The 56022-nt window shown below is 73.8% G+C and carries 55 protein-coding genes (2 of these 55 cut by a window edge); 18 read left to right on the top strand and 37 right to left on the bottom strand.

The window, feature by feature from the left end; genetic code table 11:
- Positions 1-103 carry the start of an LURP-one-related family protein gene (locus tag ABT295_RS10250; RefSeq protein WP_352394245.1) on the bottom strand. Its footprint begins 527 nt before the window's first position, so the window shows 103 of its 630 coding nt (coding positions 1-103); its start codon is at positions 101-103; the stop codon falls past the left edge of the window.
- 34 nt (positions 104-137) lie between these two features.
- On the opposite strand from ABT295_RS10250, the gene ABT295_RS10255 reads away from it, so the two are divergent.
- The gene (locus tag ABT295_RS10255; RefSeq protein ID WP_352394246.1) at positions 138-1406 is read left to right on the top strand and encodes a GNAT family N-acetyltransferase; all 1269 of its coding nucleotides are present in this window, start codon (positions 138-140) and stop codon (positions 1404-1406) included.
- A gap of 9 nt (positions 1407-1415) precedes the next feature.
- On the opposite strand, the gene ABT295_RS10260 is transcribed toward ABT295_RS10255, so the two are convergent.
- Genes ABT295_RS10260 through ABT295_RS10270 form a run of 3 tightly spaced genes read right to left on the bottom strand, consistent with a single transcriptional unit; the run spans position 1416 to position 4232 of the window.
- Positions 1416-2309, bottom strand: coding sequence for a phosphoribosylaminoimidazolesuccinocarboxamide synthase (locus ABT295_RS10260; RefSeq protein ID WP_352394247.1), 894 nt, complete (start codon positions 2307-2309; stop codon positions 1416-1418).
- On the bottom strand, positions 2306-3592 hold the full coding sequence (gene purD / locus ABT295_RS10265; protein WP_352394248.1) for a phosphoribosylamine--glycine ligase: 1287 nt from the start codon (positions 3590-3592) through the stop codon (positions 2306-2308). The genes ABT295_RS10260 and purD overlap by 4 nt, the downstream gene beginning before the upstream one ends.
- 10 nt (positions 3593-3602) lie before the next feature.
- Positions 3603-4232: a GNAT family N-acetyltransferase gene (locus ABT295_RS10270; RefSeq protein ID WP_352394249.1), complete on the bottom strand. Its 630-nt coding sequence runs from the start codon at positions 4230-4232 to the stop codon at positions 3603-3605.
- Positions 4233-4291: 59 nt separating this feature from the next.
- Between ABT295_RS10270 and ABT295_RS10275 the strand changes: the two genes are divergently transcribed.
- Positions 4292-6613, top strand: coding sequence for a HelD family protein (locus ABT295_RS10275; RefSeq protein WP_352394250.1), 2322 nt, complete (start codon positions 4292-4294; stop codon positions 6611-6613).
- Between the two features lie 314 nt (positions 6614-6927).
- Here ABT295_RS10275 and ABT295_RS10280 read toward each other — a convergent pair whose 3' ends face one another.
- The 10 genes from ABT295_RS10280 to ABT295_RS10325 form a co-directional block, all read right to left on the bottom strand.
- Positions 6928-7815, bottom strand: coding sequence for a DUF559 domain-containing protein (locus ABT295_RS10280; protein WP_352394251.1), 888 nt, complete (start codon positions 7813-7815; stop codon positions 6928-6930).
- Positions 7816-7997: 182 nt separating this feature from the next.
- Positions 7998-8912 carry an adenosine deaminase family protein gene (locus tag ABT295_RS10285; protein ID WP_352394252.1) on the bottom strand — a complete coding sequence of 305 codons (915 nt, stop codon included), beginning with the start codon at positions 8910-8912 and terminating at the stop codon, positions 7998-8000.
- Positions 8909-10342 (bottom strand): aldehyde dehydrogenase family protein, encoded by a 1434-nt coding sequence (locus tag ABT295_RS10290; protein WP_352394253.1) that lies wholly within the window; start codon positions 10340-10342, stop codon positions 8909-8911. The genes ABT295_RS10285 and ABT295_RS10290 overlap by 4 nt, the downstream gene beginning before the upstream one ends.
- A 21-nt stretch (positions 10343-10363) precedes the next feature.
- A complete protein-coding gene (locus tag ABT295_RS10295; protein ID WP_352394254.1) occupies positions 10364-11137 on the bottom strand; it encodes an SDR family oxidoreductase in 774 nt (257 codons plus the stop codon).
- Positions 11137-12045: a dihydrodipicolinate synthase family protein gene (locus ABT295_RS10300; RefSeq protein WP_352394255.1), complete on the bottom strand. Its 909-nt coding sequence runs from the start codon at positions 12043-12045 to the stop codon at positions 11137-11139. Before ABT295_RS10300 ends, ABT295_RS10295 begins: the two co-directional genes overlap by 1 nt.
- Complete coding sequence (locus ABT295_RS10305; protein WP_352394256.1) at positions 12042-12854, bottom strand: enoyl-CoA hydratase-related protein; 813 nt, start codon at positions 12852-12854, stop codon at positions 12042-12044. The genes ABT295_RS10300 and ABT295_RS10305 overlap by 4 nt, the downstream gene beginning before the upstream one ends.
- Positions 12851-14062 (bottom strand): CaiB/BaiF CoA transferase family protein, encoded by a 1212-nt coding sequence (locus ABT295_RS10310; protein ID WP_352394257.1) that lies wholly within the window; start codon positions 14060-14062, stop codon positions 12851-12853. The genes ABT295_RS10305 and ABT295_RS10310 overlap by 4 nt, the downstream gene beginning before the upstream one ends.
- The gene (locus tag ABT295_RS10315; RefSeq protein ID WP_352394258.1) at positions 14059-15447 is read right to left on the bottom strand and encodes an FAD-dependent oxidoreductase; all 1389 of its coding nucleotides are present in this window, start codon (positions 15445-15447) and stop codon (positions 14059-14061) included. Before ABT295_RS10315 ends, ABT295_RS10310 begins: the two co-directional genes overlap by 4 nt.
- 8 nt (positions 15448-15455) lie before the next feature.
- Positions 15456-16682 carry an MFS transporter gene (locus ABT295_RS10320; RefSeq protein WP_502991137.1) on the bottom strand — a complete coding sequence of 409 codons (1227 nt, stop codon included), beginning with the start codon at positions 16680-16682 and terminating at the stop codon, positions 15456-15458.
- Between the two features lie 240 nt (positions 16683-16922).
- Complete coding sequence (locus ABT295_RS10325) at positions 16923-17528, bottom strand: helix-turn-helix domain-containing protein (protein WP_352394260.1); 606 nt, start codon at positions 17526-17528, stop codon at positions 16923-16925.
- A gap of 270 nt (positions 17529-17798) precedes the next feature.
- Between ABT295_RS10325 and ABT295_RS10330 the strand changes: the two genes are divergently transcribed.
- On the top strand, positions 17799-19373 hold the full coding sequence (locus ABT295_RS10330) for a M4 family metallopeptidase (RefSeq protein WP_352394261.1): 1575 nt from the start codon (positions 17799-17801) through the stop codon (positions 19371-19373).
- 78 nt (positions 19374-19451) lie between these two features.
- Here the strand turns inward: ABT295_RS10330 and lysS are convergent, their stop codons facing one another.
- The 8 genes from lysS to fbaA all read right to left on the bottom strand — a co-directional run bounded on the left by lysS (position 19452) and on the right by fbaA (position 27903).
- Positions 19452-21236: a lysine--tRNA ligase gene (gene lysS, locus ABT295_RS10335; RefSeq protein WP_352394262.1), complete on the bottom strand. Its 1785-nt coding sequence runs from the start codon at positions 21234-21236 to the stop codon at positions 19452-19454.
- 14 nt (positions 21237-21250) lie between these two features.
- Positions 21251-22564, bottom strand: coding sequence for an adenylosuccinate synthase (locus tag ABT295_RS10340; RefSeq protein WP_352394263.1), 1314 nt, complete (start codon positions 22562-22564; stop codon positions 21251-21253).
- A 157-nt stretch (positions 22565-22721) separates the two neighbouring features.
- The gene (locus ABT295_RS10345) at positions 22722-23672 is read right to left on the bottom strand and encodes a putative endonuclease domain-containing protein (protein ID WP_352394264.1); all 951 of its coding nucleotides are present in this window, start codon (positions 23670-23672) and stop codon (positions 22722-22724) included.
- A 186-nt stretch (positions 23673-23858) separates the two neighbouring features.
- The gene (locus ABT295_RS10350) at positions 23859-24533 is read right to left on the bottom strand and encodes a hypothetical protein (protein ID WP_352394265.1); all 675 of its coding nucleotides are present in this window, start codon (positions 24531-24533) and stop codon (positions 23859-23861) included.
- Positions 24534-24764: 231 nt separating this feature from the next.
- Complete coding sequence (locus tag ABT295_RS10355; protein ID WP_352394266.1) at positions 24765-25595, bottom strand: MerR family transcriptional regulator; 831 nt, start codon at positions 25593-25595, stop codon at positions 24765-24767.
- Between the two features lie 55 nt (positions 25596-25650).
- Entirely contained in the window at positions 25651-26454 is an 804-nt protein-coding gene (locus tag ABT295_RS10360; RefSeq protein ID WP_352394267.1) for a Cof-type HAD-IIB family hydrolase, read from the bottom strand.
- A 16-nt stretch (positions 26455-26470) separates the two neighbouring features.
- On the bottom strand, positions 26471-26878 hold the full coding sequence (locus ABT295_RS10365; RefSeq protein WP_352394268.1) for a DUF3151 domain-containing protein: 408 nt from the start codon (positions 26876-26878) through the stop codon (positions 26471-26473).
- On the bottom strand, positions 26875-27903 hold the full coding sequence (gene fbaA / locus ABT295_RS10370) for a class II fructose-bisphosphate aldolase (protein ID WP_352394269.1): 1029 nt from the start codon (positions 27901-27903) through the stop codon (positions 26875-26877). Before fbaA ends, ABT295_RS10365 begins: the two co-directional genes overlap by 4 nt.
- Before the next feature lie 193 nt (positions 27904-28096).
- On the opposite strand from fbaA, the gene ABT295_RS10375 reads away from it, so the two are divergent.
- On the top strand, positions 28097-28774 hold the full coding sequence (locus ABT295_RS10375; protein WP_352394270.1) for a hypothetical protein: 678 nt from the start codon (positions 28097-28099) through the stop codon (positions 28772-28774).
- Here the strand turns inward: ABT295_RS10375 and ABT295_RS10380 are convergent.
- The gene (locus tag ABT295_RS10380; RefSeq protein WP_352394271.1) at positions 28761-29600 is read right to left on the bottom strand and encodes a GNAT family N-acetyltransferase; all 840 of its coding nucleotides are present in this window, start codon (positions 29598-29600) and stop codon (positions 28761-28763) included. The genes ABT295_RS10375 and ABT295_RS10380 overlap by 14 nt on opposite strands.
- A 34-nt stretch (positions 29601-29634) precedes the next feature.
- Between ABT295_RS10380 and ABT295_RS10385 the strand changes: the two genes are divergently transcribed.
- Positions 29635-31047, top strand: coding sequence for an NAD(P)/FAD-dependent oxidoreductase (locus ABT295_RS10385; RefSeq protein WP_352394272.1), 1413 nt, complete (start codon positions 29635-29637; stop codon positions 31045-31047).
- A 27-nt stretch (positions 31048-31074) separates the two neighbouring features.
- Here ABT295_RS10385 and ABT295_RS10390 read toward each other — a convergent pair whose 3' ends face one another.
- The gene (locus ABT295_RS10390; protein WP_352394273.1) at positions 31075-32202 is read right to left on the bottom strand and encodes a M24 family metallopeptidase; all 1128 of its coding nucleotides are present in this window, start codon (positions 32200-32202) and stop codon (positions 31075-31077) included.
- Between the two features lie 72 nt (positions 32203-32274).
- Here ABT295_RS10390 and ABT295_RS10395 point away from each other — a divergent pair, with 72 nt between their 5' ends.
- The 4 genes from ABT295_RS10395 to ABT295_RS10410 are packed head-to-tail and all read left to right on the top strand — an operon-like array spanning position 32275 to position 36675.
- Entirely contained in the window at positions 32275-33684 is a 1410-nt protein-coding gene (locus tag ABT295_RS10395; protein ID WP_352394274.1) for a sensor histidine kinase, read from the top strand.
- Positions 33681-34439, top strand: coding sequence for a response regulator (locus ABT295_RS10400; RefSeq protein ID WP_352394275.1), 759 nt, complete (start codon positions 33681-33683; stop codon positions 34437-34439). Before ABT295_RS10395 ends, ABT295_RS10400 begins: the two co-directional genes overlap by 4 nt.
- Before the next feature lie 35 nt (positions 34440-34474).
- The gene (locus tag ABT295_RS10405) at positions 34475-35425 is read left to right on the top strand and encodes an ABC transporter ATP-binding protein (RefSeq protein ID WP_502991091.1); all 951 of its coding nucleotides are present in this window, start codon (positions 34475-34477) and stop codon (positions 35423-35425) included.
- Positions 35422-36675 carry an ABC transporter permease gene (locus ABT295_RS10410; RefSeq protein WP_352394277.1) on the top strand — a complete coding sequence of 418 codons (1254 nt, stop codon included), beginning with the start codon at positions 35422-35424 and terminating at the stop codon, positions 36673-36675. The genes ABT295_RS10405 and ABT295_RS10410 overlap by 4 nt, the downstream gene beginning before the upstream one ends.
- A gap of 222 nt (positions 36676-36897) precedes the next feature.
- Here ABT295_RS10410 and ABT295_RS10415 read toward each other — a convergent pair whose 3' ends face one another.
- Positions 36898-38061, bottom strand: coding sequence for a citrate/2-methylcitrate synthase (locus tag ABT295_RS10415; protein ID WP_352394278.1), 1164 nt, complete (start codon positions 38059-38061; stop codon positions 36898-36900).
- 37 nt (positions 38062-38098) lie between these two features.
- Here ABT295_RS10415 and ABT295_RS10420 point away from each other — a divergent pair, with 37 nt between their 5' ends.
- Entirely contained in the window at positions 38099-39319 is a 1221-nt protein-coding gene (locus tag ABT295_RS10420) for a citrate/2-methylcitrate synthase (RefSeq protein ID WP_352394279.1), read from the top strand.
- Between the two features lie 36 nt (positions 39320-39355).
- Here ABT295_RS10420 and ABT295_RS10425 read toward each other — a convergent pair whose 3' ends face one another.
- The gene (locus ABT295_RS10425; RefSeq protein ID WP_352394280.1) at positions 39356-39889 is read right to left on the bottom strand and encodes a P-loop nucleotide/nucleoside kinase family protein; all 534 of its coding nucleotides are present in this window, start codon (positions 39887-39889) and stop codon (positions 39356-39358) included.
- Between the two features lie 115 nt (positions 39890-40004).
- Between ABT295_RS10425 and ABT295_RS10430 the strand changes: the two genes are divergently transcribed.
- Positions 40005-40409, top strand: a complete 405-nt coding sequence (locus tag ABT295_RS10430; protein WP_352394281.1) for an NUDIX domain-containing protein — start codon at positions 40005-40007, stop codon at positions 40407-40409.
- A gap of 80 nt (positions 40410-40489) precedes the next feature.
- Here ABT295_RS10430 and ABT295_RS10435 read toward each other — a convergent pair whose 3' ends face one another.
- On the bottom strand, positions 40490-40939 hold the full coding sequence (locus ABT295_RS10435; RefSeq protein ID WP_352394282.1) for a MarR family winged helix-turn-helix transcriptional regulator: 450 nt from the start codon (positions 40937-40939) through the stop codon (positions 40490-40492).
- Positions 40940-40992: 53 nt separating this feature from the next.
- Between ABT295_RS10435 and ABT295_RS10440 the strand changes: the two genes are divergently transcribed.
- A complete protein-coding gene (locus tag ABT295_RS10440; protein WP_352394283.1) occupies positions 40993-41592 on the top strand; it encodes a maleylpyruvate isomerase family mycothiol-dependent enzyme in 600 nt (199 codons plus the stop codon).
- Positions 41593-41660: 68 nt separating this feature from the next.
- Here ABT295_RS10440 and ABT295_RS10445 read toward each other — a convergent pair whose 3' ends face one another.
- The 4 genes from ABT295_RS10445 to ABT295_RS10460 are packed head-to-tail and all read right to left on the bottom strand — an operon-like array spanning position 41661 to position 44807.
- Complete coding sequence (locus tag ABT295_RS10445) at positions 41661-42335, bottom strand: TrmH family RNA methyltransferase (protein ID WP_502991092.1); 675 nt, start codon at positions 42333-42335, stop codon at positions 41661-41663.
- Positions 42332-43075: an amino acid ABC transporter ATP-binding protein gene (locus ABT295_RS10450; protein WP_352394284.1), complete on the bottom strand. Its 744-nt coding sequence runs from the start codon at positions 43073-43075 to the stop codon at positions 42332-42334. The genes ABT295_RS10445 and ABT295_RS10450 overlap by 4 nt, the downstream gene beginning before the upstream one ends.
- Positions 43072-43926 (bottom strand): amino acid ABC transporter permease, encoded by an 855-nt coding sequence (locus ABT295_RS10455; protein WP_502991093.1) that lies wholly within the window; start codon positions 43924-43926, stop codon positions 43072-43074. Before ABT295_RS10455 ends, ABT295_RS10450 begins: the two co-directional genes overlap by 4 nt.
- Complete coding sequence (locus ABT295_RS10460) at positions 43923-44807, bottom strand: ABC transporter substrate-binding protein (protein ID WP_352394285.1); 885 nt, start codon at positions 44805-44807, stop codon at positions 43923-43925. The genes ABT295_RS10455 and ABT295_RS10460 overlap by 4 nt, the downstream gene beginning before the upstream one ends.
- 156 nt (positions 44808-44963) lie before the next feature.
- Here ABT295_RS10460 and ABT295_RS10465 point away from each other — a divergent pair, with 156 nt between their 5' ends.
- Entirely contained in the window at positions 44964-45689 is a 726-nt protein-coding gene (locus ABT295_RS10465; RefSeq protein WP_352394286.1) for a DedA family protein, read from the top strand.
- A gap of 32 nt (positions 45690-45721) precedes the next feature.
- Here the strand turns inward: ABT295_RS10465 and ABT295_RS10470 are convergent, their stop codons facing one another.
- The gene (locus ABT295_RS10470) at positions 45722-46444 is read right to left on the bottom strand and encodes a LemA family protein (RefSeq protein WP_352394287.1); all 723 of its coding nucleotides are present in this window, start codon (positions 46442-46444) and stop codon (positions 45722-45724) included.
- A 78-nt stretch (positions 46445-46522) separates the two neighbouring features.
- Here ABT295_RS10470 and ABT295_RS10475 point away from each other — a divergent pair, with 78 nt between their 5' ends.
- Together ABT295_RS10475 and ABT295_RS10480 are read left to right on the top strand one after the other, a co-directional pair.
- On the top strand, positions 46523-46816 hold the full coding sequence (locus ABT295_RS10475; protein ID WP_352394288.1) for a DUF1905 domain-containing protein: 294 nt from the start codon (positions 46523-46525) through the stop codon (positions 46814-46816).
- Positions 46813-47550 (top strand): hypothetical protein, encoded by a 738-nt coding sequence (locus tag ABT295_RS10480; protein ID WP_352394289.1) that lies wholly within the window; start codon positions 46813-46815, stop codon positions 47548-47550. Before ABT295_RS10475 ends, ABT295_RS10480 begins: the two co-directional genes overlap by 4 nt.
- Here ABT295_RS10480 and pyrE read toward each other — a convergent pair.
- Positions 47514-48077, bottom strand: coding sequence for an orotate phosphoribosyltransferase (gene pyrE / locus ABT295_RS10485; RefSeq protein ID WP_352394290.1), 564 nt, complete (start codon positions 48075-48077; stop codon positions 47514-47516). The genes ABT295_RS10480 and pyrE overlap by 37 nt on opposite strands.
- Positions 48078-48108: 31 nt before the next feature.
- Positions 48109-48885 carry an SDR family NAD(P)-dependent oxidoreductase gene (locus ABT295_RS10490; RefSeq protein ID WP_352394291.1) on the bottom strand — a complete coding sequence of 259 codons (777 nt, stop codon included), beginning with the start codon at positions 48883-48885 and terminating at the stop codon, positions 48109-48111.
- Between the two features lie 52 nt (positions 48886-48937).
- On the opposite strand from ABT295_RS10490, the gene ABT295_RS10495 reads away from it, so the two are divergent.
- On the top strand, positions 48938-49729 hold the full coding sequence (locus ABT295_RS10495; RefSeq protein WP_352394292.1) for an exodeoxyribonuclease III: 792 nt from the start codon (positions 48938-48940) through the stop codon (positions 49727-49729).
- 13 nt (positions 49730-49742) lie between these two features.
- On the opposite strand, the gene ABT295_RS10500 is transcribed toward ABT295_RS10495, so the two are convergent.
- Both ABT295_RS10500 and ABT295_RS10505 read right to left on the bottom strand, forming a co-directional pair.
- Positions 49743-51410 carry an MFS transporter gene (locus tag ABT295_RS10500; RefSeq protein WP_352394293.1) on the bottom strand — a complete coding sequence of 556 codons (1668 nt, stop codon included), beginning with the start codon at positions 51408-51410 and terminating at the stop codon, positions 49743-49745.
- A gap of 7 nt (positions 51411-51417) precedes the next feature.
- On the bottom strand, positions 51418-52128 hold the full coding sequence (locus ABT295_RS10505) for an LppX_LprAFG lipoprotein (RefSeq protein ID WP_352394294.1): 711 nt from the start codon (positions 52126-52128) through the stop codon (positions 51418-51420).
- A gap of 146 nt (positions 52129-52274) precedes the next feature.
- Between ABT295_RS10505 and ABT295_RS10510 the strand changes: the two genes are divergently transcribed.
- Positions 52275-52895, top strand: coding sequence for a hypothetical protein (locus tag ABT295_RS10510; RefSeq protein ID WP_352394295.1), 621 nt, complete (start codon positions 52275-52277; stop codon positions 52893-52895).
- The gene (locus ABT295_RS10515) at positions 52892-53488 is read left to right on the top strand and encodes an HAD family hydrolase (protein ID WP_352394296.1); all 597 of its coding nucleotides are present in this window, start codon (positions 52892-52894) and stop codon (positions 53486-53488) included. Before ABT295_RS10510 ends, ABT295_RS10515 begins: the two co-directional genes overlap by 4 nt.
- On the opposite strand, the gene clpB is transcribed toward ABT295_RS10515, so the two are convergent.
- Positions 53489-56022, bottom strand: the 3' portion of a protein-coding gene (gene clpB / locus ABT295_RS10520) for an ATP-dependent chaperone ClpB (RefSeq protein ID WP_352394297.1). It continues 28 nt past the right edge of the window; only the last 2534 of its 2562 coding nucleotides appear in the window; its start codon lies beyond the right edge, outside the window — the gene reads right to left on this strand; its stop codon occupies positions 53489-53491. It lies immediately after the preceding gene.

Consider the following 56022-nt stretch of genomic DNA (forward strand, 5'->3'; position numbering starts at 1 on the left):
CGCGCACGATGTCGTAGCGGTTGACCATGAGGGTCAGCTTCTGCCGCAGCAGGTAGCGGTCGGCAGGCACGTCGGAGGTGGCGTCGGCGGCGGGCTCGGTCATGCCGACAGCGTATGCCGGGTGGCAGGCTCGTCCCGTGACCCACCTCGTGCGCCCGGCCGGCCCCGACGACCTCACGGCCCTGCCCGCCCTCGAGGAGGCCGCCGACGAGGTCTTCGCGGCCCACGGCATCGGCCCGCTGCCGCCCGGCGCCGCGGGCGTCGAGGAGCTCGGGAGGGCGGCGCACCTGCTCGTCGCGGGTGACCCGGTCGTGGGGTTCGCGCGCCTCGACGTCGTTGACGGGGCCGCGCACCTCGAACAGCTGTCGGTGCTGCCGACGGCCGCGCGGCGCGAGGTCGGGGGCGCCCTCGTCGAGGCCGCTGCCGCGTGGGCGGCCCGTGCGGGCCACGAGTCGCTGACGCTGTGCACCTTCGCCGACGTGCCGTGGAACGGGCCGTTCTACGCCCGCCGCGGCTTCGTCGCGGTGACGGACCCCGGGCCGGGCCTGCGGGCGCTGCGGGCAACCGAGCGACGACTCGGGCTCGACGGCGTGGGGCGTCGGGTCGTCATGCGGCGAGGGGTCGGGCCGTGGTCGGCGCTCGGCGACCTCGCGTCGGGTCTGGCGGCCGCGCTGGGCACGCACCTGCTGGGGCTCTGGGCGCACGGGTCGCTCGTGGGCGGCGACTTCGACCCGGCGCGCAGCGACCTCGACGTGCTCGCCGTCGTCGCGCGCGCCCCCGACGCGGCGGTGCTCGAGGCGGTGACGCCCGCGCTGGCGGTGGTGGAGCGTCGGCACCCGGCATGGCGCGGGCGCATCGAGGTGGAGACCGTGGGGCTGCCCACCCTGCGCGCCGCGGCCGAGGGGGTGGGCGCCACGGAAGAGCCGGCGGACGCCATCCTGCGCGTCAGCCCCGGAGAGGCCCTCCACCTGCTGCCCGCGACGCCGCACCGGGTGCTGACGTGGGCGTCGGTGCGGTCCCGGTCGACCCCGCTGGCCGGCCCGGCGGCCGCGGACGTGATCCCGGAGTTCCCACCCGCCCTCCCCCGCGCCGCGCTGCTCGCGCACGTGCGCGACTGGCCGGTCTGGGTCGAGGGCATGCAGGGGCCGGGCGGGCAGGCGTACGCCGTGCTGTCGATCTGCCGCGCGTGGTGCGCGCTCGTCGAGGGCGAGCAGCGCTCGAAGCGCGAGGCTGCGGACCGCTTCGCCGGGTCTGCCTCCCCCGACGACGCCGGCCTCGTGCGCTGGGCCCGCGACTGGTGGTACGCCGGTGGCGCGGACGACGAGCCCGGCCGCTTCGACGCGGTGCGCGACCTCGTCGGGCGCACGAGCCGGCAGCTCCTCGCCCGGGAGGGCCCGACGCAGTAGCGCGGAGGGCTAGAAGCGCTCGCCGGTGAGGCGCTCGTAGGCCTCGACGTACTTGGCCCGGGTGGCCTCGACGACGTGGGCGGGCAGCTCGGGCGGCGGGCCGCCGGCCCTGCGGTCCCAGCCCGACTCGGCCGACGTGAGCCAGTCACGGACGAACTGCTTGTCGTAGGAGGGCTGCGGGTGGCCGGGCTCCCAGAGCTCGGCCGGCCAGAAGCGCGACGAGTCGGGCGTCAGCACCTCGTCGGCGAGGACGAGGCCGCCGGAGCCGTCGGGCGCGACGCCGAACTCGACCTTCGTGTCGGCGATGAGGATGCCGCGGTCGGCCGCGATCTCGTTGCCGCGCGCGAGGATCGCGCGGGTGAGGCGCGACACCTCCGCCGCGACGTCGGCGCCGAGCTCGGCCGCCACCTCGTCGGGCGCCATCGGCAGGTCGTGCTCTCCGACCGGGGCCTTCGTCGTCGGGGTGAAGACGGGCTCGGGCAGCTTCGAGCCGTCGACGAGTCCCTCCGGCAGCGGCACCCCCGAGACGGAGCCCTTGGCGTCGTACTCCTCCAGGCCGCCGCCCGTGAGGTAGGCGCGGGCGATGGCCTCGACCTTGAGCATCTGCAGCTTGCGCACGAGCACCGCGCGGCCGGCCACGGCGTCGGGCACGTCGGTCGAGACGACGTGGTTGGGCACGAGGTCGGCGAGCTGGTCGAACCACCAGAGCGAGAGGCGGGTCAGCACGGCCCCCTTGTCGGGGATCTCGGGCGACAGCATCTCGTCGTACGCGGAGAGCCGGTTCGAGGCGACGAGGAGCAGCTGGTCGTCGACCACCTGGCCGTCGGCGTCGAGCGGTGCGTAGAGGTCGCGCACCTTGCCGGAGTAGACGTGGGTGTAGCCGGGCAGGTCGAGCGCGCTCATCGCGCTCCTCCCATCTCGAGGTCGCCGCGTTCGGCGCGCAGGGCGATGTCGGTGCGGTGGTGCGAGCCGTCGAGCTCGATGACGGCCACGGCGTCGTAGGCCGCCCGCCGGGCATCGGCGAGCGAGGGCGCGACGGCCACGACGTCGAGCACGCGGCCTCCCGCCGAGACGAGCGCGCCCTCGGCGTCGAGGGCGGTGCCGGCGTGGAGCACGACGACGCCGGGCACCTCGGCGGCGGCGTCGAGGCCGGTGATGGGGTCGCCGGTGCGGGGCGACGCCGGGTAGCCCTCCGACGCGACGACGACGACGACCGCGTGGTCGGGTGACCAGCGGAGCGGGCCGAACTCGCCGAGGCCACCGGTGGCGGCCGCGAGGAGCAGCTGGGCGAACGGCGTCTCGAGCCGGGCCAGCGTGGCCTGGCCGTCGGGGTCGCCGAAGCGGGCGTTGAACTCGATGACCCGAGGGCCGCGGGAGGTGAGGGCGAGACCGACGTAGAGGGCGCCGACGAACGGCGTGCCACGGCGGCGCATCTCGTCGATCGTCGGCTGGGCGACGCGTCGCACGACGTCGTCGGCGAGCCCCGTGGGCGCCCAGTCGAGCGGCGAGTAGGCGCCCATGCCACCGGTGTTCGGGCCGGCGTCGTCGTCGCCGACCCGCTTGAAGTCCTGGGCCGGCGCGAGCGCCACGACGCTCTCGCCGTCGCTGAGGCAGAAGACCGAGACCTCCGGCCCGTCGAGGAACTCCTCGACGACGAGGCGGCCGTCGGGCTTGGCGAGGCAGGCGCGCGCGTGCTCGAGGGCCGCGTCGCGCGAGTCGGTGACGACGACGCCCTTGCCGGCGGCGAGCCCGTCGTCCTTGACGACGTGCGGGGCACCGAGCGCGTCGAGGGCCGCCTCGACCTCGTCGAGGCTCGTGCAGACGTGGGCGAGCGCGGTCGGCACGTCGGCGGCCGCCATGACCTCCTTGGCGAAGGACTTGCTGCCCTCGAGGCGGGCGGCCGCGGCGGACGGGCCGAAGACGGCGAACCCGGCCGACCGGCATACGTCCGCGACACCGGCGACGAGGGGCGCCTCGGGCCCGACGACGACGAGGTCGACGTCGTGCTCACGGGCGACCCCGACCACCGCGTCGCCGTCGTTGATGTCGACGGCCACGCAGAGCGCGGTCGCGTCGATGCCCGGGTTGCCGGGCGCCGCGATGACGGCGTCGACCTCAGGGTCAGCCGCGACGGCCTTGACGAGAGCGTGTTCGCGGGCACCGGAACCGAGCACGAGGACCTTCACGGCGACCAGCCTAGGGGGCGGCCACCCGCGCCAGCAGGCCTGCCCGGACCGTGGGCCACTCGTCGACGAGGATCGAGTGCACGGCGGTGTCGCGCCACGACCCGTCGGCGCGACGCACGTCGCGGCGGGTGATGCCCTCGAAGGTCGCGCCGAGCCGCTCGATGGCCGCGCGCGACCGCACGTTGCGCACGTCGGTCTGGATCCTGACCCGCCCGAAGCCGCAGTCGTCGAAGGCATGCGCGAGCAGCAGCAGCTTGCTCTCCGGGTTGACCTGCGTGCCCCACCAGCGCGAGCCGATCATCGTCCACCCCAGGTGCACGTGCTCCCGTACGAGGTCGACGTCACCGAGCGAGCTCGACCCCACGACCGTGCCCGCCGGGCCGAGCGGACCGTCCGTGACGAGCCGCATCGTGTAGGCCGTGCGGCCCGACGCGCGCGCGGCCACCGAGAGCGCCACGAGCTCCTCGGTGTCGGCCACCGACCGGTGCGGCCGCATCATCTCGAATCCGTGCTCGTAGCACCGGGGGTCGGAGTAGACGGCGGAGAGTGCGGGTGCGTCGTCGGGCACCGTGACGTCGAGCCGGACCACCCTCCCGACGAGCGGCGCGCCGGAGGGTGGCGTTGGGGCCTGCGGTGCCATGTCATGACAGTAGACTCGATGGTTCCCGCGCCGCCTGCGGCTCCCCCTCGAGTCCTTGGATGTCAGTGAGCATGTCGAACGCATCGTCCCAGCGGACCACGACGCCCGGTCCGCGCGACATCACGCCGGTGCCGGCACCGGGCGGCCCGGACGAGCTCGCCCGCGAGATCGCCGTCGAGCAGGCCCACGTCGACCGGGTGCACGAGGAGCTGGCGAAGGCCGGCCTGCGCGCCGACACCGTGCAGGCCGAGGGCCTGGCCCGCACCGAGTTCGGTCGCCTCGTCGAGATCGGCGACGCCGAGGGGGCCGGGCTCTTCGAGCGCGACGCCCTGATGTTCCACGCCGCGAAGCGGCGCACGGCGCTCGACACCCAGTACGAGGGGCTCGTCTTCGGCCGGCTCGACATCGACCACGCGATGCTGCGGGCCGACGTCGCCGCCGGCACCGCCGCGGCGGGCAACGGGCACCGGCCCACGACGACGAGCGACGACCGCGAGGTCCGCTACATCGGGCGCCTCGGCGTCCGCGACGACGACTACGAGCCGCTCGTCATCGACTGGCGCGCCCCGGCGGCCTCGGCCTTCTACCGCGCGACGCCCACCCAGCCGATGGGCGTGCTCCGCCGCCGCGTGCTCCGCAGCCGGGGCACGACCGTCATCGGGGTCGAGGACGACCTCATGGTGCCCGAGGCCCCCGACGACCTCGTCGTCGTCGGCGACGGCGCGCTCATGGCCGCCCTGACCCGCAGCCGCGGCGAGCGCATGCGCGACATCGTCGCGACGATCCAGGCGCACCAGGACGAGGCGATCCGGGCGAGCGCGCGCGGCGTCACCGAGATCACCGGTGGCCCGGGCACGGGCAAGACGGTCGTCGCCCTGCACCGCGCGGCCTACCTGCTCTACTCCGACCGGCGCCGCTTCGAGTCCGGCGGCATCCTCGTCATCGGCCCGTCGGGTGCCTACACGGCGTACATCGAGCGCGTGCTGCCCTCGCTCGGCGAGGAGAGCGTCGTGCTCCGGGCCCTCGGCGACGTCCTCGACGTCGTGCATACCGAGCGCCACGACTCCCCCGCCGTCGCCCGCACCAAGGGCTCGACCCGCATCCGCACCCTCCTCGGTGCCGCGGCCCGCGGCCGCGTGCCCGACGCCCCCACGGAGTTCCGCGCCATGGTGGCCGGTCGGCCCGTACGGCTCGAGGCCCGCGACCTCGACCGGGTGCGCTCGCAGGTGCTGCGCCAGCACCAGCGCAACACGGCCACCGGCGCGGCCCAGGCCGCGCTCGGCGAGGCCGCGTGGGCCACCCTCGGCGTCAGCGGCGACCGCGAGGCCAAGGCCGAGTTCCTCGACCGGTGGGAGGACCACCTCGACGTCGAGGCGTTCATGCAGGCGTGGTGGCCGCAGGTCGACCCCCGCGAGGTGCTGCTCTGGCTCGCCGACCCCGCCCTCGTGCGCCGGCACGCCCGCGGCACGCTCCGCGAGGAGGAGGTCGGCCCGCTCGCGGCGTCCTTCGCGCACGCGCTCGCGACCGGCACCTGGTCGGTGGCCGACGTCGCGCTCATCGACGACCTGTCGGCGCGCGTGGGCCCGGTGCAGGAGGCCGAGCAGGAGGAGCGCGGCTTCTACGAGATCGAGGAGCTCGAGGACCTCAGCTCCTACGGCGTCACCGAGGTGCAGCCCGTGCGCAGCGCCGCCCGGGACAGCTCGAGCGCCGTCGCCCCGACGGAGCCCCGCGAGCGGCTCCTCGCCGGCCGCATCGACCGCGCGGACGAGTACGCCCACGTGCTCGTCGACGAGGCCCAAGACCTCTCCCCCATGCAGTGGCGGATGATCGGCCGCCGCGGCCGCCACGCCTCGTGGACCGTCGTCGGCGACGCCGCGCAGGCGTCGTGGCCCGACGCCGCCGAGGCCGCCGCCGCGCGAGAGGAGGCCTTCGGCTCGCAGGCGCGCCAGCGCTTCCACATGGACACGAACTACCGCAACGCCCGCGAGATCTTCGACCACGCGGCCGAGGTCGTGCGCCGCGAGGTGCCCGACGCCGACATCCCCCAGGCCGTGCGCGAGACCGGGGTGCAGCCCGTGCTGGCCGCGCTCGGCGACGACCCGCTCACCACGGTGCGCGAGGCCGTCGGCGCCCTGCTCGGCCAGGTCGAGGGCGCGATCGCCGTCATCGCGCCCGCCGCCCACGCCGAGCGGCTCGCGCCGGTCTCGGGCGCCGGTGACGGTCGCGTGCAGGTCATCGACCCGATGTCGACCAAGGGCCTGGAGTACGACGCCACGGTCGTCGTCGACCCCGACGAGATCACCCGCGAGTCGCCGGTCGGCATCCGGGTGCTCTACGTTGCCCTGACGCGTGCCGCCCACCGCATGACCGTGCTGTCGTGAGGCGGGAAGGTAAAGAGTTGTTCAACAAATGAGGGAACTCTCCCGCTGAGGCCCGGGCGGGGTGATCATTGACCTATCGCCAAGGAGCGCGAACACACCCTCCCCGCCGTCTCCACATCCCCCTCGAGACCCTTGGCGAAACGGCACACACAGTCCCGTCCCCCAGGCGTGGACGCCGCACCGGGTGAGGGACGAGATGCACCCCCCCTGCATCTCGCCCCTCACCCGCTCCCATGTCCGCGCCCGGCAGGCCCTCCCACGGCCCGTCCCGACGGACCGCCACGAACCTGCGCTCGGACGAGGTCCACGCACGCTCAGGGGGCACCGCCGCGGTTCGTGGCGGTCCGTCGGCGCTCGATCGTCGTGGCCCGGAGCGCGCCCACCACGTAGCCGGCGTCGAACATCACCTCGTCCCACGTGAACCGGGTCACGACCCAGCCCCGCATCGCGAGCCCGGTGTAGCGCCGACAGTCGCGCTTGAGCGCCGCCCGCGTGCCGTGGTTCTCGAAGCCCTCGGCCTCGACGACGATCAGCAGCTCGGGGTCCGCGAGGTCCACCTGGGCGTGGAAGCCCTCGCCGGCGACCACGTGCTGCGGCGTCACGTGGAGCTCGGCGACCTGCAGGCACAGCGCGCGCAGCACCGACTCGAAGGGGTTCGCCGCCCTGGGGTCGGCATGGCGCAGCACCCCGACCACCTTGCGCCGCGAGCGCAGCGGCAGGGCGATGGCCGCGCCGGCCACCTCCACGGGTGACACGCCGTGGCGCCAGGCGGAGTCGGCGACCGCCAGCGCCTCGTCGAAGGGCAGGTCGAGGCAGCAGTCCACGACGGTGCGCGCCCGGCTCGTCACCCAGCCGTCGACGACGTCGCCGGTGCCGAGGTCGCGCCAGTGCCGCTCCACGCCGGTGCGGGCGGCGGGCCGGAGCTTGCGCCCGCGCGGGAACGTCAGCTGCGGCAGCACCGGCTCGTGCTTGACGGCCCAGCCCCAGTGCAGGGCCGCGGTCAGGTGCGAGGCCGTCGCGCAGAGCGCCTCGGCGGTGGTCCGGGCCGCGAGCAGGCTCGGCAGCCCGTAGCGGCCGCGCCGCAGCCGCACCACCGTCCCGGCTGCGACGGCCCGGCGCAGCTGGCGCCGCCGCACCGACGGCCGCAGCTCTGACCACCGGGCGCTGCCGCCGAGCTGCGCCACCACCGTCGCGACGTCCACCGCCCCAGCCTCGCGCGGCCGCTGGCTGCTGCGACGGCGTCGTCCACAGGGTCCGACCGACCGCCACGAGCGCGGGCGGCACCGGCAGGCGAGCACGAGTCGGCGCGGCCGCCGCGGTTCGTGGCGGTCCGTCGCCCCGCCGAGGCCGTATGCCGGGTGGCGCGGTCAGCGGGTGGAGCGGGTCAGTGGGTGGCGCGGAGGCTGCGACGCAGCGAGGTCTCGAGCAGGCGGTCGACCTCGGCGTCGGTGAGCGACCAGGCGGCCGCGCAGCGAACCAGCTCGTCGACGAGGCCGATGCCGAGGAAGCCGGGGATGTCGGTGCTCAGCGTGACGTCGACCCCGGCCCGCAGCAGCACGGGCAGCGGGTGGCTCGCGAGGTCGGGCACGATGCCGAGCGCGACGTTGGACGACGGCGCCATGTCGACGCAGATCCCCCGCTCGCGCAGCAGCTCGAGCAGGGCCGGGTCGTCCTGGGCCCCGACGCCGTGGCAGAGGCGGACGGGGTCGAGGGCGAGCGCCGCCCGCACCCCGGCCGCTCCGGTGCCCTCGCCGCAGTGCGGCACCACCGGCAGCCCACCGGCGGCCGCACGGGCCAGTGGCTCCGCGAACCTGCCGGGCGGGTTGGCCGCCTCGGCGCCGGCCAGGCCGACGGCCACGACGCCCCGACCGGCCCAGCGCAGCGCGAGGTCGACGCTCGCCTCCGCCTCGGCCACGGGCAGGCCCCGGTTCACCCCGAGCACCACCCCGGCCCGGCCGTCGGCCCCGTCGACGAACGCCTCGACGACGCCGTCCACGGGACCGAGCCGGCCGGCATACGTCGTCGGCGCGAGGTGCACCTCGCTCCACCCGACGCCGTCGGCCGCCTGCCGGTCGACGAGCTCGCGCGCCACGCGGCGCAGGTCGTCGAGCGTGCGCACGAGGTCGCGCGCCCGTTCGTAGGCGACGACGAAAGCGCCCTGGTCGGCGAAGGGGCCGTTCGGCGGCACCGGCAGGCCCGACCGGTCGGCGAGCTCGCGCGCGGTCCGCTCGCCGATGGCGGACTCGAGGTGCAGGTGCAGCTCGGCCTTGGACCGCGCGCGCAGCTCGTCGGGAGTCACACGTCGTGCCCGACGTAGACGCTCTTGCTCCACGTGTAGAAGTCGACGGCACGGGCGCCCTGCTCGCGGAAGGTGTTCGACGACGAGTCGCGCACCCCGCCGAAGGGCACGTTGAGGTCGAGGCCCGTCGTCGGGCGGTTGACCTTGACGACGCCGACCTGCGCGCGAGCGGCGAAGTCGTAGGCCGTGCCGAGGTCACGCGTGCAGACACCGGCGGTCAGGCCGTAGGACGAGTCGTTGACGCGGGTCAGGCCCGTCTCGTAGTCAGGCACGTCGACGACCGCCACGACCGGCCCGAAGACCTCGTCGCGCGCGAGCGCGCTGTCGTGCTCGACGTCGGAGAAGACGACGGGCGCGAGCAGCTGGCCGTCGGGTCCGGCGAGGCCGGCGCCGCCGTCCGAGCCGGCCGCGAGCGCCGCCTCGATGGCCGCGACGTCCTTGTCGAGCTGGGCCTGCGAGACGACCGGGCCGATGGTCGTGCCGTCGGCGAGGCCGTCGCCGGGGCGGGCGGCGGCCGCGAGCTCGCGCAGGCGGGAGACGAAGGCGTCGCGCACGCCGGGCGTCACGTAGACGCGCGACGTCGCGGTGCACGCCTGGCCCGTCAGGCCGAAGGCGCCGGCGGCCACGGTGGCCGCGGCCTGCTCGACGTCGGCGTCGTCGAGCACGAGGTAGGCGTTCTTGCCGCCCATCTCGAGCTGCACGCGGGCCCGGCGGCCGGTGACGACGTCGTGCAGGTGGCGACCGACGGCCGTCGAGCCCGTGAACGACAGCGCGGCGACGCCGGCGTGGCTCGCGAGGGCCTCGCCCGCGACCGAGCCCTTGCCGTGCACGACGTTGAGCACGCCGGCGGGCAGGCCGGCGTCGTGCAGGGCGGTCGCGAGGTGGTCGATCGAGAGCGGGGTCAGCTCGGCCGGCTTGATGACGACGGCGTTGCCGGAGATGAGGGCGGGCGCCATCTTCCAGGCCGGGATGGCGATCGGGAAGTTCCACGGGGTGACGAGCCCGACGACGCCGAGCGGTTCGGCGCGGGTGTGCACGCTCGTGGACGGCACGACGCTCGGCAGCGTCTCGCCCGTGGGGCGCCACCCGGCGGCGCCGAAGAAGCGGAGCACGTCGATGGCGCGGCGCACCTCGCCCATGGCCTCGGCGCGGGTCTTGCCCTCCTCGCGCACGAGGTCGGCGGCGACGTCGGCGTGCCGCTGCCGCAGCAGGTCGGCGGCGTCGAGGAGCACGGCGCCGCGCGCGACGGGGGTCATCGCGGCCCAGCCGGGCTGGGCCGCGGCGGCCGCACCGACGGCGGCGTCGACGTCGGCCGCGCTCGAGGCCGGCGAGACCGCGACGACCTCGTCAGGGCGGGCGGGGTTGCGGCGCTCGGTCGTCGCCTCGCCCGTGCGGGCGCCGTCGACGAGGTTCAGGACGTGGGTGGTCATCAGGTCTCCTGGGGTCGTGGTTCAGAGGTTGGCGAGCAGGCCGCCGTCGCAGCGGACGAGGCCGCCGGTGACGTAGGAGGCCCGCGCGCTGCAGAGGAAGGCCCCGACGGCGCCGAACTCGGCGGGCTCGCCGTAGCGCCCGACCGGGATCGCGGCGCGCGAGGCCGCCTGCACGTCGTCGAGGCTGCGGCCCTGGCGGGCGGCGGCGGCCTCGTCGAGCGCGGCGACCCGGTCGGTCGCGATGCGCCCCGGCAGCAGCATGTTGACGGTGACGCCGTCGGCGGCCACCTCGGCCGCGAGGGTCTTGAGGTAGGCGGCGAGCGCGGCCCGGCCGACGTTCGAGGCGGTGAGGTTCGGCAGCGGCGCCTCGACGCCGCTCGACCCCACGGCGAGCACGCGGCCCCAGCCTCGCGACCGCATGGCGGGTAGCGCCTGCCGCACGAGGTCGACGTGCGGCACGAGCAGGGTGTCGGTGGCCGCCCGCGCGCCGTCGGCGTCGAGGTCGGCCGCACGGCTCGGGGCGGGGCCCGGGCCGTTGAGCACGAGCACGTCGGGGTCGCCGTAGGCGTCCCGCGTGGCCGCGAGGAGCCCCGCGGCGGCGTCGGGGGCCGTCACGTCGACCTCGACGCCGGTCGCCGAGGGCAGCGTGGCGGCGAGCGCCTCGGCCCTCCCCCGGTCGCGGCCGCAGACGACGACGTGCGCGCCCTCCTCGGCGAGCGCCGTCGCGATCGCCGCGCCGAGGCCGCCGGTCGAGGCGAGGACGAGGGCCACCCGTCCGGTGAGTCCGAGATCCATCACTCGCCCCCGTTCGGGTCGGTGGCTGCCGCGGCCGCGGCCACGTGGGCCTCGAGGAGCGGGCGCATCGAGTCCGGCAGCGACCGGGCGGGCGGGCGCACGGCCGACTCGGCGATGAGGCCGCGCCGGCGCAGGCACTCCTTGCGCACGGCGAGGGCGATGCCGACCTGCTGCTCGAAGGTGATGAGCGGCAGGTAGGGCAGCAGCTGCTCGCGCGCCTTGCCGGGCTCGGACGGGTCCCACGCCTCGACGGTCGCGACCAGGGCCTCGGGGAACGAGAAGCCCGTCATCGCGCCGGCCGCGCCGCAGGCCAGCTCGTCGAGCAGGTTGATGCCGCCGAGCCCGCCGAAGACGGGCACGTCGCAGCGGGCCGTCAGCTCGGCCACCGCCACGGGCGTGGGCGGCGCCTCGGCCTTGACGGCCGTGACGTGCGGCGATCGCGCGACGAGGTCGCCGAGCATGGCCGAGCTCACGTGCACGCCGCTCACGACGGGGTAGTCCTGCACGACGACGTCGGCGCCGGAAGCCTCGTGGACGGCCCGGAGGTGGGCGTCGAGGGTGGCGACGTCGGCGCTGTTGGCCTGGACCATGACGCCGGCGAGGCGGTCGCCGACGAGCTCGACGGCCATCCGCGCCTCGTCGATGACCGGCGCCGTCGCGAGGGAGGTGCAGCCGACGACGAGCGGCAGGTCGGTGGAGTCGAGCACGGTCTCGAGCACGAGGCGACGCTCGGCCCACGACAGGCGCGCGGCCTCGCCGAAGACGCCGAGCACCGTGAGGCCGGCGACGCCCGCGGCGTCGGCGTGCTCGACGAGCTGGGCCACGCCGTTCTCGTCGACGTCGAAGGTCGAGCCGGAGAAGGGCGTCGCGAGCACGCCCCAGACGCCGGGCCGCATGTGCCGGTTCACCGGTCGCTCCAGACGGGAGCGCGCTTCTCGCGGAAGGCGTCGACGCCCTCGGTCGCGTTGGGGCTCGTGAGGCACTCGACGAGGGCGGGCAGCCTTTGGGCGCGGGCGTCGCGGTCGGTGAGGTGGTCGGTGCGGTTGACGATCTGCTTGATGGCACGCAGCGAGGTGGGCGCGCAGGCGAGCACGTCGGCGAGCCAGCGGTCGACGGCGGCGTCGAGCTCGGCCGCGGGCACGACCTCGTTGACGAGGCCGAGGTCACGCATCTCCTCGGCCCTGGCGCGGCGCCCGGTGAGGAGCAGCGACATGGCGCGCGTGTGCGGGATGCGCCGGACGAGCTTGACGATGCCGCCGTCGAGCGGCAGCCGCCCGACCCGCGGCTCGGTGAGCCCGAACTGCGCCGTGTCGGCCGCGATGACGATGTCGGCACCGAGCACGATCTCCATGCCGCCGCCGAACGCGTAGCCGTTGACCCGCGCGATGACGGGGACGTCGAGGGTGCGGCGCAGGCTGAGGCCGGCGAAGCCGTTGGGGTCGAGGTCGGCCCAGTAGTCGATGCCGTTCTTCGCCGTGCCGCCGGCGCTCATGTCGGCGCCCGTGCAGAAGGCGCGGTCGCCGGCGCCCGTGACGACGACGGCGTGCACGCTCGGGTCGCGCTCGATCTCGTCCCAGATCTCGTTGCAGCGCCGGTTCGTCGCGTCGTCGACGGCGTTGAGCACGTGCTGGCGGTCGATCGTCACGTATGCCACGTGTCCTCGCCGCTCGAGGCGCACCTCGTCGGTGCGCTCCTGCGTCATCGCCTCGGTGCTCATCGGATCACCCCGTCCGAGAGGAGGGCGGCGACCCGGTCGTCGTCGTAGCCGAGCTCGCGCAGCACTTCGGCGTTGTGCTCGCCGAGCATGGGGGCCGGCCGGCGCATGCCGTTGGGGGTGCCGGAGAGGCGGATCGGCGCGTCGAGCACGCGCATCGTTCCGCCGTGCGGGTGCTCCATCTCGACGACCATGCCGTTGACGGCGGTCTGCTCGTCGGCGAGCGCCTCGACGAGGCTGCGCACCGGGGCGCAGAGGATGTCGACGGACTCGAGCCGCTCCACCCAGTGCGCCGTCGTGTCGGTGGCGAACCGCTCGCGGAAGAGCGCCTGCAGCTCGGGCCGGCGCTCGAACTGGCCCTCGAGCGTGTCGAACCCGGGCTTGGTCGACCAGTCCTCGTCGAGCTCGAGCGCCTTGCTGATGTCGCGGAGCGGGTTCTCCTTGAACGCGCCGACCATGCAGACGGCGCCGTCGCTCGTCGGGAAGACACCCGAGAGCGGCATCGAGGCCCAGTTGACCTCGTGGCCCCGGTTGAGCTGGGTCGAGGCCTCCTGCATCTGCATGTGCAGCATCGAGTCGTACATGTTGACCTGCACCTTCTGGCCCTCGCCCGTGCGGTCGCGGGCGATGAGGGCGAGCAGGATTCCCTGGCACAGGTGCATCCCGGTCGTGTAGTCGGCGAGGGTCGTCGGGTAGACGCTCAGCGGCACCGTCTCGTCCGAGCGGCGCCACATGACGCCGGAGTAGGCCTGCGCGATGACGTCCTGGCCGCCCTTGTGCGCATACGGCCCGGCCTCGCCGAAGCCCGTGCCCGACGCCCACACGAGGGTCGGGTTGACCTCCTTGAGCGCGTCGTAGCCGAAGCCCATCCGCTCCATCACGCCGTGCCGGAAGTTGCTGACGACGACGTCGGCGCGGCGCACCAGGTCGAGCACGACCTCCCGGCCCGACTCGGTGCGCGTGTCGATGGTGACCGACCGCTTGTTGCGGTTGATCGAGATGAAGATCGGGTTCTCCTGCCCCGCGGGGTCGGGCAGCGAGTTGCGCGACAGGTCGCCCCACACCGGCCGCTCGACCTTGATCACCTCGGCGCCGTAGTCGGCGAGCATCTGCGTGCACGACGGGCCCATGTAGACCTGGGTGAAGTCGAGCACCGTGACGCCGGTCAGGGCTCCGGGGCTGCCGGTGGGGTCGGCGGCGGGCGTGGTCATCGCTGGATCTCCTCGCTGGGGTGGGGGCTCGGGTCGATGGTCGCGTTGGGGGCGGGACGGTCGCCGGGGTCGGCGCCCTGGTCGCGCATGCGCAGCTGGATCTCGTCCACCGGCACGTCACGCACCGGCAGCGCCTTCTCCACGGCCAGGGCCGCGGCGATGCCGGCCGCCTGGCCCTGGGCCATGCACGGCGGGATCTCGCGCGACATGCGCTGCGCCTCGGGGGTCGCCGAGTAGTGTCGCCCGGCGACGATGAGCTGGTCCACTCCGACGGGCAGCAGCGAGCGGTAGGGGGTGTAGTAGTCGCGGCCGCGGGCGACGGAGTCGGCGAAGTGGCGCCGGTTCACGACGTCGTCCTTGGTCACGACGTACTCGCCCTGGAGCAAGCGCGTCTGGCGCACGCCCATCTGCTGCGCGACGTCGAGGACGTAGGCGTTCTCGAAGCCGGGGAGGCTCGCGCGGATCTCGGGGAGCGCGGCGGCGATCCGGTCGCGCGCGGCGAACTCCGCGTTCGTCAGCGACTCCGGGTCGGCGCCGTCGAAGCCGGTCATGTGCGGGGTGTTGCACCACACGACGCCGGGCAGCGGGGTCTTGAGCCACCACAGCTCCCAGGCGCCACCGAGGAGGCGCTTGATCTTGCGGTTGGCGGCGCGCGCCTCGCGGGGGTGCTCCTGCTCGAAGCGCTCGGCGGCGGCGGTGTCGACGCCACCGAGGCGGAAGACCAGGGTCACGAGGTAGGAGTCGTGCGCATACGGCGCCCCGGCCCGCGACGCGACGTCGATGTCGCCGGTCGTGTCGATGACGACGTCACCGAGGATGGCCTGCGGGCCCTGCTTCGTCTCGACGACGACGCCCTTGAGCACGCCGTCGTCGACGATGGGCAGCGAGAACCAGCTGTGCATGCGCAGGTGCACGCCCGACTCGCGCACGAGCTCGACCGACGTCGCCTTCCAGGCGTCCGGGTCGAAGGCGACGGCGTAGCAGATCGGCTTCGGGTTGCTGTGGGAGTGGAAGTTGAAGGTGCCCCAGCGCCCCCACTTGTTCCACAGCTCCTGCGAGGCGGCGCGCTCCTCGACCGGCGGGTAGACCGCGAGCTTGGTGCGCGCCATGCGCTCGACGTACTCGTCGACGATGCCGGTCACCGTGATCTCGTCACCGTTGACCATGTCGTCGAGCACGAGCACCATTCCGCCGGAAGCGAGTCCGCCGAGGGCCGAGTAGCGCTCGACGAGCGTCACGTCGACGCCGCTGCGCGCGGCGGAGACCGCGGCGCTGACACCGGCGGGCCCTCCCCCGACGACGACGACGTCGCTGCGGCGCACGACGGGGGCGGTCACCTCGTCGGAGCTGATGGCGAGCGGGTGGGTCTGCTGCTGGGTGTTCATGAGGGGGCTCACTCTCCGGCGAAGAGGCCGCTGCGGCGCCGCGCGGCGATGTAGAGGACGACGCTGGCGACGGACAGCGCGGCGGTGTAGGCGGGGAAGACCCACGTGAGGTCGTGGCTCTGCAGCCAGACGAGCAGGTAGGAGGCGGTGCCGCCGAAGAGGGCGACGGCGATGCCGTAGCCGACCCCGGTGCCGGTGGCCCGGCAGAACTTCGGCATGAGGGAGGCGGCCACGACGTTGTAGAGCGTCATGTTGGCGACGAGCACGATGCCGCCGCCGAGGACGACGACCGCGAAGGTGCCCATGCCGGGGCCGGAGTAGAAGAGCATCAGGAAGACGGCCGGCACGGCGGCGAGGCGCGTGACGACGAAGGCCCTGGAGAGGGTGACGCGGTCGGCGACGCGGCCGGTGACGATCGAGCCGACGAGGAGGATGACGCCGAGCAGCGACGTGATGCCGAAGACCTCGGTGGGGTTCTCCTTAAACGTGCTGCGGGCCAGGCTCGGCAGGCCGACGTTCCACGCGTAGTTGAACGCCTGGGCGCTGCCGACGACGAAGACGATGGCGAGCAGGCCGAGCCAGTGCTTGCGCACGCCCTTCCACGTGCCGCCCGTCGTCTCGCTGCGCTCCTCCTCGTGGAGCGTCTCGGGCAGGGCCCGGCGCAGGTAGAGCACGAAGAAGCTGAGGGCGGCACCGAAGAGGAGCGGCACGCGCCAGCCCCACGTCGCCATGGCGTCGCCACCGATGAGGTAGCTCGTCGCGAAGCTGACGAGCGAGGCCAGCAGGATGCCGACGTTGACGAAGAAGCTGATGTAGCCGGCTGCGCGGCCCTCGTGGCCCTTGGGCATGACCTCGATCGCGAAGGCCGTCGAGAGCGGGGCCTCGACGCCGGTCGACAGGCCCTGGAGCAGGCGGCAGAGGAGGAGCAGCACGCCGGCCCACACGCCGATGGACTCGTAGGTGGGCAGCAGGCCGATGACGAGCGTGGTGACCGCCATGGTGCCGACCGACCACAGCATGACGCTGCGCCGGCCGATGCGGTCGGCCACGGTTCCGAAGAGGGCCCCGCCGAGGGGGCGGACGAAGAACCCGACCGCGAAGACCGCGAGGGCGTCGAGCGTGGCCGAGACCGGGTCGGTCTTGGCGAAGAACTGCGGGCCGATGAAGGTGGCCAGCAGGCCGAAGATCATCCAGTCGTACCACTCGAGGGTGTTGCCGAGGCCGAGGCCGAGCATGGCCCGACGGGTCGAGGTGGGGCGGGTGCCGGCGGTCTCCGGTGGGGTGGCGGTGGACGCTTTCGGGGTAGCGGTCATGGCGAACTCTCCGGTTCGTGGACGGGAGTGGCCCGTCTCAGGGCGCACTCGAGGGAACCCGTGGCGCGGAGCACCCGGGGCCTGCGTGGGGTGGAGGGGTGTGACGGTGTCGTCGGGAGTCGTCGGGTCGGCCCGAGGGCCGGGCCTGGCCGGGGGCCGGGTCTACCAGGTGGGCGGCGTGCTCACCCAGACGGCCGTGCAGGCCTCGGTCTGCGACGGGTTGGCGTACCAGTGCGGGATCGTCGAGCTGTAGCGGATGGAGTCGCCGGCCTCGAGCCGGTGGCGCACCCCGTCGAGGAAGACGTCCTTCGTGCCCGACAGCACGATGCCGAACTCCTCGCCGTTGTGGGTGTAGGGCGTGGCACTCGTGTCGTAGCCGGGTGGGGTCACCACCCAGTTGGCCTCGAGGGCACCGTTGAGGTCGGGCGTCAGCAGCTCGTAGACGCCACCGTCGTCGGTGGCGAGCCCGTGGCTGTCGAGCCGGCGCCGCTCGTCCTTGCGGACGACCACCTGCTCGGTCTCGGTCGGCTGCAGCAGCTGACCCACGGGGAGCTGCAGCCCGTGTGCCAGCTGGACGAGGGTGGCGAAGGACGGGTTGCCGTGGCCGCGCTCGATCTGGCTGATGAGCCCTGCACTGACACCCGCGCTCTGGGCGAGCTTCTCCGTGGTCAACGACCGTTCCTTGCGCAGGGAACGCACCCGCGCACCGAAGTCGGCCAGCATGGCCTCCATCGGCACGCCGTTGGTGTTCGTGACGTCGATGCCCACGTGAGATCTCCTTCGTCCTGACGTGCCCCCAAGCATACGAACGATCTTCACTATGTCAATGGTTTCTTTAGCAGAATGAAGGACGATGGCGTCCGTCGGTGGGCCCTCGTCTGGGAGAACGCTGGGAGCTTCGTCTCCGCACCGTCAATTCTTGGGCGGTGACCGGCAAACATCACGTGCTGGGACTGGTGCGGGGACCGATCGACGACAAATCTTGCGACACGGTCGTCCGACCGCCCTCGGGGGCACTTCGGCAGCCAGGAGAACGCCTTGAAGAAGAGCCTCATCACGACGACGGTCGCCACCGCGGCGGTCGTCGCCACCACGCTCGCGACGATCGCCACGAGCACCGCGCAGGCGGCCACCCCCGCGGCCTCGGGAGCCGGTGTCGACCGGGCCGTCGCCGCCGCCAGGGCCCATGGCGCCACCTTCGGCCTCGACCGGGACCAGGGCCTTCGCACCCGGAGCGTCGCCACCGACGCGGACGGCACGACGCACGTCCGACTCGACCGCACCTTCAAGGGCCTGCCGGTCGTCGGTGGTGACCTCGTGGTGCACACCGACCGGGCCGGCGGCTGGAAGGGCGTGAACGCCGCGTCCACCGCGGTCCGCGTCCCGTCCACGACGGCGACCGTCGCTCCGGCCACGGCTGCCGCCACCGCGGCCCGCACCGTCGACTTCACGGTGCGCAGCAGCACCCCCACCCTCGCCGCCTACGCCATGAGCAGCCCCGCCCGCCTCGCATGGAAGACCCAGGTCGACGGCGTCGGCGCGCACGGCGAGCCGGCGGGCACCGTCGTCTTCGTCGACGCGCGCTCGGGTGCGGTGCTCGACCGCTGGGCCACGGAGATCAACGACGCCGGCACCGGCAACAGCCTCTACCTCGGCACCGTGACGGTGCAGACGACGCTCTCGGGCGGCACCTACCAGATGGTCGACGCGACGCGTGGCGGCGCCCGCACCGAGGACGGCAACAACGGCTCGACGTCCTCGACCACCGGGACGCTGTTCACCGACGCCGACAACACGTGGGGCACGGGGTCGAGCACCAGCCGCCAGACGGCCGCCGTCGACGCCGACTTCGGTGTCGGTGCCACGTGGGACTTCTACAAGAACACCTTCGGGCGCAACGGGATCAAGAACGACGGCAAGGGCGCCCGGAGCCTCGTGCACGTCGGCACCAACTGGGTCAACGCCTCGTGGAGCGACACCTGCTTCTGCATGCGCTACGGCGACGGGGACGGCGTCAGCTACGGACCCCTCGTGTCGCTCGACGTGGCCGGCCACGAGATGACCCACGGCGTCACGTCGGCCACGGCCGGCCTCGCCTACCGACGTGAGTCCGGCGGCCTCAACGAGTCCACGTCCGACGTCATGGGCACCATGGTCGAGTTCACGGCCGCCACGACCGGCGACCCGGGCGACTACCTCATCGGCGAGCGCTTCGCCATCGGCGCCGGCAAGCCGCTGCGCTACATGGACCAGCCCAGCAAGGACGGCGCCTCGGCGAACTGCTGGACCAAGAGCGTCGGGACGCTCGACGTCCACTACTCCTCCGGCGTCGGCAACCACCTCTTCTACCTGCTGTCCGAGGGCAGCGGCGCGAAGACCCTGAACGGCGTCAGCTACAACAGCCCGACGTGCAACGGTTCGTCGGTGACCGGCATCGGCCGGGCCGCGGCCGCCGCGATCTGGTACCGCGCCCTGACGACGTACTGGACCTCGTCGACGAACTACGCCGGTGCGCGCGCCGGGATGCTCTCGGCAGCCAAGGACCTCTACGGCGCCGGCAGCACGCAGTACGACGCCACGGCCACCGCCTGGTCGGCCGTCGGTGTCAACTGACCCACCGGCCTGACGCACGGACGTGCCCACTCGACGCTTGTCGAGTGGGCACGTCCGTCCAGAGCCTGCGCGCTTCGCTCAGTGGCCGATGAGCGTGCGCACGCGGTCGGCGCCGACCGCGAGGAGCAGCGTGGGCAGCCGCGGCCCGGTGTCCTTGCCGACGAGCAGCCGGTAGACGAGCACGAAGAAGGCGCGCTGCGCGGCCGAGAGCTCCGGGTCCTTGACCTTCGCGTCGGGGTCGATGCCGCGCTGGACCTTCGGCACGCCGTAGACGAGGTGGGTCAGGCCGTCGAGCGACCAGTGGCGGTCGAGGCCGTCGGCGAGCAGCCGCAGGGCCTCCCGCTCGGTGTCGTCGAGGCTGCCGAGCAGCTCGGCGTCGGGCTCGGCCCGCACGACCGTGCGGTCCTCGGCCGGCACGTAGCCGAGCATCCAGCGCTCCGCGCAGTCGAGTCGGGGGCGCAGGTCGTCGGTCGACTCGACGGGGCGGTCGGGCTCGAGCTCGCCGAGGATGCGCACGGCCTGCTCCTCGTCGCCCTGGGTCACGTCGATGACCGAGGCGATGGTGCGGAACGGCATCGGGCGAGGCGTCGCGGGCAGCGGACCGGCCGCGGTGGACGTCGCGCGCAGGTGCGCGGCGAGGTCCCCGGCCTGCGCCGAACCGTCGGCGACCTTGCGGTTCAACGCATCCCACTCGTCGTAGAGGCGCTGCAGCTCGGGGCCGAAGGCGACGTCGAAGCTCTGGTTGGGCCGTCGGCGGGCGTAGAGCCAGCGCAGCACCGGCGCCTCCATGACCTCGAGCGCGTCGGTGGGGATCGGCACGCCGCCCTTGCTCGAGCTCATCTTCGCCATGCCGGCGATGCCGACGAACGCGTACATCGGGCCCACCGGACGCTCCCAGCCGAAGACCGGCGCGAGGTCCTTGCCGACGACGTAGCTGCTGCCGGGGCTCTGGTGGTCGACGCCGGAGGGCTCGAAGAGCACGTGCTCGTGCGCCCAGCGCATCGGCCAGTCGACCTTCCACACGAGCTTGCCGTTCGTGAAGGTGTCGAGGTCGACGGTCTCGGTGTGGCCGCACCTCGTGCAGGCGTAGGTGAGGGCGTGGCTGTCGTCGTCGTAGGCAGTGACGGTCGTGAAGTCGGTGCCGCACGAGCTGCAGAAGGGCTTGTAGGGGTAGTAGCCGGCCTTGCCCTCGCTGCCGTCGTCCTCGGACGCGGCGCCTGAGCCGCGCTCGGCCTCGGTGGCGGCCGCGGCCTGCTCCTCGGTCAGCTTGGCCGCCTTCTGCTGCTGCTGCTGGCCGCCCTTGCCCTTGCCGGTCGCCTTCTGGCGGGCCGCGTCGGCGGCCTCGAGCGTGCGGTACTGGTCGAGCACCTTGTCGATGGCGAAGCGCTCGCGCATCGCGAGGATGACCTGGTCGCGGTAGACCCCCGCGCGGTACTGCTCGGTCTGGCTGATCTGGCGCACCTCGATGCCGGTGGCGGCCATGGCCTCGATCAGCGGCGCCTTGAAGTGCTCCGCCCAGCTCGAGTGCGGCGAACCGGCGGGCGGCGGCACTGCGGTGAGCGGCATACCGATGTACTGCTCCCACGAGTCGTCAACTCCCGCAAGGTTCTTCGGCACGCGGCGGAAGCGGTCGAAGTCGTCCCAGCTGAGGATGTGCTCGCAGGCGATCCCGCGCCGCTTGATCTCGTCGGCGACGAGGTGCGGGGTGATGAGCTCCCGGAAGTTGCCGAGGTGGATCGGGCCCGACGGGCTGATGCCCGAGGCGCAGACGATCGTCTCGCCGGGGTTGCGCTGCTGGGCCTCGGCGACGACCTCGTCGGCCAGACGCGTGACCCAGTCGAGCGGGGCGACCTCTTCAGTCATGGCTTCCTCACGCATCAGACGACGTCGGCCTGGGGGTTGAGCGGGAAGCGCTCGATGATCTCGTCGCGGCCCGGGCCGACGCCGATCGCGGAGACGCGGGCGCCGATGAGCTCCTCGACGCGCAGCACGTAGGCCTGGGCGTTGGCCGGCAGGTCCTCGAAGGTGCGGCAGGCCGTGATGTCCTCCCACCACCCGTCGAGCTCCTCGTAGATCGGGGTCGCGTGGTGGAAGTCGGTCTGGTTGACCGGCATCTCGTCGTGCCGCACGCCGCCCACGTCGTAGGCGACGCAGACCGGCACCTTGGGCAGCCCGGTGAGGACGTCGAGCTTGGTGATGACGAAGTCGGTGACCCCGTTGATGCGCGTGGCGTAGCGGCCGACGACGGTGTCCATCCAGCCGCAGCGACGAGGGCGGCCGGTCGTCGTGCCGTACTCGGCGCCCGTCTTGCGGAGGAACTCGCCGTTGTCGTCGTGTAGCTCTGTCGGGAACGGGCCCTCACCGACGCGCGTCGTGTAGGCCTTGAGGATCGCGATGACGGAGTCGATGCGCGTCGGGGGCACGCCCGAGCCGGTGCAGGCGCCGGCGGCGACGGCGTTGCTCGAGGTGACGTAGGGGTAGGTGCCGTGGTCGACGTCGAGCAGGGTCGCCTGACCGGCCTCGAAGAGCACCGTCTCACCGCGGTCGAGCGCCTGGCTCAGCACGAGGCTCGTGTCGGCGACCATGGGGGCGAGGCGGGCGGCATACGACAGCAGCTCCTCGACGACCTCGTCGACCTCGGCCCCGCGGGTGTTGTAGATCTTGGCGAGCAGCTGGTTCTTCAGCGAGAGCGCCGCCTCGACCTTCTGGCGCAGGATGCCCTCGTCGTAGAGGTCCTGGATGCGGATGCCGACGCGGTTCATCTTGTCGGCGTACGTCGGGCCGATGCCGCGGCCGGTCGTGCCGATGCGGCGCTTGCCGAGGAAGCGCTCGGTCACCTTGTCGATGGTGCGGTTGTAGCTCGGGATGACGTGCGCGTTGGCGCTGACGAGCAGCTTGCTCGTGTCGACGCCGCGCGCGTCGAGGCCGTCGAGCTCTTCGAAGAGCACGGAGAGGTCGATGACGACGCCGTTGCCGATGACCGGCACGCAGTTGGGGCTGAGGATGCCGGAGGGCAGCAGGTGCAGCGCGTACTTCTCGCGCTTGCCGTCCTTCTCGATGACGACGGTGTGGCCGGCGTTGTTGCCGCCGTTGAACTTGACGACGTAGTCGACGCTGCTGCCGAGCAGGTCGGTCGCCTTGCCCTTGCCCTCGTCACCCCACTGCGCTCCGACGAGCACGATTGCCGGCATCGGTCTGCCTTCCGGTTGCGGTTGAAGCCAACCGCAAGGTTATCGGTTCGTGACGCGTGCCCCGGACCCCGTCCGCCCGGGCCCTCGGTCCGGCGGTCGGGCGTCGGTCGCAGGACGCGGCCCCGGTCCCCCGACAGGTCACGGGACCGAGGCCGGCTCAGCGCACCGGAGCCGAGTCGGGGGCCCGGAGCGCGGCCCGGCGCAGGGCCGCCTCGACGAGGGCGCGCACGCGCTCTGGCCGGTGCAGGTCGGCCCAGGTCAGCCGGACGACCTCCCAGCCGAGCGAGCGGATGCTGTCCTCACGGCGCTTCTCGTCCCAGACGTCCTGCGCAGCGGCGTACTTCGCGCGGCCGTCGAACTCCACGAGCACGCGCGTGCCGACGATGCCGAGGTCGGCCCGGTAGCCGCGCCCGCCCGGTGTGAGGGCCTCGGTGCCGGGCACGACGAACTGGGGCACGGTGCGATGGCCGAGGTGGTGCAGCACCCAGGCGGCCACGGTCTCGCCCGGCGACTCGTGCCGGGCGTCGCACCGGGGCAGGGCGGCCCGCACCCGCTCGATGCCGGGGCGCCGGCCCACCACCTCCAGCGCGAGCGAGATGTCCGCCCGGGTCACCCGGCCCGCCCGCAGCGCCGCGTCGGCCGGGACGAGCAGTGCGCACGGCCCGGCGAGCCCGGCCAGCACCGCGGCGACGGCCGGATGCGCCGCGCCCTCCCCCGACGGCAGCCGCGCGGCCTCGGGGTGGGCGAGCGCGGGCCGCACGACGAGGTCGGCCTTGCGGTGCGCCTTGTCGCGACGGGCGCCGGTCGGCGCCGTGCGGAGCAGGTGCGCCACCGCCCAGTCCAGCTCGTAGGTGGGCAGCCCCAGCCTGAGCAGGGCCGACGCGTCGCTCGCGACGGCACGACCGGCGTACTGCTGCAGCAGGGCTGCGAGGCGCAGGCGGTGGAGGTCCTCGTCGTCGACGGGAGCGCGGGTGGCGAACCACCCGTGGTGGAGCCGGTGCACGGCGCCGGTCCGGACCAGGCGCCGCAGCTCGGGCCGGTCGATGCCGACGGAGAGGGCGCGCGACAGCGGGAAGACGTCCTCGCGGGCGATGAGGGAGAGCTGCATGGACCGACGGTCGCGGGTCGTGCGGCCGGGCACCAGCAGGGTCCGAGTGGCTGTGGACGGTCGGGTGCCGCGCTCAGGGGGTGGGGACGACGCTTCGGTCCGACGACCTGGCTCCGGTCCGCCGACAGGTCGGCGGACCGGAGACGGGAGGTGGGGTCGGGCCCACCTCGCCCGACCCGCCCGGACTCAGCAGCCGATGGTCGGGTAGTCGTTCGGCACGTCGGTGTTGGAGACCTTCTGCGTGAACGTGCGGGACTCCCCGTTGTAGCGGTACGTCATCGAGGTCGTGACGCTGACCGTGACGGAGTCGATGTGGGGGCAGGTGATGCCGGTCGGTCCGTCGTTCGGGGCGGATGCCGAGAAGTTGTACATCGTGTCCTGCAGCGCCGTCGTGCTCTGGGCGGCCGAGCCGCTCTTGCACTTCTTGGGCAGCGTCACCGACTTGGTGCTGCTGGTGGGTCGCGTGACCGTCGCCGAGGCACCGTCGGTGCCGATGGTGATGTCGGCCGACGAGCCGCCGGCGATGTGCGCCGTGAAGCTCGCCGTCTCGCAGATCTGCGTGCGGTTGCTGCCCGAGAAGCTCCCCCGGGCGGTCACGCCCGTCGGGACGCCCACGATCACCCGCTGGAAGAACTGGTCACGCAGGGTCTTCTCGCGGGTGCACCACCGCACCTTGCCGGAGACGGAGCCGGTCATCGACTTGCCGTTCTGGCTGGCCGTGCGGCTGCCGCCGATGACGCCGTCCTCCTGCTTGTGGAACCCGCTGCCGCAGCCGTCGGCGGCGGAGGCGCTGGTGACCCCGAGGGTCAGGGAGGAGGCGCCGAGCACGGCGACGCTGAGAAGGACACGGACGATCTTCATGGACACCCCTGGTGAGAAGGAGAGGGCCGGTCGACCCTCGAACTACGGGGGTGAACCTAGCGGCTGCCCGGGTACCGCGCCCACGACGCGCCGGTCGGGCGCCGCGCTCAGGAAGTGGGGACGACGCTTCGGTCCCACGACCTGGCTCCGGTCCGCCGACAGGTCGGCGGACCGGAGCCGGGAGGTGGGGTCGGGCCCACGTCGCCCGACCCGGTCCGACCCGACCCGGCGTCAGGCGACGGGCTGCTGCAGCTCGATGACCCAGTGCTCCGGGTCGTCCATCGCGGCGACGTGGTAGATCTCGCGGCACGGCCCGGCGAACGACAGTCCGCGGGCCTCGACCTCGCGCGACAGGGCCTGCCACGCCTCGCCGATGTCGGTGAGCGGCCCGCGCAGGGTCGTCACGAGGGCGCGCGGCTCCGCCCCGAGCTCGGCCAGCTCGACCCCGGCGCCGGCGGCGTCGGCCTCCCCCACCTCCGGGCCGACGGGGTATGCCGCGGCGGCGACCATCGCGTCGCCGTCCATCGTGTAGTGCCCCATCGAGGGGCCCACGGGCTCCACGTGCGCGCCCCGCACGGCCTCCTCGACCTGGCCGAAGAGCGGGCCGACGACCTCGCCGACCTGCTGGCCCTCGGTGACGCGGCTGCTGCGCTGGACGACGCGGACGGCGGGCAGGGGCTGCTCGCGGAAGGCGTCGAGGGTGACTGACGGTGTCATGGTGTGCTCCTTCTCGATCATCCGGAGACGACGCTCGACCTGCTCGAGGCGTGCGCTGTCGGCCTCGATCTGCTCGGCGAGCTCGGCGCGGCGCAGCCGCAGCATGCCGCGCAGCTGCTCCACCGGCACGTCGTCCTCGAGGAGGCGCCCGCAGTCCTCGAGGGTGAACCCGAGGTCCTTGAGCGCCACGAGCCGGTTGGCGCGGTCCAGCTGCGCGGTCGCGTAGGACCGGTAGCCGGACGACGGGTCGACGCGGGCGGGCCGCAGCAGACCGAGGGCGTCGTAGTGGCGCAGCATGCGCACCGACACCCCGGCGAGCCGGGCGAAGTCTCCGATACTCAACATGGTGCGTCCATCGGACCGTCTGACACGGTGTCAGGGTCAAGCATCGCGCGCCGCGTCAGTGCGCCGCGAGCCATTCCTCGAGGTACGCGGCGACGCCGTCATCGCGGTGGTGGCTCGTGACGACGGAGGCCGCGTCGAGCGCGGGGTCGACGGCGTTGGCGACGGCGACGGCCGTCCCCGCCACCTCGAACGCCGAGACGTCGTTGTGGTTGTCACCGAAGAAGACGGTGTCGGCCAGGTCGACGCCGAGCTCGGCGGCCAGCGCCCGCAGCCCGCCGCCCTTGGAGCAGGCGGCGTTGGCGATCTCGAGGTAGGTGTCCTTCGACCGGTAGGTGACGAGACCGGGCCGCCCGGTGAGAGCCACCTCGAGGTCGTCGACGAGGGCGGGGTCGCCCATCGCCATGACCTTGTGCGGCGGACGCGTGTCGACCCGGCCGGTCGCGACGTAGTCGTGGACCAAGACCGAGTTGGGTTCGACGGCGGTGATCGTCGCCTCACGCTCCGTCCAGCGGTCGGGGCCCCACGGGTGCCAGTCGTCACCGGCGAAGAAGCTCGCGTGCAGGTCGAGCCGCGAGCACACGGCATACGCCTCCCGGGCGTCCGCGGGCGCGATGGGCACGTCGGTGACGACGCTGCGGTCGGCGCGGAGCACGAGCCCGCCGTTGTAGGCGATGAGCGGGGTCGGGTCGACGCCGCAGAGCCGCTCGAGCCCCTCGAGCGAGGCCGGCATCCGCGAGCTGCAGAGCACGAAGGTGTGCCCCGCCGACCGCACCGCGCGGATCGCGGCGACGGTGCGGTCGGAGAGGGTGCGACGGGAGTCGAGCAGCGTTCCGTCGACGTCGGAGCAGAAGAGCGTCATGCCGGCGGGCGGGTCCTCAGAGTCCGAGCTCGCGCGCGGCCTCGGGCGAGCTGTCCCGCAGGAACTGCGTGCAGCGCGCCTCCTCGTCGCTCTCGCCGATGGCGCGGGCGGCACGGGCGAGCGCCGCGAGCGCCCGGAGGAAGCCGCGGTTGGGCTCGTGCGACCACGGCACCGGGCCCTGGCCGCGCCAGCCCGCCTTGCGGAGGCTGTCGAGGGCGCGGTGGTAGCCGGTGCGGGCGTACGCGTACGCCTCGACGTCACGGTCGCCGTCGGCGAGCGCGTCCTCGGCGAGGGTCGCCCACGCGAGCGAGCTCGACGGGTGGGTCGCGGCCACCTGCACGGGATCGACTCCCGTGTCGAGCTTCTCGGCGGCCGGGTCGACCGCGAGGCGGGTCTCGGGGATGCCGAGCAGGTTGTCGCTCACGAGTGGGTGCCCGCCGATCGCAGCGCGGTGCAGGCCTCGACGATGCGCACCGCCATGGCCTCCTCGGCGGCCTTGCCCCAGGCGCGGGGGTCGTACAGCTTCTTGTTGCCGACCTCGCCGTCGACCTTGAGCACGCCGTCGTAGTTGCCGATCATCCAGCCTGCGATCGAGCGCGTGAAGGCGTACTGCGTGTCGGTGTCGACGTTCATCTTGACGACGCCGTGGTCGACGGCCGCCGAGATCTCCTCGGGCAGCGAACCCGAGCCGCCGTGGAAGACGAGGTCGAAGGGGCGCGCGTCGTCCGACAGGCCGAGCTCGGCGGCGGCCGCCTTCTGGGCCTCGAGGAGCACCTCGGGACGCAGCTTGACGTTGCCGGGCTTGTAGACACCGTGCACGTTGCCGAACGTGAGGGCCGTGAGGTAGCGGCCGTTCTCGCCCGCACCGAGGGCCTTGACCGTCGCGATGGCGTCGGCGGGCGTCGAGTAGAGCTTGTCGTTGATCTCGTGGGCGACGCCGTCCTCCTCACCACCGACGACGCCGACCTCGATCTCGAGGATGACGTTCGCGGCCTTGGCGAGGGCTAGCAGCTCCTGCGCGATCGAGAGGTTCTCGTCGAGCGGCACGGCCGAGCCGTCCCACATGTGCGACTGGAACCACGGCGTGCCGCCGGCCTGGACGCGCTCGGTGCTGGCCGCGAGGAGCGGGCGCACGAAGCCGTCGAGCTTGTCCTTGGGGCAGTGGTCGGTGTGCAGCGCGATGTTGACGGGGTAGTTCTTGGCGACCTCGTGCGCGTAGGCCGCGAAGGCGAGCGAGCCGCTCACCATGTTCTTGATGCTCGGGCCGGAGAGGTAGTCCGCGCCGCCGGTCGAGACCTGGATGATGCCGTCGGAGCCTGCGTCGGCGAAGCCCTTGAGCGCGGCGTTGAGCGTCTGCGAGCTCGAGACGTTGATGGCGGGGTACGCGAAGGAGCCGGCCTTCGCGCGGTCGAGCATGTCGGCATACACCTCGGGGGTGGCGATGGGCATTGCAACTCCTGCTGTCGAATGAGCGGGTTCACGATCCGCCGTGAATCCTGCCACGTATGCCGTGGGCCGCACACGGTCTGTCCGCGCAGTGGGGATCCTCCCGGCGACCGTGACAACCATTCCTGGCTCGCGGCGGTCTAGGTGGTACGTCGACGACACCGCTCGACGCACCGACCGGAACAGGGGAAACACCATGCGTCACATCGCCGTCCGCACCGTCACCGCGACCGCCGTCGCCGTCCTGCCGCTGCTCGTCGCCGGCTCCGCCGCGCACGCCGGGGGCCCCACGAACGACCACCTCGCGAAGAACGCCCACGTCTCGTGGGTCGACCGCGGGGGCGTGCCCGGGCTCTTCGGCGGCAACGTGCACCGCGGCGTCGTCTTCGTCGGCGACGACGCCGCGACCCCGGGCACCGACGACGTCTTCGGGCGCATCGAGGACTGGCGCTGCCCGGCCGGGGTGCTGCCGCCCGAGGTCTTCGTCGTCGACGAGGAGGGGCCGACGCCGGGACCGTGCACCTTCCGCGGGGCGCGCGAGCTCGAGGTCCCCGACGCCGTCGCGACGTTCCGCGGCACGACCGGTGGCGCCCACCTCACCGGGACGGCCCGGGCGGCGGACGTCTACGGAGCCGCGCCGGCGGTGCGGATGCCCGTCGACCTGACCTTCCGCGGGCTGCGGCCCGTGGAGCGCCACGTCTCCGTCGACTCGTGGGTGGAGGACGACGGCACGAAGGTCACGGTGCGCACGACGCAGACCTCGCGGGCGGCCGCCGTGCACGGCCGCGTCGGGTCGATCCGCATCGGCGACGAGCGCAGCGACGTCGTCGTGGGACGGCTGTCCTCGGACCAGGCCGTGTTCACGCGCTCCTGACGACCGGTTCGAAGACGTAGGGCGTCGTCGTCGCGACGCGGTGCAGGCCGAGACGGGTGAGGATCGGCTCGGAGTCGGGCGAGGCGTCGACGCGGACGTGGCGCTTGCCGCGCTCGATCCCGAGCCGGGCCCGGTGGAGCAGCGTGGCCCGGTAGAGGCCGCGGCCCCGCCAGGCCGGCAGGGTCGAGCCGCCCCACAGCCCGACGAAGCTGCTCGCGTCGTACTCGCCGCGGGCGGCGCACAGCACGGGTCCCTCGCGGGACTCCTCGACGACGACGACGTCCATCGCCTCGGGCCGGGCCGCCCAGTCCGGGTAGAGCGACTCGGTGACCCAGGGGTGGTCCTCGCCCCACACCGTCTCGGACATCGTCCGCATCCGCGCGAAGTCCTCGAAGCAGTCGGCCGCCCGCACGACGACGCCGTCGGGGAGCGCGAGGTCCTGCTGCGCGAGGGGCTCGGCAGCGCCGAGCACGAGTGCCTCGTCGTCCTCGCGCACGAACCCGGCAGCGACGAGGCGCGCTCCGAGGTCGGCCGGCTCGTCGTAGTCGTAGGTCTTCCACTCGACGCGCTGCCCGCGGTCGGCGAAGAAGTCCCGGACGCGCCGGATGAGTCCGTCCGGGTCGTCGCCGAGGCCGTCCGGGCTCTCGACCATCGCGAAGTGGCCCGACGGATCCAGGTCGTACTGCTTGCGCACCGGCCCGTCGAGCTCGATCGGCCGCTCGGCCGTGCCGAGCGGCACGGGGGCCCGGGTCTCGTCGTGGAAGGCGCGGAGGAGCTCGGCCTCCTGCGGCGCTGCGGCATCGTGCTGGAACGAAGGGGGCTTCACAGGGCCAGCCAAGCATGGTCGAATCCCTCTCGTCATGCCTGTTTCCCCGCTCTCGCCCCGCGCCGCCGCCGCGCTCGACGGCGCCCGGACCGTCCCGTTCTGGACCGACCGCCCCGAGCGCCCCGATCCGCGCGCGCCGCTCACCGGCGCGGCGGCCCGCACCGACCTGCTCGTCGTCGGCGCCGGCTTCACCGGTCTGTGGGCCGCGATCCAGGCCAAGGAGGCCGACCCCTCCCGCGACGTCGTCGTCGTCGAGGCAGACCGGCTCGGTGACGGCGCCTCCGGACGCAACGGCGGCTTCGTCGACGCCTCGTTGACGCACGGCCTCGCCCAGGGGCTGGCCTGCTGGCCCACCGAGACGAGCACGCTCGAACGGCTCGCGGACGAGAACATGGCGGGCCTCGAGCGGTCGCTGACGGCCTACGGCGTCGATGCGGACTTCCACCGGCCGGGCGAGCTCACCCTCGCGCTCAGCGCGCACCAGGTGCCGACGGTCCACGAGGCCTTCGAGCTGCACCGGGCGCACGGCGCACCGGTCGAGCTGCTCGACGCGGCGCAGGCCCGGGCGCGCGTCGACTCCCCGCGCTACCTCGCCGGCATGTTCGACCCCGGCGTCGCGCTCGTCGACCCGGCACGACTCGTCTGGGGGTTGGCGCGCGCCGCCGAGTCGCTGGGCGTGCGGCTCCACGAGCACACTCGCGCAACGGGATTCGAGGTCGAGGGACCGGGCGTGCGGGTGCGGCTCGACCGCGGCTCGATCCACGCCCGGCGGGTCGTCATCGGCACCAACGCCGCTCAGGGCGTGCTCCGCCGGTTCAGCGCGTGGGTGCTCCCCGTCTACGACCACGTGCTCATGACCGAGCCGCTCAGCCCGGCGCAGCTCGACGCCGTCGGCTGGAGGGGACGCGAGGGCCTGACCGACGCCGGCAACCAGTTCCACTACTACAGAAGGACGCTCGACGACCGGGTGCTCTTCGGCGGCTACGACGCGAACTACCACTTCCCCGGCCGCATCGACCCCGCACTCGAGCAGTCCGACGCCTCGCACGGCCTGCTTGCCGACCACTTCCTCGACATCTTCCCGCAGCTCGAGGGCATCCGGTTCACGCACCGCTGGGCCGGCGTCATCGACACGACCTCGCGCTTCACGCCGGTCTTCGGCACCGCCCTCGGCGGCCGCATGGCGTATGCCGTCGGCTACACCGGCCTGGGCGTCGCCTCCACGCGCTTCGGCGCGGCCGTCGCGCTCGACCTCGTCGACGGCCTCGACACCGAGCGCACCCGGCTCGAGATGGTGCGGCGCAAGCCGATCCCCTTCCCGCCCGAGCCGATCCGGTATGCCGCCGTGCGGGCCACGCGCTCGTCGCTCGCCGCCGAGGACCGCACCGGGCGGCGCAACCTCTGGCTCAAGGCCCTCGACCGCATCGGCGTCGGCTTCGACTCCTGACCCGCCGTCGACGTGCCGCGGGACCGGCTACAGGACGACGAGGTCGGTCGTTCTGGTGTTGAAGCGCTCGACGCCGTCCTCCGTCACGGCGACGATGTCCTCGATGCGGGCGCCCCAGCGGCCGGTCAGGTAGACGCCGGGCTCGATGCTGAAGGTCATCCCGGGCTCGACCGGCAGGTCGTTGCCCGTGACGACGTAGGGCTCCTCGTGGCCGTCGAGGCCGATGCCGTGGCCGGTGCGGTGGATGAAGCGCTCGGCGAGCCCTGCCTCGGCGAGCACGTCGCGACCGGCCCGGTCGATGGCCTCGCACGTCACGCCCGGGCGCACCGCGGCCACGGACGCCGCCTGGGCGGCCTGCAGGGCAGCGTAGGCGACCGCCACGTCGGGCTCGCGGGGCGACCCGACGGCATACGTGCGCGTGGAGTCCGAGCCGTAGCCCGAGGGCAGCGGTCCGCCGATGTCGACGACCACGACGTCACCGGTCTCGATGACGCGGTCGCTCACGGCGTGGTGCGGGCTCGCCCCGTTGGGGCCGGACCCGACGATGACGAAGTCGGCCTGCGCGTGGCCCTCCTCGACGATCGCGGCGGCGATGTCGGCCCCGACCTCGGCCTCGGTGCGCCCGGCCCGGAGCCACTCGCCGACGCGCGCGTGCACGCGGTCGATGGCGGCTCCGGCAGCACGCAGCTCGGCGAGCTCGGCGGCGTCCTTGCGCATCCGCAGCTCCCGCAGCACGGGCCCGGCGAGCTGCTGCTCACGGGCTCCCGCATCGCGGAGGCGCAGCAGGTGCAGGGCCGGCGTCATGTCGGAGACGGCGACCGGCCCGGCCGGCACCCCGCCGAGGGCGAGGGCGTACGGGTCCTCGCCGTCGACCCACGTGCGCACCTCGACGCCGAGCTCGCCCAAGGGCACGTGCCCGAGACCGGCGAACTCCAGCTCGGGCGAGACGAGGACGGGCGCCACGGCGGCGTCGCTCGGCACGACCAGGGCCGTGAGCCGCTCGAACGACGACCCGGCGATGCCGGTGAGGTAGCGCAGGTCGGACCCCGGGGACACGACGGTGGCGGCGATCCCCGCGTCGGTGGCGTGACGACGCAGCCGGTCGAGCCGCGAGCGCATCGTGGAGACGTCGAGGACGGAGGAACGAACACCCATGCGCCGAACGTACCGCGCACCTCCACCCGGAGGGGGAGCCGGCCGCGACCCACCCCTGCCTAGGCTGGGCGCATGGACGGCCGGTGGACTGCCCTCGTGGCGAGGGTGCAGGGCTACTTCGGCGTCGACACCGAGTGGGAGCGCCGGGCCGCCGACCCGGCCCGCACCCGGCGCACCGACACGTGGCTCGCGCTCGCCTTCCTCGTCACCGGCTCGATCGGCGTCGAGCTGCTCCGCAGCATCGACGCGCTCGGCTCGTTCCAGGACTCGTGGCTCTGGCCGCACGTCGCCGTGCTCGCGGGGACGGTGCCCCTGGTCTGGCGTCGCCGCTGGCCGCTCGCCGTCGCGGCGGGGCTCTCGCTCCACTTCTTCGCCGTCGGCCTCGTCATGCCGGGCGTCGCCTCCTCGGTGCCGATGCAGGTCGTCTACTTCGTCGCGATCTTCACCGGGGTGGCCTGGGCCACCGACCGCCGCGCCATGATCGGCGTCGTCGTCGGCATCGTGCTGCTGATGTTCGGGTGGCTGACGTGGCAGTTCGCCGTCGGCAGCGGCGTCGAGCAGGCCCTGCGCCACAACGGGGAGCCCCTCCCGCGGCAGGGCCTCTTCAGCCCGTCCGCCGCCTACGTCGTCTACAGCCTGCTCATCAACGTCTTCTACTTCGGCGGCGCCATCGTCGGGGGCCAGGCCGCGTGGTGGTCGGCGCTCCGGCGCGACCGCCTGACCGCGCAGGCGCTGACCATCGACGCGCAGACGACGAGCCTGCGCCGGCAGGCCGTCGTCGAGGAGCGCCTTCGGATCGCACGGGAGCTGCACGACGTCGTCGCCCACCACGTCTCGGTCATCGGCATCCAGGCCGCGGCCGCGCGGCGGGTGCTGCGGCGCGACGTCGAGGCCGCCGAGGGCGCGCTGCGCTCGGTCGAGACCTCGTCGCGCGACGCCGTCGCGCAGATGCGCGGCCTGCTCGGCACACTGCGCGCCGAGGACGCCGACGACGCCGAGGACGTCGACCCCGCGACCGCCGGCGACCCGGGTCGGCCCGCCCGCTCGCGCGCGCCGGAGCCGGTGCTCGCCGACGTCCCCGCCCTCGCCGAGGAGGCCTGTGCGCACGGGCTGCACGTCGAGTGCCGCGTCGTCGAGGACGCCCCCGGCGCGCTCGTCACCGTGCCGGCGCCGCTCGGCCTCTCCCTCTACCGCACCGTCCAGGAGGCCCTGGCCAACGTGCGCCGCCACTCGACGGCCTCGACCGCGACCGTCGTCGTGCGCGTCGACCGCCGGGGCGAGCCGGGCTTCGCGCACGGCTACGCCGAGGTCGAGGTGCTCGACGGCGGGCGCCCCCGCTCCGGCACCTCGGGCACGGGCCTCGGCCTGCTCGGCGTGCGCGAGCGCCTCGCGACGCACGGCGGCGTCAGTGAGATCGGCCCCCGCGTCACAGGCGGCTACCGTGTCCGCGTCCGTATGCCGCTGCCCGAGGAGGCGTCGTGACCACCCCCACCCGCGTCCTGCTCGTCGACGACCAGCTGCTCGTCCGCTCCGGCTTCTCGCTCATCCTCTCGGTGGAGGACGACCTCGAGGTGGTCGGCCAGGCCGGCGACGGGGCCGAGGCGGTGCGCCTCACCCGCGAGCTGCGCCCCGACGTCGTGCTCATGGACGTGCAGATGCCGGTCATGGACGGCATCGAGGCGACCCGGCAGATCGTCGCCGAGGGCCGGGCCCGGGTCGTCATCCTCACGACCTTCGACCGCGACGACTACGTCTTCGCCGGGCTGTCGGCGGGCGCGAGCGGCTTCCTGCTCAAGAACGCCGACGCCGACCACCTCATCGAGGCGGTGCGCACCGTGGCCGGCGGCCACGCGCTGCTCGCCCCCGAGGTGACCCGGCGGGTCATCGAGCAGATGGCGGCCGCGACTCCCGGTGCGGCTGCTGGCGTCACCCCCGGCGCACGCTCGGGGGCGACCCCCGGCGCGGTCTCCGGCGTGGCGGCCGGTGCCGGCCCGGCCCGCGACCCGCGCCTCGACGACCTGACGCCCCGGGAGCTCGAGGTGCTGGTGCTCGTCGGCCGCGGCCTGTCCAACGCCGAGATCGCCGCCACCCTCTTCGTCGGCGAGGCGACGGTCAAGACGCACCTGTCGAACGTCTTCGCGAAGCTCCACCTGCGCGACCGGGTGCAGGCGGTCGTGCTCGCCTACGAGGCCGGGCTCATCCTCCGGGGGGAGCCCGGGGATCACCCGACGGGCTGATCCCGTCCGCGTCCTGCCGACCTAGCGTGGGCGTCATGAGCACTTCCGGGGACACCGCCACGACCACCCTCACGAGACCTGCCCCGCGGGAACGGGCCACGTCGGACATCGAGCTGCGCCACCTCACCCGCTCGTTCGGGGAGATCCGTGCCGTCGACGACGTCAGCTTCACCGTCACGGCCGGCCAGCTGACCGGCTTCGTCGGCGGCAACGGCGCCGGCAAGACGACGACGATGCGCATGCTCATGGGCGTCCTCTCCCCCACCGCGGGCGAGGTGCTCTGGGGTGGCCGCCCGATCACCGCCCTCGACCGGCGACGCTTCGGCTACATGCCCGAGGAGCGCGGGCTCTACCCGAAGCAGGGCGTGCTCGACCAGCTCGTCTACCTCGGTCGCCTCCGCGGGCTCAGTGCCTCGGCGGCCCGCTCGTCGGTGACGACGCACCTCGAGCGGCTCGGCCTCGCCGAGCGCGCCAAGGACCACGTCGAGAAGCTCTCGCTCGGCAACCAGCAGCGCGTGCAGATCATCGCCGCGCTCATGGGCGAGCCCCGCGCGCTCGTGCTCGACGAGCCGTTCAGCGGGCTCGACCCCGCGGCCGTCGACAACATGGCCGACCTGCTCCGGGAGCACACGGCGCACGGCGTGCCGGTGCTCTTCTCCTCCCACCAGCTCGACCTCGTCGAGCGGCTCTGCGAACGGCTCGTCGTGCTCGCCGCCGGCCGCGTCGTCGCCGCCGGCACCCCCGACGAGCTGCGGGCCACCTCGGTCTCGCGCCACCGCCTCGTCCTCTCGGGCGACGCCGGGTGGGTGCGCGGCGTCACCGGCGTGCACGCCGTCGACGTCGACGGGCACACGGCACTCGTCGAGGTCGTCGAGCCCGGCGCCGGCCGGGCGCTGCTCGAGGAGGCCCTGCGCCGCGGCGAGGTCCACGAGTTCTCGCCCCAGCGTCCTTCCCTGGCCCAGATCTACCGTGAGGTGACGGCATGACCACCACGCAGCACCCGACCCAGCCCCCCACCCCACCCACCGGCCAGTCCACGGGCACGGGCACGGACACGGACGACCGGCACGCCGGGAGGCCCTGGCTCGTCGTCGCCGTCCGCGAGATCGTCGTGCGCGTCACGAACCGCACGTTCCTCTTCTCGACGCTCTTCACCCTCGTCTTCATCGCCGGGTTCGCGGCGTTCTCGGCCTGGCAGGCGGGCAAGACGTCGACCTACACCGTCGCCGTCTCCACCTCCGAGGGCAGCCGGCTCGTCGACCAGGCGGCCACCGCGGCCCGGGCCGACAGCGACAAGGTCGTCATCACCCCGAGCACCGTGGCCGGTGAGGACGCGGCGCGGGCCGCGGTCGAGGCCGGCGACGTCGACGCGTGGCTGCACCAGACGGCATCCGGCTGGGCCCTCACCTCCGGCGACGACGTCTCGCTGTCGCTGCAGACGCCGCTCGAGGGCGCCGTGCGCGACGCGGCGCTCGACCGCAACGCGGCCACGGCCGGCACCACGGTCGAGGCCCTCGAGCGTGGCGCGACCCTGACGACCGACCGCTTCGACGGCCAGACGACGAACCGGGGCTTCGTCCAGGCCGCCACCTTCGCCTTCGCACTGCTCTTCTTCATGGGGGCACTGATGTTCGGCCAGCAGATCGCGGCGAGCGTCGTCGAGGAGAAGCAGTCACGGCTCGTCGAGATCATCGCGACGGCCATCCCGCTGCGCGCGCTGCTCGCCGGCAAGGTCGTCGGCAACGCGCTCATCGCGCTGGGCCAGGTCGTGCTCTTCTCCGGGGTGGGACTCATCGCGGTCTCGTTCACGGAGTGGTCCTCGCTGCTGCCGACCCTCTCGACCGCGGTGATCTGGTTCGTCCTCTTCTTCGCCGTCGGCTTCTTCGCGCTGGCCTGCCTCTTCGCCGTGGCGGGCGCGCTCGCCTCGCGCACCGAGGACCTGCAGTCCACGACGTCGCCGATGACGACGGTGCTCATGCTCGTCTACTTCGCGAGCTTCGCGCTGAGCGGCGTCGCCCTCAAGATCGCCTCCTTCGTGCCGATCGTCTCGGTCGTGGCGATGCCGGGCCGCATCATCGCCGGCGACGCCGCCTGGTGGGAGCCCGTCGTGGCGCTGCTGCTGATGGCGGCGTTCTCCGCCGGCACCGTGGTGCTCGGCGAGAAGGTCTACCGGCGCTCGCTCATGCAGACCCGTGGCCGCCTCTCGTGGAAGCAGGCCATGCGGACCGCGGACTGACCGCGCCGTTCCGGACGGATCCTTGACGCCCGCCTGTCGAGTCCTGACCCGCGCCCGGACGTCGCGTTGCCCCACCCGACCTACGGTGGTCGGGTGGGGCAACCCGCGGCTGTCCTCTCCCTTCGGCCGCGTTCGCCCCGGGCCGCGTCGAGCGGGCCCCGCCGGCGCTGTCGGGGCCCGCTCCGCGTGTCGAACCTGCGCCCGGCGCCCGACGGGGCCGGCTCAGCGCGCGGCGACGGACGTGGGCACCGGCTGCGGAGGCGTCGGCCCGACGTAGCGCGCGGCGGGCCGGATGATCTTCGGGTCACGGCTCTGCTCGAGGACGTTGGCCGCCCACCCGACCACGCGCGCCACGCAGAAGGTCGGGGTGAACATCGCCGGGTCGAGCCCGGCGAGCCTCATGACGACGCCGGCGTAGAACTCGACGTTCGCGTGCAGCTCGCGGCCCGGCTTGAGCTCGGCGAGGGCCCGCTCGACGGCTTCCTCGACACCCGTCGCCAGCTCGACGAGCGGGTCGTCCCACCCTCGGGCCGTCGTCTTGAGCATCTCGGAGCGCGGGTCACGGGTGCGGTAGACGGCGTGGCCGAAGCCCATGATGCGCTCACCGCCGGCCACCCGGTCCCGCACCCACGCGTCGGCCCGGTCGAGCGTGCCGATGTCGTCGAGCGCCTCGAGCGCGCGGCTGGGGGCGCCACCGTGGCGGGGTCCCGAGAACGACCCGATCGCCGCCACGAGGCACGCGGCGAGGTCGGCGCCCGTGCTCGCGACGACGCGGGCCGTGAACGTCGACGCGTTGAAGCCGTGGTCCATAGTGGCCACGAGGTATTGCTCGACGGCGCGCGCGTCACGGTCGGACGGCAGTCGTCCGGTGACCATCCGGAGGTAGTCGACGGCGTGGCCGAGGGCCGGGTCGGCCGCCACCGGCTCGAGGCCGGCGTGGAGGCGGTGCGCCGCGGCGAGGACCGTCGGGGTCACGGCGACCGCCGCCAGGGCGGCCTCGAGCCGCTCCCCCTCGTCTCCGTCGTAGAGCGGTCGCAGCCCGGCCACGCCGCCCCACGCGGAGAGGGCGGTGCGCAGCACCTGAAGCGGGTCGCGGCTCGTCGCGCAGATCGCCGGCAGGAGGTCGGCGAGCGCCGGCGGGAGCACCCGCCGCCGCCCGAGCCCGGCGCGGAAGGCGGTGAGCTCCTCCGGCGTCGGCAGGTGGCCGTGGACGAGCAGGTGCGCCGCCTCCTCGAAGCCGACGTGCTCGGCGAGCTCGACGGCGGAGTACTGGCGGTAGTGGAAGAAGCCTTCGTCGCCGCGGACGTCGCCGAGCTCGGTGTCGGTCACGACGACCCGGGCCAGTCCGGGTGGGACGCTGATGAAGTCGCTGGTGGCAGTGGACATGTGGAGCTCCTCTCGGGTTCACTCGTCACTGTCCGAGATGTTGATCAACATCGTCAATGTTGATCGCGTCAACGTCCCAGCGACCGGCACCGGAGACCCCATGGCCGCGCCCCCCTCTGCCTGGATCACGACGACCGAGGCCGCCCAGCGCCTCGGCGTCAAGCGGGCGACCCTCTACGCCTACGTCAGTCGCGGGCTCCTCCACAGCGAGCGCCGGCCCGGCCAGCAGGAGAGCCTCTTCGACCGGGCCGAGATCGACGCGATGGCGTCGGCCACGCGACCACCCGGGGGGCCGCCGCCCGTGCTGCGCTTCCGGAGCATCGCGACGGCGGTGAGCAGCCACCTGGACGGCGAGCTCTTCTACCGGGACCGACCGCTCGGCGACGTCGTGAAGCTTCCCTCGCTCGACGCGGCCGCCGCGATCGTGCTCGGTTCGACTGGTGCACAACGGTTCTCGGCAGATCTAGCCGAGGGCGCCGCCGACCTCTCCCGGCTTCCCCTCCGACGCCGGATGCCGGTCGCCGTGCAGCTCGTGGCTGCCGCGGACCCGTTCGCGGCCGACACCGACCCCGACCGCGTGCGCGAGGCCGCGCTGCCCACGCTCCGTTCCGCCCTCGCCCTCGCAGCCGGTGGACGGGCGGACCGGGACCTTGCCGCACTCACCCTCTCGGCGCTGGGCGGCTCGTCGTCGAACCGCGGGGACGTCGCCACGCTGAGGGTCCTGCTCGTCGCGCTGCTCGACCACGGCCTGACGGCCTCGACCGTGGCAGCCCGGGTCGCCGCCTCGACGCGGGCGGGCCTGCCCGACTGCCTCTGCGCCGCGTACGCCGCGATGGCCGGCCCGTTGCACGGCGCCGCGCCCGTGGCGGCGCACGGACTCCTGGCCGACGACGTCGACGCCGGCGCCCTCGTGGCCAGGGCGCTGCGGGAGCACGGTGGAGTGCCCGGGTTCGGGCACTTCCGCTACCCCGACGGCGACCCCCGGGCCGAGGTCGTCCTCGCCGCCGTGTGGCGGCGACGGGGGACGACGCGGCTGCGGCGCCGCGTGGAGGCCCTGGCCGGGCTCGTGGCCGACCGCACCGGCGCGCTGCCCAACATCGACCTCGCGAGCGCCGCGGTGCTGCACGCCCTGCGGCTGCCCGCCGAGGCGGGGGAGGTCACCTTCCAGGTGGCCCGCTCGGTCGGCGTCGCCGCTCACGTCGTCGAGGAGTACACCGAGCAACCGCTGCGCTGGCGCGGCCGCGACCCGCAGGGCTGACCGCGCGTGGCGACCGCTCGCCCTGCCGGACCGAGGTCAGAGCCCGGGCGTGAGGGCCATGACCTCGGCCAGCGCGGCGCCCGCGTCCTGCGTCGCCACGAGCGCCCGGGGGCCGTCGCGCACCTCGTCCCACGGCACCCACGGCTGATTCACGACCTCGTCCCACGTCGGGACCAGCTGGCCGGGCATGTCGGGCGTCCGCGCCTCGACCCGGCGGCGGTGCTCGCCGGCCTCCGCGAGCCACGTCTCGACCTGCACGAGTCCCGCGCCGCCGCGAGCAGCGGCGTCGCGCCACCCCGCGCGGGCCTCGGGCACCGGGTTGACCGCGTCGACCACCACGTCGATGCCGAGCAGCAGGTTCGAGACGGCGATCTCGTGGATGACGGCATAGCCCTCCGCGCCGACCTGGAGCCCGCTGCGGGCCAGTGCCGTCTCGGCCGCGTCCACGCGCAGGTAGCACGACCGGCGGCGGCGCGCGAGCTCCTTGGCGAGCGTCGTCTTGCCGGTGCCCGGGCGGCCGGAGACGACGGTCAGGGTCGCGGTGGGCACCGTGGTCGGTCGTGCGCTCATGCCCCCATCAAACCCCGCGTGGCGCGGCTCGCGGGGCGCGCGGCGCGAGCGACGGTCGACCCGGGGAGACGCGGAGGCGGAGGCCACCGTCGGTGGGGGCTGCTGTGATGGCCCCATGGTCGACGTCGTGGTCGGTGCGCTGGTGCGTGGACGACAGGTCCTGCTCGCGTTCCGCAGCCGGCACAAACAGGCGTACCCCGCCGTGTGGGAGCTCCCGGGCGGCGTGGCGGAGCCCGGCGAGTCGGAGCTGGACACGTTGACGCGGGAGCTGCGCGAGGAGCTCGGCGTCCGGGTGGCGGCGGCCTCGGCGTCCCACCTGTGCCGACTGTCCGTCGGACCGACGGGGTCACCGACCCGGCTGAGCGCCTGGCTCGTGCCCGAGTGGGAGGGGACGCCGGCGAACCTCGCCCCCGAGGAGCACGACGAGATCAGGTGGTTCGACCTCGAGGACCTCCCTCCCCCGGCGCACGAGGCCGTGCGTGCCGCGCTCGTGGCGGCCGTGCGTGGGGATCGTCCCTGAGGGCCGCCCGCCACCGCGGCCGTATGCCGGGTGCCTCCCCGGACCGACCCCACCCTCCCGCCCGGGCGCCCTGCCGTCGCTCACGACCGCCACCACGGGTCGGTGACGCCCCGGAGGTCGCGCAGGATCTCGTGCAGCTGCTGCAGACGCTCCTCCCCGACCCGGTCAGCCCACTCGGCGAGCACCCGTTCGACCTCGGCGTCCGCCACCTCGGCGACCTGCCGCAGCCGGGGGGTCAGGCGGACGAGCCGGGCGCGTCCGTCGGTGGGATCGGGCACCCGCTCGACGTATCCGGCCTCCTCGAGCTGCACGACCAGCGACGCCGCGCTCTGCTTGGTGACCCGTGCCTGCTCGGCGAGGTCTGAGACCCGCGACCCGTGCGGGGCGATGCGCGCCGCGATCCGCGCCTGCGCGGGCGTGATGTCGGTGGTGCCGGCGGCCACGACGGCGTCGAACGCCCGCTGCTCCAGGGCCCGGGAGGCGACGAAGAGCAGGATGCCGAGCTCCCGCCGTTGACGTGGACCGGTCACGGTGCCACTTTAGACAGGAAACCTGTCTAGTTGGCAGCGGAGAGGTGACCTCCATGGACAGTGACGCCGTGTGGCAGCACATCGACTCGGAACGGGCCTGGATGGCCGACCTGCTGGAGTCGCTCCCCGCTGCCGACTGGGAGCGCCCGAGCCTGTGCGCGGCGTGGACCGTGCGCGACGTCGGCGCGCACCTGACCTTCGCCCAGGCGCGCGTGCGGGACGTGGTGTGGCCGGCCCTGCGCGCGGGCCTCCGGTACGACGTCTTCGTGCGCGACACGGCTCTGCGCAGTCCCCTCGGCCACGAGCAGATCGTGGCCACGCTGCGCGGCTTCCTCGGCTCGCGGCGACGCGTCGCCTTCATCAGCGACCTCGAGCCGCTCCTCGACATCCTCGTGCACAACCAGGACGTCGCCCGCCCTCTCGGCATCGAGCACCCGATCCCGCCCGACGCGGCGAGGGCAGCCACCGACCGTCTGCTCACCGCCCCGGCTCCGCTCCGACGCTGGAAGCCGCTGCGCGGCATCCGCCTCGTGGCGACCGACACCGACTGGGCGTTCGGATCCGGCCCAGAGGTGCACGGGGGCATGGGTGACCACCTGCTCACCCTGACCGGGCGCCTCTCCCTTCCCGATGGGTCGACCTCCCCGGCCTGACGCACGAGCGCCACCGATACCGGGCGCCGGCCCTCCCGACCGATCCCGGCCGACCAAGGGCCGACGCACTACGGCTGCTGGTCGAAGACGTGCCGGCGCACCCAGGCGTGCATGGCGATGGCCGCCGCCGCCCCGGCATTGATCGACCGCGTCGAGCCGAACTGCTCGATGTGCAGCACCCCGGCGCACTCGGCGCGCATCGGCTCGGAGAGCCCGGGCCCCTCCTGCCCGAAGACGAGCACGCACCTCCGCGGCAGGTCGAACGTCTCGAGCGGCACCGAGCCCGGCAAATTGTCGACCCCGAGCAGGGTCAGCCCCTCCGCGCGGGCCCAGGCGGCGAGCGAGGCGGCATCCGGGTGGTGGTGCTCGTGCTGGTAGCGGTCCGTCACCATGGCTCCGCGCCGGTTCCACCGCCGCCTGCCGACGATGTGGAACGCCTTGGCCCCCATGGCGTTCGCGGTGCGGATGACCGAGCCGATGTTGAAGTCGTGACCCCAGTTCTCGACCGCGACGTGGAAGTCGTGCCGGTGCGCGTCGAGGTCGGCGACGATCGCGTCATGACGCCAGTAGCGGTAGGCGTCGACGACGTTGCGGCGGTCGCCCTGGGTGAGCAGCTCCGGGTCCCAGTGGTCCCCGACCGGCCACGGCCCCTCCCACGGGCCCACCCCGACCTCCGGCGCGGCCGCGTCCCCGTCGGTGGCCGGCTCGACGGGTTCGGTCGTCGCGTCCTCGCCCCGACTCACGAGACGAGCCGCGACAGGAACTGCCGGGTGCGGGCCTCGCGCGGCGCACCCAGCACCTCGGCGGGCGGGCCCTGCTCGAGCACGCGGCCCCCGTCGAGGAAGCAGACGGTGTCGGCGACGTTGCGGGCGAACCCCATCTCGTGCGTCGAGAGGATCATCGTCATGCCCTCCTCGCGCAGCTCGCGGAGCAGGTCGAGCACCTCGCCGACGAGCTCCGGGTCCAGCGCGCTCGTCACCTCGTCGAGCAGGAGCAGCTGCGGCGAGTTCACCATGGCGCGCGCGATGGCGACGCGTTGCTGCTGGCCGCCCGACAGGTCGTCGGGGCGGGCGCGCGCCTTCTCGGCGAGGTCGACCCGCTCGAGCATCGCCATGGCGCGGCTCTCGGCCGCGGCGCGCGCGACCTTGTGCACCCGGCGCGGGGCGAGCGTCACGTTGTCGAGCACCGAGAGGTGCGGGAAAAGGTTGTAGGCCTGGAAGACGATGCCGGTTCGCGAGCGCACCTCGTCCGCGTCGACCCGCGGGTCGGTGATGTCGAGGCCGGCGAGGGTGATGACGCCGTCGTCCACCTGCTCGAGGAGGTTGATGCAGCGCAGCAGCGTCGACTTGCCGGAGCCCGAGGCGCCGATGAGCACGACGCACTCCCCCGGCGCCACGTCGAGGCTGACGTCGTCGAGCACCACGTGCTCGCCGAAGCTCTTGCGCAGCCCACGGACCGTCAGCAGCGACGTCTCGCCGTTCACAGCGTGCCTCCCGACCCGTGCCAGCCCTGGCGCCTCGCCACGTGGTCGGTGAGCCGCGCCATCGGGATCGTCAGGCAGAGGAAGAGCACGCCCGCCACGACGTAGGGCGTGTAGTTGAAGTCGCTCGCGGTCTCGATCTGTGCCGCCCGGATGGCGTCGGTCGCCCCGAGCACGGCGATGAGGCCCGAGTCCTTCTGGAGCGAGACGAAGTCGTTCATCAGCGGCGGGGTGACCCGGCGCACGGCCTGCGGCAGCACGACGTGGCGCAGCGTCTGGCCGCTCGAGAGGCCGAGGGCGCGCGAGGCCGCCCGCTGCGACGGGTGCACCGACTCGATGCCGGCGCGGAACACCTCGGCGACGTAGGCGGAGTAGGACAGCACGATCGCGACGGCTCCCCAGAAGGCCAGCTCGGTGGGCACGTTGGGCAGGCGCAGCGCCGGCACCCCGAGCCCGAGCAGGAGCAGCAGGAGCAGCAGCGGCAGGCCGCGGAAGAGGTCGACGTAGACCGTCGCGAGCAGGCGCAGGGGGAAGAAGATCGGCCCTCGCAGGGTGCGCATGATCGCAAGGGTCAGCCCGAGCACGAGGATCGAGACCCCGCAGACGAGCATGAGCCGGATGTTGAGCCACAGACCCTTGAGCACGGCCGGGAACGAGTCGACCGCCTTGTCCCAGCTGAAGAACGTCTCCTGCACCCGCGGCCAGCCCGCCGAGTGCGTGACGAGCCAGGCGAGCACGCCGAGGACGACGACCGTGCTGACGGCCGACAGCGCCGCCGACCGCATCGTACGGGCGCGGCGGAAGTCGCGGCGCTCGAGCTCGACGGCCGACGGCGACCAGGTGCGCTCGCTCACTTCAGCTCGGGGGCGCCCGCGTTGGCGAGGTACTGCTGCTGGAGCTTCTCGAGCGTGCCGTCGGCGCGGAGCGCGTCGACCGCCTTGGTGACGCACGGCGTCAGGGCCGAGCCCTTGTCGAGCACCGCGCCGAACTGCTCCGGCGTGCCCGCGGCGGGCAGCTGGCCGACGATGACGCCGTCGTCGAGCTGGGCCGCCGTCATGTAGAAGGCCGTCGGGACGTCGACGACGATGCCGTCGATCTGCTTGTTCTTCAGGGCCTGCACCGCGATGTCGTTGGTGTCGAAGACCTTCGGGTCGTTGCTCGGCTGCACCTGGTCGGTGATGGCCTTGTACGACGTCGTGCCGACCTGCGCGCCGAGGTTGGCGCCCTTGAGGTCGGCGACGGTGGTCTTCCCGTCGATCGGGCTGCCCTTGTAGGAGACGACAGCCTGGCGCACGTCGTAGTAGCCCGAGCTGAAGTCGACGGCCTTGCGGCGGTCGTCGGAGATCGAGATCTGGTTGAGGTCGAGGTCGAAGTCCTTGGGCGCCGGGGAGATCGCCGTGTTGAAGGGCACGACGGCCCACGTGACCTCACCCTTGGCGAACCCCAGCTCGTCGGCGATCGCGTAGGCGACCGCGGACTCGTAGCCCTTGCCGTTGCTCGGGTCGTCACCGCTGAACCACGGCTCGTAGGCCGGCTTGTCGGTGCCGACCGTCAGGGTGCCCGGCTTCACGAGCGTCAGCGAGCCCTTGGCACAGGCGTCCGAGCCGGCCGTGCCCGCCGTGCCCGTTCCGGCCGGTGCGGCCGCGCCGGGGTCGGGCGTGGACGAGCCGCACGCGGCGAGGGCGGCGACCGCCAGCACGACGGCGACGGCGAGGGCGGGACGGGGACGGGGCATGGGGGCTCCTGCGGACGGGCGGATCGCGACGTGCCGAGTCTACGAGCGGGGCGGGCGCCGTCCGGGCCGTTCCGCGATCCGGGCGACGGCCCCGCCCACAGCGTCCCGACAGCGCGGATTCAGGCACCCCCGGGCACACGGCATACCCTGTGACCCATGCACGCTCTCGCCGCCCTGCCGGCCGTCGCGCCCGCCCTCGGCCCGCAGTGGATGGACCCCACGTACCTGCTCGAGCAGTACGGCAGCGCCTTCTTCTGGATCGCCATCGCCATCGTGTTCATCGAGTGCGGGCTGCTCTTCCCGATCCTGCCGGGCGACTCGCTGCTCTTCGCCGTCGGCCTCTTCGTCGCGACCGGGCAGGTGCACGTCAACCTCGCCGTCGCCGTCCTCGCGCTCTGCGCGGCGGCCTTCCTCGGCAACGTCGTCGGCTACGAGATCGGCCGGGCCATCGGCACACCCCTCTACGAGCGCGACGGCCGGGTGCTCAAGAAGAAGTACTTCGACCAGACGACCGCCTTCTTCGACCAGCACGGCAACAAGGCCCTCGTCATCGGCCGGTTCGTGCCGATCGTGCGCACCTTCATCACCGTGGTGGCCGGCGTGAGCCGCATGGACCGGCGTCGCTTCTTCACGTGGAGCGCCGTGGGCGCCGTGCTGTGGGCGGCCGGCATCACCCTGCTCGGCTACTTCCTCGGGCAGGCGTTCCCGTGGATCACGGACAAGCTCGAGGTGGCGATCCTGCTCATCGTCGCGGTCTCGCTGGTGCCCATGGTCATCGAGTTCGTGCAGCACCGCCGGCGCGCCAGGGCCATCACGGCCGAGGTGGGCGAGGCGGCCTCCGACATCGCCGAGAGCGCGACGGGCCCCGACCGCTCGAGCTGAGCCGAGCCCGCGGCCGGATGCCGGCAGCGACCTCAGGCGTTCGGCGTGCCCGAGTCGCGGGTCGGGTCGGGCACTCCGACACCGGGCGCCTGAGCCTGCGGCAGGGCGCCGGGAGCCGCACCGGGCTGGGTCGACGGCCCGCCCAGCGCGCCCGGCCGGGTCGACGCCGACACGCCGCCCGGGCCACCGGCGGCGGCGCTCCCGAACGAGATCGTCGGGGCGGCGGCCTCGACGGCCGGGGTCTCGAAGTACTCGGCCCGCTTGACGCCGGCCAGGTTGGCGACGATGTTCGACGGCACGCTCTCGACCTTGGTGTTGAGGTCGCGCACGAGCGCGTTGTAGTAGCGGCGCGAGCTCGCGATGCGGTCCTCGGTGCTCGTCAGCTCCTGCTGGAGGGCGAGGAAGTTCTGGTTCGCCTTGAGGTCGGGGTAGGCCTCGGCGACGGCCATGAGGCGGCCGAGGGCCTGGCTCAGCTGGCCCTCCGCCTGCGCGGCGGCGGCCGGCGTCGGCGCGCCCGACATCGCGGCGGAGCGGGCCGCCATGACCTCCTCGAGCGTGCCGCGCTCGTGGGACGCGTAGCCCTTGACGGTCTCGACGAGGTTGGGGATGAGGTCGTGGCGGCGCTTCAGCTCGACGTCGATCTGGCGCCAGCCCTCCTCGACCTTGTTGCGCAGGCCGATGAGGCCGTTGTACGAGATGACGCCCACGACGGCGAGCAGCACGACGAGGCCGAGCAGGATCCAGACGATGATCATGGGGTTTCTCCCGGGAGCAGGCGGTCAGTGAGCCGATCCTAGTGCGGCGCTGTCGGCGCCCGGCCCTAGCGTGGGCGCATGAGGACGCTCCGTTTCACGGCCGAGCTGTGGCGCTGGGAGGCCCGGGCCGAGTGGTTCTTCGTCACGGTCGCCGACGACGCCTCCGCCCGCATCCGCGAGGTCCCGCGTCCGCCGCGCGGCTTCGGGTCCGTGCGCGTGCGGGCCACCGTCGGCAGCACGTCGTGGACGACCTCGGTGTTCCCCGACGCCGGCCGCGGTGCCTACGTCCTGCCGGTCAAGAAAGCCGTCCGGCGGGCCGAGGGCCTGGACGAGGGAGATCCCGCCGACGTCGTCCTCGAGGTGCTCGAGTGACAGCCCGCCCCGCGCCCAACCGCGTCGACCCCTTCGGCGAGGTCGTCGCCGCGCCGGGCCGTGGGGCGCTGATGGGCAACCGCGGCCGGCTCCACGACGGGGCGGGCACGCGCGAGGTGCGCCGGCACCACGTCGGCCGCGCGTGGATCACCTGCCTGCTGGAGTTCCGCGACCGGCAGGTGCGCCAGTGGGACCCGCACCGCTACACGCCGCTCTTCTTCCTCGACGAGGCCGTGGCACTGGCCGCCGGCCACCGTCCGTGCGCCGAGTGCCGCCGCGCCGACCACGTGGCCTTCCGCGACCTCGTCGCCGCGGCCCACCGCACGAGCCACCTGCCCGCGCCGGGCCTCGACGCGATCCTGCACGACGAGCGCTGGGACGCCCGCCGGCGCACCCGGCGCCTGCACGCGTACGCATGGCCCGACGTGCCCGACGGCGCGTTCGTGCTGCTCGGGCCGGGGCCCTCCGTCGTGACGTGCGACGGCCTGCTCGCGTGGCTGCCCGGCAACGCCTACGCGGCCGAGCCGTCGCGGCGCCCACGCTCGGGCACCGCGACGGTCATCACGCCGCCGTCGTCGGTGGCGGCCCTGCGCGACGGTTTCGTGCTGCGGGCCGGGCCGCCCGCGCGCGCGTCACCGACGCCGGGCGCCGCGCCGACGGGGGCGAGGTCGGGGGCGGGGTCGGGGGCGAGGTCGGGTCAGGCGAGCCCGAGCTCCTCGAGCGAGAAGGCGTAGCGGTACTCCACGCCGGCCTCGGCGGAGATCCTCTCGCCGGCCCCGGTCGCGCGGTCGGCGATGGTCGCGACGGCCACCACCTCGGCGCCGTCCTCGCGGGCGGCCTCGACGGCGGCGAGCGGCGAGGCGCCGGTCGTCGTCGTGTCCTCGACGACGAGCACGCGTCGACCCTCGATCGACGGTCCCTCGATGCGCTGCTGGAGGCCGTGCGCCTTGCCGGCCTTGCGCACGACGAAGGCGTCGAGTCGCTCACCGGCGGCGGCGGCCGCGTGCAGCATCGAGGTCGCGACGGGGTCGGCGCCGAGCGTCAGGCCACCGACGGCGGCATACGTGAGGTCCTTCGTCAGCTCGCGCATGACGATCCCGACGAGGGGGGCCGCCTCGCCGTCGAGCGAGATGCGGCGCAGGTCGACGTAGTAGTCGGCCTCCTTGCCGGAGCTGAGGGTGACGCGACCGTGGACGATCGCCTTCTCCCTGATGATCTCGAGCAGGCGGGCACGGGCGGCGGCGGTGTCGATGGTGGTCACGAGGCTCCATCGTAGGTGCCGTCGGCGCCGGTCAGCGCCTGACGAGGCGGGCCCGGCTGCGCACGAGGGAGCGGGGCACGACGCGCAGCAGCCCGACGATCGCCTTGTACTGCAGCCCCGGCACCGACACAACCCGCCCCTTCTCGACGTCGTCGAGGCAGTCGGACACGAGCTCGACCGGGTCGAGCCAGAGGAAGGCCGGGCCCGGCTTGCTGATGCCGGCACGCTCCTGGAACTCGGTGTTCGTGAAGCCGGGGCACAGCGCGGTCACCGTCACCCCCGAGCCGGCGAGCTCGCTCGCGAGGCCCTCGCTGAAGGTCGTCACCCAGGCCTTGGCGGCCGAGTACGAGCCCGAGGCGATGAAGCCGGCCACCGACGAGACGTTGACGATGCGGCCACGTCCCCGCTCGCGCATGGCCACCCCGGCGGCGTGCGAGAGCACGAGCACCGCCCGGGTCAGCACGTCGAAGGCGGCCTCCTCGACGGCGACGTCGTTGCGCAGGAAGCTGCGGCGCTGGCCGTAGCCGGCGTTGTTGACGAGCACGTCGACCGGCCGCCCGGCATCGGCCACCCGGTCGGCGACGGCCTGCAGCGCCGCCCGGTCGGACAGGTCGGCGACGAGCACCTCGGTGGCGACGGCATACCGGCTCGTCAGCTCGGCGGCGACGGCGTCGAGGCGCGCGCGGTCACGGGCGACGAGCACGAGGTCGTGGCCGCGTGCGGCGAGCTGCCGGGCGAACTCGTGGCCGATGCCGGCGCTCGCGCCCGTCACGAGGGCCGTCGGACGGGTCGTGCGCTCCGGCGTCATGCGCCTCACCCTAGACAGGGGTCGTCGGCGGCGGCGTCTAGGGTGACGGACTGTGCGCATCGCCACCTGGAACGTCAACTCCATCCGCTCCCGCATCGACCGCGTCGCCGACTGGCTCGAGCGGTCCGACGTCGACGTGCTCGCCATCCAGGAGACGAAGGCCCGCGACGACCAGTTCCCGCTCGACCGCCTCACCGCGCTCGGCTACGAGGTGGCGCACCACGGCCTCAGCCAGTGGAACGGCGTCGCCGTCGTCTCCCGGGTCGGCATCGACGACGTGCAGGTCGGCTTCGACGGCATGCCCGGCTGGGGCGACCCGGCGGTGCCCGAGGCGCGCGCCATCGGCGCCGTCTGCGCGGGCGTGCGCGTGTGGTCGCTCTACGTGCCCAACGGCCGCGCGCTCGACGACCCGCACCTCGACTACAAGCTGAGCTGGCTCGAGGCCCTCTCGGTCGCCGGCCGCGGCTGGCTCGCCGACGACCCGGAGGCGCAGATCGCCCTCCTCGGCGACTGGAACATCGCCCCCACCGACGCCGACGTGTGGAGCGTCGAGTACTTCGAGGGCCGCACGCACACCTCGCCGGCGGAGCGCGCGGCCTTCCGGGCGGTGCTCGACGCGGGCTACGCCGACGTCGTGCGACCGCACACGAGCGAGCCCGGCACCTTCACGTACTGGGACTACACCCAGCTGCGCTTCGCCAAGCGGCAGGGCATGCGCATCGACTTCGCGCTCTGCTCCCCCACGCTCGCCGGCCGGGTCGTGGGCGCGGCCATCGACCGCGAGGAGCGCAAGGGCAAGGGCGCCTCCGACCACGCCCCCGTCGTCGTCCAGCTCGGCGCCTGAGGGCCGACCGGACTCAGCGCAGGCGGCCGTCCGGGCGCGCGCGCCGCAGCCCGAGCGACGCCGCGACCGCGGCGCCGAGCAGGGCCGCGATCGCCCCGCCGAGGAAGACGGTCTGCACCTGCACGACGCCCGCACCGATGAGCGCGTCGGTGTCGAGCGGGTCGGGCAGTCGACGCACCGCGTCGTAGTAGCGGCTGAGGCCCACCGACGTGAGCAGCGCGAGCCCGACGACCATGCCGACCATGCGGGCGACTACGACGAGCGCGCTCGCCACGCCGTGCGCGCCGGGCGGTGAGTCGGCGAGCGCCGCGTTGTTGACGGGCGCGAGGGCGAGGCCGGTGCCGAGCCCGACGACGACGAGCACGACCGTCGCGGGCACCGTCTGCCCGACCGACGCGAGGGTCCAGCCCGACATGACGAGCAGTCCGCCACCGGCGAGGAGCAGCCCGGCGCCCGCCACGGCGCCGTCGCCGAGGCGGCGCAGCGACCAGCCGCCGAGCAGCGCCCCGACGGGCACGGCCACGAGGAAGCGGACGAGCACGAGCGCGGCTCCCGTCGCGTCGTAGCTGTCGGTGAGCCGGGCGAGGAGCGGCACGTCGACGACGACGGCCACGAGGGCCGCCCCGACGAGCAGGCTGACGGTGAAGGCCCGCAGGCCCCGGGAGCCGACGACGCCGCGGGGCACGAGCGGGTCGGCGGCCCGGCGGTGCCACCACACGAGCACGAGCAGGGCGGCACCACCCACGGGCAGCAGCCCGTGACCGAGCGGGCCGACGACCTCCTTCTCGGGGTCCGACGACGCGAAGGTCAGCACGAGGCTGCCGAGGGCGACGGCCACGAGCAGGGCGCCGACGAGGTCGACCCGGCGCAGCACCGCCCACCACCGCGGGGCCGACGCGACCGCCGCGACGAGGAGCAGCCCGAGGCCGACGGCCCCGACCGGGGTCAGCAGCCGCGCCGTGCCCGCGAACGGCACGAAGGGTGCCCCGAGGGTGACGTCGGTGACGAGCGCCTCCGGCGCCGCGAGCGCGAGCCCGGTGACGCCCAGGCCGAGCACGACGAGCGCTCCGAGGCCGACGGCAGCGAGGCCGACCCCGCGACGCGCCGACCGCGGGCCGAGGAGGTGGATGACGGCATACAGGATCAGCGCGGCGGCGACGTTGAGCCAGAAGATCGCCCGCCAGCCCGACCACGCGAGCACGACCGCGCCGAGCACGGGCCCGAGCACCGAGCCGAGCTCCTGCACGGCACCGACGACCCCGAGCGGGGTGCCGCGGCGCTCCACCGGCCACAGGTCGGCGACGAGCGCGAGCGTGGCCGGCACGAGCCCGCCGCCACCGATGCCCTGCAGCACGCGACCGCCGACGAGCACCGGCAGCTCCACCGCGAGGGCGGTGACGGCCGAGCCCACCACGAAGACGAGGAGGCAGCCGAGGAGCACGCGGCGGCGGTCGAGCAGGTCGGAGAGCCGGCCGATGAGCGGCAGCACCGCGATGTAGCCGAGCAGGAAGCCGGAGATGATCGGGGTCGCCCGCTGCAGCGCGTCGATGCCGATGCCGACGCCCGCCATCATGTCGGTGAGGGCGAGCACGACGACGTAGGTGTCGGCGGCGGCGAGCGCGACGGCGGCCGAGGCGGCGGCGAGCAGCGGCAGGCGCCGGGCGCCCTCGGGTGCGGTCACCGGCCGGTCAGGGCTTGGTGATCGTGAGCGGGGCGCCGTACTGGTCGAGCGTCAGCGTGTAGGTCGAGCTCGTGCCGGCCCCGAAGAACGGGCCGGTCAGCACGGCCTGGCGCAGCTCCGAGGAGTCGGTGAGGCCGTAGGTCGCCGAGAAGGTGCCCGAGCTGTCGCCGATGAGGAAGAGGTCGGTGACGGCCTTGCCCGGCAGCGAACCGGTCACCGTCGAGAGCACCTCCGAGCCCTGGCGCTTCTTCGCGCCGAGCGCCGGCGAGGTCGTCGAGGTCAGCAGGGTCGTCAGGCCCTTGTCGGTCGAGAAGAGCACGGCCGGGTCGGGCAGGCCGAAGGTCTTCGGGTCGATCCTGTTCGTGCCCGGCACGAGCGGCAGCTTGGCGTAGACCTCGCCGCCGACCGAGGTGATCTCGGCGTCGGCCTGCACGCCCTTGAGCGAGACCTTGAAGGTGCCCTTGAACGCCGGCGGGTGCTGGCCCCACCCGTCCGCCGACACGACACCGCTCGCCCCGTCCGGCACGTTCGAGCTCGCGAGCGCGAGGTGCACCGACGGCGCGGCGTCGACCTTGGCCTTGGCCGCGGCCAGCAGCTGCGCGGGCGAGGCCTGCGTCTGGCCGGCCGACGCACCCTCCGGTTCGCTCGAGCAGGACGAGACCGCGACGACGCCGAGCGCGGCCAGGGCGACGGCGACGAGCTTTCCGGGGATGCGCATGGGGGTCAGGCTAACCGAGCGCGTGCCGCGATCCGGGCCGCCGGGCTGGCCGGCGGGGCCCCACCCCGCCGGGCGGGGCGGGTGGGGCGGGTATGGCTAGGGTCGGGATCCACCCTCCACCCGTTCCCTCGACCTAGGAGCACCCCATGGCCCTGCTCGGAGTCGTCCTCCTCCTGCTCGGCGCCGGAGCCGGCGTCGTCACCTACCTCGCGTCCCACGCGGCCGCCGGCACGATCGCGGTGACGGCCCTCGGCTTCACGCGCAACGCCACGGCCCTCGAGCTCGCCGTCTACGGAGCCGTCACCGTGCTGCTCGTCGCCCTCGGCTGGGCGCTCGTGGCGGCCGCGGCCCGACGCCGCGCGCGCCAGCGCCGCGAGCTCAAGGAGACCGAGCGTGTCGAGACGATCCGCCGGGAGGCCGAGACCGCCCGCGCGGAGCAGGAGCGGCGCTTCGACGAGGCGTCGCTGCGCGACGAGGACCTGCGCCGCCGCGAGAACGAGCTGACGGCCCGCCACGAGGGGCTCGACACGCGCGAGTCCGAGCTCTCGGCGCGGGACGCCGAGCTGGCCCGCCGCGAGGCCGAGTGGCGTGAGCGCGAGGGGCCGTCGGTCGCCGACGTCGTCACCGGCCGCGCCGAGGGCAGCGTCCACGAGGGCACGGCCACCTGGACCGACTCCCCCGACGCCACCGGCACGTCCGGCACGTCCGGCACGTCCGGCGGCACCGGCACCACCGGTGCGGACGAGCGGCGCGACCCGACCGCATGAGGAAGCACGCCGCCTACGTCTTCGACCTCGACGGCGTCGTGCGGGACTTCGAGCCGCACGACGCGAACCCCGCCATCGAGGCCGCGCTCGGACTGCCCGCCGGCCACGTGTCGGCCACGGCCTTCCGCAGCGAGCTGCTCCTGCCGACGATCACCGGTCGACAGGGCTTCGACGCGTGGTTCGCGGCGATCTGCATGGCGCTCGAGGAGGTCGTGCCCGAGCCCGAGCGGGTCCGCGAGCAGATGGCCCGCTGGCGCGAGCACCGCGGCACCGTCGTCGACGAGACGGTCGAGCGCCTCGAGGTGCTGCGGGAGGGCGGCCACCGCACCTACGTCTTCACCAACGGCACCGACCTCGTGCCCGAGGAGCTGCGCCTGCTCGGCATCGACCGGCTCTTCGACGGCGTGCTCAACAGCGCCGACTTCGGCGTGGCCAAGCCCGACCCGCTCGCGTATGCCGCCGCGCACCGCGCGATCGAGGCCGACCTCGGGCGCGCGGTGGCCCCCGCGGACGTCTGGTTCACCGACGACCGCGAGGACAACGTCACCGCTGCGCGTGGGTTCGGGTGGGACGCCACGCTCTTCGCGCGCTGATCAGGAGAGCGTGAGCGCGTCGCCCGTGTCGTCGACGTCGACCACGACGGTCGCGCCGTCGCGCACCTCCCCGCCGAGCAGCCCCCGGGCGAGCCGGTCGCCGATCTCGCGCTGCACGAGCCGGCGCAGCGGCCGGGCGCCGTAGACGGGGTCGTAGCCACGCTCGGCGAGCCACTGCCGCGCGTCGTTGGTCACCGACAGGCCGATCCGGCGGTCGGAGAGCCGGTCGGCGAACGCGTGCACCTGCAGGTCCACGATGTGCGCGAGGTCGTCGCGGCTCAGCGCGTCGAAGACGACGACCTCGTCGAGCCGGTTGAGGAACTCGGGCTTGAACGCCGACCTGACGATGCCCATGACCGACTCGCGGCGCCCCTCGGGGCTCAGGGTCGGGTCGGTGAGGAACTGCGAACCGAGGTTCGAGGTGAGCACGAGGATGACGTTGCGGAAGTCGACGGTGCGGCCCTGGCCGTCGGTGAGGCGGCCGTCGTCGAGCACCTGGAGCAGGATGTCGAACGTCTCGGGGTGCGCCTTCTCGACCTCGTCGAGCAGGATGACGGAGTACGGCCGCCGCCGCACGGCCTCGGTGAGCTGGCCACCCTCCTCGTAGCCGACGTAGCCGGGGGGCGCGCCGATGAGGCGGGCCACCGAGTGCCGCTCGGAGTACTCGGACATGTCGATGCGCACCATGGCGCGCTCGTCGTCGAAGAGGAAGTCGGCGAGGCTCTTGGCCAGCTCGGTCTTGCCGACGCCCGTCGGGCCGAGGAAGAGGAAGCTGCCCGTGGGACGGTCCGGGTCGGAGACCCCCGCCCGGGTGCGGCGCACCGCGTCGGACACTGCCCGCACGGCGCTCGTCTGGCCGATGAGCCGGGCGCCGAGGTGCTGCTCCATGTGCAGCAGCTTCTCGGACTCGCCCTCGAGCAGGCGCCCGGCGGGGATGCCGGTCCACGCGGAGATGACGTCGGCGATGTCGTCGGCGCCGACCTCCTCCTTGACCATCGGCTCCTCCCCCACCGACGTGGCCGCGGCCTCGCGCTCCTGGGCGCTCGCCAGCTGCTTCTCGAGGGCGGGGATGTCGCCGTAGGCGATCTTCGAGGCACCGGCGAGGTCGCCCTCGCGCTGGAGCCGGTCGGCCTGCATCCGCAGGTCGTCGATCTGCGCCTTGAGGTCGCCGACGGCGTTGAGCCCGGCCTTCTCGGCCTCCCAGCGCGCGGTCAGCGCGGCGAGCTCGTCGGTGCGGTCGGCGAGGTCCTTGCGCAGCCGCTCGAGCCGGGCGCGGGAGGCGTCGTCGCTCTCCTGCTCGAGCGCGAACTCCTCCATCTTCAGCCGGTCGACCGAGCGACGCAGCTCGTCGATCTCGACGGGGCTCGAGTCGATCTCCATGCGCAGCCGGGAGGCCGCCTCGTCGATGAGGTCGATGGCCTTGTCGGGCAGCTGGCGGCCGCTGATGTAGCGGTCGGACAGCGACGCCGCGGCGACGAGCGCCGAGTCGGCGATGGTCACCTTGTGGTGCGCCTCGTAGCGCTCCTTGAGCCCGCGCAGGATGGCGATGGTGTCCTCGACCGACGGCTCGCCGACGAAGACCTGCTGGAAGCGGCGCTCGAGGGCGGCGTCCTTCTCGATGTGCTTGCGGTACTCGTCGAGCGTCGTCGCACCGACGAGCCGCAGCTCGCCGCGCGCGAGCATGGGCTTCAGCATGTTGCCGGCGTCCATGGCGCCCTCCCCGGCCCCGGCACCGACGACGGTGTGGATCTCGTCGATGAAGGTGACGATCTGCCCGTCGCTGCCCTTGATCTCCTCGAGCACCGCCTTGAGGCGCTCCTCGAACTCGCCGCGGTACTTCGCGCCGGCCACCATGGCCGACAGGTCGAGGGAGTAGAGCACCTTGTCGCGCAGGCTCTCGGGCACGTCGCCCTCGACGATGCGCTGGGCCAGGCCCTCGACGACCGCGGTCTTGCCGACGCCGGGCTCGCCGATGAGGACGGGGTTGTTCTTGGTGCGGCGCGAGAGCACCTGGACGACCCGGCGGATCTCCGCGTCACGGCCGATGACGGGGTCGAGCTTGCCCTCGCGCGCCCGGGCCGTGAGGTCGGTGCCGTACTTCGCGAGCGCCTCGAAGGTGCCCTCGGGGTTCTCCGACGTCACGGGGCGACCGCCCCGCAGCTCCGGGATGGCCCGCTCGACGGCGTCGGCGTCGAGGCCGAACTGGCCGGTGCGGGCGAGGGCGAGGAGCAGGTGGTCGGTGGAGACGAAGGTGTCGCCCATCGAGGTCATGTACTGCTGGGCCTGCTGGACGACCCGCAGCGAGGTCGGCGAGAGCATCGGCTGCTGGGCACCGCCGCTCACCTGCGGCAGGGCGGCCATCGCGCGCTCGGCCGCCGTCGTGGCTGCCTGCACGCTCGAGCCACCGGTCGTGAGCAGCGCCGGCGTCGTCGTGCCGGCCTGTGCCGCGAGCGCGAGCAGCAGGTGCGCGGGCTCGATGTTGGGGTGGTGCCTGCCCGTCGCGGTCGTCGCGGCCTGGGCGACCGCCTCCTGGG

The sequence above is a fragment of the Terrabacter sp. NPDC000476 genome (assembly GCF_040300125.1).
Classification (GTDB): domain Bacteria; phylum Actinomycetota; class Actinomycetes; order Actinomycetales; family Dermatophilaceae; genus Terrabacter.

Coding starts and splice junctions, on each gene's coding strand:
- ABT295_RS10260 (WP_352394247.1), bottom strand. CDS start 2,309: ATGAGCGCGCTCGACCTGCCCGGCTACACCCACGTCTACTCCGGCAAG.
- ABT295_RS10270 (WP_352394249.1), bottom strand. CDS start 4,232: ATGGCACCGCAGGCCCCAACGCCACCCTCCGGCGCGCCGCTCGTCGGG.
- ABT295_RS10275 (WP_352394250.1), top strand. CDS start 4,292: ATGTCAGTGAGCATGTCGAACGCATCGTCCCAGCGGACCACGACGCCC.
- ABT295_RS10290 (WP_352394253.1), bottom strand. CDS start 10,342: ATGACCACCCACGTCCTGAACCTCGTCGACGGCGCCCGCACGGGCGAG.
- ABT295_RS10295 (WP_352394254.1), bottom strand. CDS start 11,137: ATGGATCTCGGACTCACCGGACGGGTGGCCCTCGTCCTCGCCTCGACC.
- ABT295_RS10305 (WP_352394256.1), bottom strand. CDS start 12,854: ATGAGCACCGAGGCGATGACGCAGGAGCGCACCGACGAGGTGCGCCTC.
- ABT295_RS10310 (WP_352394257.1), bottom strand. CDS start 14,062: ATGACCACGCCCGCCGCCGACCCCACCGGCAGCCCCGGAGCCCTGACC.
- ABT295_RS10315 (WP_352394258.1), bottom strand. CDS start 15,447: ATGAACACCCAGCAGCAGACCCACCCGCTCGCCATCAGCTCCGACGAG.
- ABT295_RS10320 (WP_502991137.1), bottom strand. CDS start 16,682: ATGCTCGGCCTCGGCCTCGGCAACACCCTCGAGTGGTACGACTGGATG.
- lysS (WP_352394262.1), bottom strand. CDS start 21,236: ATGACTGAAGAGGTCGCCCCGCTCGACTGGGTCACGCGTCTGGCCGAC.
- ABT295_RS10340 (WP_352394263.1), bottom strand. CDS start 22,564: ATGCCGGCAATCGTGCTCGTCGGAGCGCAGTGGGGTGACGAGGGCAAG.
- ABT295_RS10345 (WP_352394264.1), bottom strand. CDS start 23,672: ATGCAGCTCTCCCTCATCGCCCGCGAGGACGTCTTCCCGCTGTCGCGC.
- ABT295_RS10350 (WP_352394265.1), bottom strand. CDS start 24,533: ATGAAGATCGTCCGTGTCCTTCTCAGCGTCGCCGTGCTCGGCGCCTCC.
- ABT295_RS10355 (WP_352394266.1), bottom strand. CDS start 25,595: ATGTTGAGTATCGGAGACTTCGCCCGGCTCGCCGGGGTGTCGGTGCGC.
- ABT295_RS10360 (WP_352394267.1), bottom strand. CDS start 26,454: ATGACGCTCTTCTGCTCCGACGTCGACGGAACGCTGCTCGACTCCCGT.
- fbaA (WP_352394269.1), bottom strand. CDS start 27,903: ATGCCCATCGCCACCCCCGAGGTGTATGCCGACATGCTCGACCGCGCG.
- ABT295_RS10375 (WP_352394270.1), top strand. CDS start 28,097: ATGCGTCACATCGCCGTCCGCACCGTCACCGCGACCGCCGTCGCCGTC.
- ABT295_RS10385 (WP_352394272.1), top strand. CDS start 29,635: ATGCCTGTTTCCCCGCTCTCGCCCCGCGCCGCCGCCGCGCTCGACGGC.
- ABT295_RS10390 (WP_352394273.1), bottom strand. CDS start 32,202: ATGGGTGTTCGTTCCTCCGTCCTCGACGTCTCCACGATGCGCTCGCGG.
- ABT295_RS10395 (WP_352394274.1), top strand. CDS start 32,275: ATGGACGGCCGGTGGACTGCCCTCGTGGCGAGGGTGCAGGGCTACTTC.
- ABT295_RS10405 (WP_502991091.1), top strand. CDS start 34,475: ATGAGCACTTCCGGGGACACCGCCACGACCACCCTCACGAGACCTGCC.
- ABT295_RS10410 (WP_352394277.1), top strand. CDS start 35,422: ATGACCACCACGCAGCACCCGACCCAGCCCCCCACCCCACCCACCGGC.
- ABT295_RS10415 (WP_352394278.1), bottom strand. CDS start 38,061: ATGTCCACTGCCACCAGCGACTTCATCAGCGTCCCACCCGGACTGGCC.
- ABT295_RS10420 (WP_352394279.1), top strand. CDS start 38,099: ATGTTGATCAACATCGTCAATGTTGATCGCGTCAACGTCCCAGCGACC.
- ABT295_RS10425 (WP_352394280.1), bottom strand. CDS start 39,889: ATGAGCGCACGACCGACCACGGTGCCCACCGCGACCCTGACCGTCGTC.
- ABT295_RS10430 (WP_352394281.1), top strand. CDS start 40,005: ATGGTCGACGTCGTGGTCGGTGCGCTGGTGCGTGGACGACAGGTCCTG.
- ABT295_RS10440 (WP_352394283.1), top strand. CDS start 40,993: ATGGACAGTGACGCCGTGTGGCAGCACATCGACTCGGAACGGGCCTGG.
- ABT295_RS10460 (WP_352394285.1), bottom strand. CDS start 44,807: ATGCCCCGTCCCCGTCCCGCCCTCGCCGTCGCCGTCGTGCTGGCGGTC.
- ABT295_RS10465 (WP_352394286.1), top strand. CDS start 44,964: ATGCACGCTCTCGCCGCCCTGCCGGCCGTCGCGCCCGCCCTCGGCCCG.
- ABT295_RS10470 (WP_352394287.1), bottom strand. CDS start 46,444: ATGATCATCGTCTGGATCCTGCTCGGCCTCGTCGTGCTGCTCGCCGTC.
- ABT295_RS10475 (WP_352394288.1), top strand. CDS start 46,523: ATGAGGACGCTCCGTTTCACGGCCGAGCTGTGGCGCTGGGAGGCCCGG.
- ABT295_RS10490 (WP_352394291.1), bottom strand. CDS start 48,885: ATGACGCCGGAGCGCACGACCCGTCCGACGGCCCTCGTGACGGGCGCG.
- ABT295_RS10505 (WP_352394294.1), bottom strand. CDS start 52,128: ATGCGCATCCCCGGAAAGCTCGTCGCCGTCGCCCTGGCCGCGCTCGGC.
- ABT295_RS10510 (WP_352394295.1), top strand. CDS start 52,275: ATGGCCCTGCTCGGAGTCGTCCTCCTCCTGCTCGGCGCCGGAGCCGGC.
- ABT295_RS10515 (WP_352394296.1), top strand. CDS start 52,892: ATGAGGAAGCACGCCGCCTACGTCTTCGACCTCGACGGCGTCGTGCGG.